General features: G+C 63.4%; 39 protein-coding genes and 4 pseudogenes (1 of these 43 running past the window's edge). 15 read left to right on the top strand and 28 right to left on the bottom strand.

Translation table 11 applies throughout. The annotated features are described in order from the left end of the window. The 3 genes from KY379_RS20665 to KY379_RS20655 all read left to right on the top strand — a co-directional run. A protein-coding gene (locus tag KY379_RS20665; protein WP_261241248.1) for a xanthine dehydrogenase family protein molybdopterin-binding subunit crosses the window boundary here: on the top strand, window positions 1-895 show its end. It extends 1,352 nt beyond the left edge of the window; 895 of the gene's 2,247 nt are visible here — the last part of the coding sequence; the start codon falls outside the window, past its left edge; the stop codon is at window positions 893-895. 18 nt (window positions 896-913) lie between these two features. Beyond that, a complete protein-coding gene (locus KY379_RS20660; protein WP_261241249.1) occupies window positions 914-2,254 on the top strand; it encodes a c-type cytochrome in 1,341 nt (446 codons plus the stop codon). Window positions 2,255-2,326: 72 nt separating this feature from the next. After that, complete coding sequence (locus tag KY379_RS20655; RefSeq protein ID WP_133329288.1) at window positions 2,327-3,349, top strand: XdhC family protein; 1,023 nt, start codon at window positions 2,327-2,329, stop codon at window positions 3,347-3,349. Here KY379_RS20655 and KY379_RS20650 read toward each other — a convergent pair. Genes KY379_RS20650 through KY379_RS20640 form a run of 3 tightly spaced genes read right to left on the bottom strand, consistent with a single transcriptional unit; the run spans window position 3,346 to window position 7,042 of the window. Further along, window positions 3,346-5,553, bottom strand: coding sequence for a xanthine dehydrogenase family protein molybdopterin-binding subunit (locus tag KY379_RS20650; RefSeq protein WP_261241250.1), 2,208 nt, complete (start codon window positions 5,551-5,553; stop codon window positions 3,346-3,348). The two genes, KY379_RS20655 and KY379_RS20650, sit on opposite strands and share 4 nt — an antisense overlap. After that, window positions 5,550-6,539, bottom strand: coding sequence for an FAD binding domain-containing protein (locus KY379_RS20645; protein WP_196172573.1), 990 nt, complete (start codon window positions 6,537-6,539; stop codon window positions 5,550-5,552). The genes KY379_RS20650 and KY379_RS20645 overlap by 4 nt, the downstream gene beginning before the upstream one ends. Beyond that, window positions 6,536-7,042 (bottom strand): (2Fe-2S)-binding protein, encoded by a 507-nt coding sequence (locus KY379_RS20640; protein WP_133329462.1) that lies wholly within the window; start codon window positions 7,040-7,042, stop codon window positions 6,536-6,538. The genes KY379_RS20645 and KY379_RS20640 overlap by 4 nt, the downstream gene beginning before the upstream one ends. 83 nt (window positions 7,043-7,125) lie before the next feature. On the opposite strand from KY379_RS20640, the gene KY379_RS20635 reads away from it, so the two are divergent. Next, the gene (locus KY379_RS20635; RefSeq protein ID WP_261241251.1) at window positions 7,126-7,740 is read left to right on the top strand and encodes an NTP transferase domain-containing protein; all 615 of its coding nucleotides are present in this window, start codon (window positions 7,126-7,128) and stop codon (window positions 7,738-7,740) included. Here the strand turns inward: KY379_RS20635 and KY379_RS20630 are convergent. Together KY379_RS20630 and KY379_RS20625 are read right to left on the bottom strand one after the other, a co-directional pair. Then, complete coding sequence (locus tag KY379_RS20630; RefSeq protein ID WP_261241252.1) at window positions 7,724-8,323, bottom strand: dimethylsulfoniopropionate lyase; 600 nt, start codon at window positions 8,321-8,323, stop codon at window positions 7,724-7,726. The genes KY379_RS20635 and KY379_RS20630 overlap by 17 nt on opposite strands. After that, entirely contained in the window at window positions 8,320-9,135 is an 816-nt protein-coding gene (locus KY379_RS20625; protein ID WP_261241254.1) for a substrate-binding periplasmic protein, read from the bottom strand. The genes KY379_RS20630 and KY379_RS20625 overlap by 4 nt, the downstream gene beginning before the upstream one ends. Before the next feature lie 265 nt (window positions 9,136-9,400). Between KY379_RS20625 and KY379_RS20620 the strand changes: the two genes are divergently transcribed. Further along, complete coding sequence (locus KY379_RS20620) at window positions 9,401-10,096, top strand: type 1 glutamine amidotransferase domain-containing protein (RefSeq protein ID WP_261241256.1); 696 nt, start codon at window positions 9,401-9,403, stop codon at window positions 10,094-10,096. A 59-nt stretch (window positions 10,097-10,155) separates the two neighbouring features. On the opposite strand, the gene KY379_RS20615 is transcribed toward KY379_RS20620, so the two are convergent. From KY379_RS20615 to KY379_RS20595, 6 genes and pseudogenes are all read right to left on the bottom strand, one after another. Continuing rightward, window positions 10,156-11,478, bottom strand: a complete 1,323-nt coding sequence (locus tag KY379_RS20615) for a cytochrome c (protein ID WP_261241258.1) — start codon at window positions 11,476-11,478, stop codon at window positions 10,156-10,158. A 12-nt stretch (window positions 11,479-11,490) separates the two neighbouring features. Then, window positions 11,491-13,266: a GMC family oxidoreductase gene (locus KY379_RS20610; RefSeq protein WP_261241259.1), complete on the bottom strand. Its 1,776-nt coding sequence runs from the start codon at window positions 13,264-13,266 to the stop codon at window positions 11,491-11,493. Window positions 13,267-13,268: 2 nt separating this feature from the next. Beyond that, window positions 13,269-14,018, bottom strand: coding sequence for a gluconate 2-dehydrogenase subunit 3 family protein (locus KY379_RS20605; protein WP_133329270.1), 750 nt, complete (start codon window positions 14,016-14,018; stop codon window positions 13,269-13,271). Between the two features lie 192 nt (window positions 14,019-14,210). Next, window positions 14,211-14,705 (bottom strand): annotated as a pseudogene (locus tag KY379_RS27455) (methyl-accepting chemotaxis protein); the annotation flags it as partial. Window positions 14,706-15,068: 363 nt separating this feature from the next. Then, window positions 15,069-15,776, bottom strand: a pseudogene (locus tag KY379_RS27450) (cache domain-containing protein); the annotation flags it as partial. Between the two features lie 307 nt (window positions 15,777-16,083). Then, window positions 16,084-16,749, bottom strand: coding sequence for a GntR family transcriptional regulator (locus tag KY379_RS20595; RefSeq protein WP_133329266.1), 666 nt, complete (start codon window positions 16,747-16,749; stop codon window positions 16,084-16,086). Between the two features lie 252 nt (window positions 16,750-17,001). Here KY379_RS20595 and KY379_RS20590 point away from each other — a divergent pair, with 252 nt between their 5' ends. The 5 genes from KY379_RS20590 to KY379_RS20570 are packed head-to-tail and all read left to right on the top strand — an operon-like array spanning window position 17,002 to window position 23,156. Next, the gene (locus tag KY379_RS20590; protein ID WP_261241260.1) at window positions 17,002-18,234 is read left to right on the top strand and encodes an NRAMP family divalent metal transporter; all 1,233 of its coding nucleotides are present in this window, start codon (window positions 17,002-17,004) and stop codon (window positions 18,232-18,234) included. Window positions 18,235-18,256: 22 nt separating this feature from the next. After that, window positions 18,257-19,015 (top strand): LamB/YcsF family protein, encoded by a 759-nt coding sequence (locus KY379_RS20585; protein WP_196172555.1) that lies wholly within the window; start codon window positions 18,257-18,259, stop codon window positions 19,013-19,015. Between the two features lie 8 nt (window positions 19,016-19,023). Beyond that, the gene (locus KY379_RS20580) at window positions 19,024-19,818 is read left to right on the top strand and encodes a putative hydro-lyase (protein WP_196172553.1); all 795 of its coding nucleotides are present in this window, start codon (window positions 19,024-19,026) and stop codon (window positions 19,816-19,818) included. Window positions 19,819-19,827: 9 nt separating this feature from the next. Continuing rightward, entirely contained in the window at window positions 19,828-21,429 is a 1,602-nt protein-coding gene (locus tag KY379_RS20575) for a carboxyltransferase domain-containing protein (RefSeq protein WP_261241262.1), read from the top strand. Beyond that, a complete protein-coding gene (locus KY379_RS20570) occupies window positions 21,426-23,156 on the top strand; it encodes an acetyl/propionyl/methylcrotonyl-CoA carboxylase subunit alpha (protein WP_261241264.1) in 1,731 nt (576 codons plus the stop codon). Before KY379_RS20575 ends, KY379_RS20570 begins: the two co-directional genes overlap by 4 nt. Before the next feature lie 77 nt (window positions 23,157-23,233). On the opposite strand, the gene KY379_RS20565 is transcribed toward KY379_RS20570, so the two are convergent. Next, on the bottom strand, window positions 23,234-24,160 hold the full coding sequence (locus tag KY379_RS20565) for an alpha/beta fold hydrolase (protein WP_133329254.1): 927 nt from the start codon (window positions 24,158-24,160) through the stop codon (window positions 23,234-23,236). Between the two features lie 199 nt (window positions 24,161-24,359). Here KY379_RS20565 and KY379_RS20560 point away from each other — a divergent pair, with 199 nt between their 5' ends. Then, entirely contained in the window at window positions 24,360-29,279 is a 4,920-nt protein-coding gene (locus KY379_RS20560; RefSeq protein WP_261241265.1) for an NEL-type E3 ubiquitin ligase domain-containing protein, read from the top strand. A 5-nt stretch (window positions 29,280-29,284) separates the two neighbouring features. Here the strand turns inward: KY379_RS20560 and KY379_RS20555 are convergent, their stop codons facing one another. Beyond that, a complete protein-coding gene (locus tag KY379_RS20555; RefSeq protein WP_261241267.1) occupies window positions 29,285-31,789 on the bottom strand; it encodes a UvrD-helicase domain-containing protein in 2,505 nt (834 codons plus the stop codon). A 184-nt stretch (window positions 31,790-31,973) separates the two neighbouring features. Here KY379_RS20555 and KY379_RS20550 point away from each other — a divergent pair, with 184 nt between their 5' ends. After that, on the top strand, window positions 31,974-32,672 hold the full coding sequence (locus KY379_RS20550; RefSeq protein WP_133329248.1) for a pirin family protein: 699 nt from the start codon (window positions 31,974-31,976) through the stop codon (window positions 32,670-32,672). 146 nt (window positions 32,673-32,818) lie between these two features. Here KY379_RS20550 and pgm read toward each other — a convergent pair whose 3' ends face one another. From pgm to KY379_RS20520, 6 genes are all read right to left on the bottom strand, one after another. Further along, window positions 32,819-34,456: a phosphoglucomutase (alpha-D-glucose-1,6-bisphosphate-dependent) gene (gene pgm, locus KY379_RS20545; RefSeq protein WP_133329246.1), complete on the bottom strand. Its 1,638-nt coding sequence runs from the start codon at window positions 34,454-34,456 to the stop codon at window positions 32,819-32,821. 109 nt (window positions 34,457-34,565) lie between these two features. Further along, window positions 34,566-36,827, bottom strand: coding sequence for an ATP-dependent DNA helicase (locus KY379_RS20540; RefSeq protein WP_261241272.1), 2,262 nt, complete (start codon window positions 36,825-36,827; stop codon window positions 34,566-34,568). Next, on the bottom strand, window positions 36,824-38,473 hold the full coding sequence (locus tag KY379_RS20535; RefSeq protein WP_196172518.1) for a VRR-NUC domain-containing protein: 1,650 nt from the start codon (window positions 38,471-38,473) through the stop codon (window positions 36,824-36,826). The genes KY379_RS20540 and KY379_RS20535 overlap by 4 nt, the downstream gene beginning before the upstream one ends. An 84-nt stretch (window positions 38,474-38,557) precedes the next feature. Then, entirely contained in the window at window positions 38,558-39,916 is a 1,359-nt protein-coding gene (locus KY379_RS20530) for a GntR family transcriptional regulator (RefSeq protein ID WP_133329240.1), read from the bottom strand. Further along, the gene (locus KY379_RS20525; RefSeq protein WP_261241274.1) at window positions 39,916-41,271 is read right to left on the bottom strand and encodes a hypothetical protein; all 1,356 of its coding nucleotides are present in this window, start codon (window positions 41,269-41,271) and stop codon (window positions 39,916-39,918) included. The genes KY379_RS20530 and KY379_RS20525 overlap by 1 nt, the downstream gene beginning before the upstream one ends. Before the next feature lie 451 nt (window positions 41,272-41,722). Continuing rightward, window positions 41,723-42,745, bottom strand: a complete 1,023-nt coding sequence (locus KY379_RS20520) for a zinc-dependent alcohol dehydrogenase family protein (protein ID WP_133329236.1) — start codon at window positions 42,743-42,745, stop codon at window positions 41,723-41,725. Window positions 42,746-42,944: 199 nt separating this feature from the next. Here KY379_RS20520 and KY379_RS20515 point away from each other — a divergent pair, with 199 nt between their 5' ends. Together KY379_RS20515 and KY379_RS20510 are read left to right on the top strand one after the other, a co-directional pair. Continuing rightward, a complete protein-coding gene (locus KY379_RS20515) occupies window positions 42,945-43,859 on the top strand; it encodes a LysR family transcriptional regulator (RefSeq protein WP_261241276.1) in 915 nt (304 codons plus the stop codon). Window positions 43,860-44,056: 197 nt separating this feature from the next. Beyond that, window positions 44,057-45,001: pseudogene (locus tag KY379_RS20510) on the top strand (tyrosine-type recombinase/integrase); the annotation flags it as partial. A 360-nt stretch (window positions 45,002-45,361) separates the two neighbouring features. Here KY379_RS20510 and KY379_RS20505 read toward each other — a convergent pair. Both KY379_RS20505 and KY379_RS20500 read right to left on the bottom strand, forming a co-directional pair. Next, the gene (locus tag KY379_RS20505; protein ID WP_261241278.1) at window positions 45,362-46,216 is read right to left on the bottom strand and encodes a helix-turn-helix transcriptional regulator; all 855 of its coding nucleotides are present in this window, start codon (window positions 46,214-46,216) and stop codon (window positions 45,362-45,364) included. A 188-nt stretch (window positions 46,217-46,404) separates the two neighbouring features. Beyond that, a complete protein-coding gene (locus tag KY379_RS20500) occupies window positions 46,405-47,376 on the bottom strand; it encodes an XdhC family protein (RefSeq protein ID WP_261241279.1) in 972 nt (323 codons plus the stop codon). A 90-nt stretch (window positions 47,377-47,466) separates the two neighbouring features. Between KY379_RS20500 and KY379_RS20495 the strand changes: the two genes are divergently transcribed. Then, window positions 47,467-48,252, top strand: coding sequence for an alpha/beta fold hydrolase (locus KY379_RS20495; protein ID WP_261241281.1), 786 nt, complete (start codon window positions 47,467-47,469; stop codon window positions 48,250-48,252). On the opposite strand, the gene KY379_RS20490 is transcribed toward KY379_RS20495, so the two are convergent. The 7 genes and pseudogenes from KY379_RS20490 to KY379_RS20460 form a co-directional block, all read right to left on the bottom strand. Then, a complete protein-coding gene (locus tag KY379_RS20490) occupies window positions 48,245-49,597 on the bottom strand; it encodes an MFS transporter (protein WP_261241284.1) in 1,353 nt (450 codons plus the stop codon). The genes KY379_RS20495 and KY379_RS20490 overlap by 8 nt on opposite strands. Window positions 49,598-49,782: 185 nt before the next feature. Further along, the gene (locus KY379_RS20485) at window positions 49,783-50,586 is read right to left on the bottom strand and encodes an enoyl-CoA hydratase/isomerase family protein (protein WP_261241286.1); all 804 of its coding nucleotides are present in this window, start codon (window positions 50,584-50,586) and stop codon (window positions 49,783-49,785) included. Between the two features lie 19 nt (window positions 50,587-50,605). Further along, window positions 50,606-52,144, bottom strand: a complete 1,539-nt coding sequence (locus tag KY379_RS20480; RefSeq protein WP_261241287.1) for an AMP-binding protein — start codon at window positions 52,142-52,144, stop codon at window positions 50,606-50,608. A 5-nt stretch (window positions 52,145-52,149) separates the two neighbouring features. Next, window positions 52,150-52,650: a (2Fe-2S)-binding protein gene (locus tag KY379_RS20475; protein WP_261241288.1), complete on the bottom strand. Its 501-nt coding sequence runs from the start codon at window positions 52,648-52,650 to the stop codon at window positions 52,150-52,152. A gap of 1 nt (window position 52,651) precedes the next feature. Beyond that, window positions 52,652-53,458, bottom strand: coding sequence for an FAD binding domain-containing protein (locus tag KY379_RS20470; protein WP_261241289.1), 807 nt, complete (start codon window positions 53,456-53,458; stop codon window positions 52,652-52,654). Continuing rightward, on the bottom strand, window positions 53,455-56,451 hold the full coding sequence (locus KY379_RS20465) for a xanthine dehydrogenase family protein molybdopterin-binding subunit (protein WP_261241291.1): 2,997 nt from the start codon (window positions 56,449-56,451) through the stop codon (window positions 53,455-53,457). Before KY379_RS20465 ends, KY379_RS20470 begins: the two co-directional genes overlap by 4 nt. A gap of 133 nt (window positions 56,452-56,584) precedes the next feature. After that, window positions 56,585-57,266 (bottom strand): annotated as a pseudogene (locus KY379_RS20460) (putative bifunctional diguanylate cyclase/phosphodiesterase); the annotation flags it as partial. Window positions 57,267-57,671 lie beyond the last annotated feature (405 nt).

Raw genomic sequence — 57,671 nt, 5'->3', positions numbered from 1 at the left:
GAGCCGCGAGGAGGAATTCCTGCGCGATGCATTGCGTCCGGTGGCCGTGGTCAAGTTCCGCGCTGCCCTGGATGGCGAAGGTCTGCCCCTGGCCATCGAAGCGGTGAGTGCGACCGAAGGCCCTACCGAGGCCTTGGCCGGCAAGCAGGGCGACAAGATCGACCCGACCGCGATCGAAGGGCTATCGGGCAAGTCCTACGCCATCGCCAACAAACGCATCGCCCAGATCTATGTGAAAGGCCCGGTCATGCTTGGCTACTGGCGTTCGGTGGGCAACTCGTTGAACGACTTCTTCTACGAGTCGTTCCTCGATGAACTGGCGGACAAAGGCGGCAAGGATCCGTTGGAGCTGCGCCGGCATCTGCTGCGCGACAATCAGCGCCTGACCAATCTGCTCAACGCGGTGGTCGAATTGTCCGGTGGCTGGAAGCGCGGCCCCTTCACGGCAGAAGATGGCTCCAAACGCGCCCGCGGCATCGCAATGGCCTCGCCGTTCGGCTCGGAAGCGGCGGTGATCGCCGAAGTGTCGATCGAAAACGGCCAGGTCAAGGTGCACGATATCTGGCAGGCCATCGACCCCGGCAGTATCGTCAACCCGGCGATCATCGAGCACCAGGTCAACGGTGCGGTAGCCCTGGGCCTGTCGCAGACGCTGGTCGAAGAAGCGGTGTATGTCGACGGCAAGCCACGCGCACGCAACTACGACCTGTACCCGATCCTGCCGCCTTCGCGCATGGCACGGGTGCATGTGCGCATCGTCGAGAGCGGCGCGAAGATGGGCGGCATCGGCGAGCCGCCGCTGCCAGCGGTGGCCCCGGCGGTAGCCAATGCCGTGGCGCAGCTGACTGGCCAGCGCGTACGCAGCCTGCCACTGAGCCGCCATACCTTCAGCTGAACGGACAAGGAACGCCCCATGCCCAAGAGTCGATTGGCAACAACCGCTGCCTGGCTGGCCTTGCCCTGCCTGGTCGCTGCCGGCCTGCTGGCCTGGTATGTCACCCGTGAGCCAGCCTCGCCGTTCACCGGCCAGTCCGCCGCAGGCGCCGACCCGGCGCTGGTCAGCCGTGGCGAGTACGTGGCGCGCCTGAGCGATTGCGTGGCCTGCCACAGTCTGCCCGATGGCAAGCCGTTCGCCGGCGGCCTGGAGATGGCGACGCCTTTGGGCGCCATCCATGCCACCAACATCACGCCGGACAAGGCCACCGGCATCGGTGCCTACAGCCTGGCCGACTTCGACCGGGCCGTGCGCCAAGGCGTGGCACCCGGAGGCCGACGGCTGTACCCGGCCATGCCCTACCCCTCTTATGCCAAGCTCAGCGATGACGATGTGCGGGCGCTATATGCGTTCTTCATGCAAAGCGTGCAACCGGCCGAACAGGCGAACCTTCCCAGCGGCATTCCCTGGCCACTGAACCTGCGTTGGCCGATCGCGCTGTGGAATGGCCTGTTCGCCGCCGACACGCCCTACGCGCAGAAGGCCGACCAGGACCCACAGTGGAACCGTGGCGCCTATATCGTCCAGGGTCCCGGTCACTGCGGCAGTTGCCATACCCCGCGCGGCCTGGCATTCAACGAGAAAGCCCTGGATGAAGGTGGCGATGCCTTCCTGGCCGGCGCCCTGCTCGACGGCTGGTATGCGCCGAGCCTGCGCAACGATCACAACACCGGGCTGGGCCGCTGGAGCGAGGATGAAGTCGCCCAGTTCCTCAAAACCGGGCGCAACCGCCACGCAGTGGTGTTCGGTTCGATGACCGAGGCCTTCAACAACTCCACCCAGTTCATGAACGATCAGGACCTGGCCGCCATCGCCCACTACCTCAAGTCGCTGCCTGGCGACCCCGGGCGCGACGGTACACCCTGGCAGTACCAGGCTTCCGCGGCAAGCCTGCAAGCGCCTGGCGCCCACACCTACGCCACCCGCTGCGCCTCATGCCACGGCATGGACGGCAAGGGCCAGGCGCCGTGGATGCCGCCGCTGGCTGGGGCGACCTCGGCCCTGGCCAAGGAAGATGCCTCGGCAATCAACATCACCCTCAATGGTTCGCAACGGGTGGTCGCTGCGGGCAGGCCCGACGCCTACCGCATGCCGGCATTCCGCGAGCAGTTGTCCGATCAGGACATCGCCCAGGTATTGAGCTACGTGCGCAGCGCCTGGGGCAACCATGGCGCTGCGGTCGATGCCCAGGCGGTCGGCAGGCTACGCGGGCATACCGACCCGGCCAGCAGCAGCCCGATCATTCTGCACATGCGATGAATTGAGCCCAGGCCAACCTGCAGTGGTCCATATCCTGCAGATGACCTGATCGACAGAGGTATACACACGACCATGGAAAGTATCGACCTGCTGGTATTGCGCACCGCCCGTGATTGGCGCCAGGCCGGGGAACGTGTGCTGCTCGCCACCGTCGCCCGCACCTGGGGCTCCTCGCCCCGACCGGTGGGCTCGATGATGGCCCTGCGCGGCGATGGCCGGGTGGTTGGCAGTGTTTCCGGCGGCTGCATCGAGGACGACCTGATTCACCGTTACACCAGCGCCTATGCGGGCCCTGGCATGCAAAGCGGTTTGCCCCAGGTGGTGCGCTACGGCGTCAGCGCCGACGAAGCGCACCGCTTCGGCCTGCCCTGCGGAGGCACCCTGGCCCTGGTGCTGGAATTCGATCCCTGCTGGCAAAGCCTCGACCAACTGCTGCAATGCCTGGACGCCGGGCACCTGGTGCAGCGCCGACTCGATCTGGAGACCGGCGTCGCCAGCCTCGCCAGCAGCGATGCCCCTGCCCAGTTCGACTTCGATGGCCAGCGGATGGTCAACACCCTGGGCCCGGGATATCGCATGTTGCTGATCGGCGCCGGCGCGTTGGCCGAGTACCTGGCGACCATGGCACTGTTCAATGGCTTCAGGGTATCGGTGTGCGACCCCCGCCCCGAATACATGAGCGGCTGGAGCGTGGCTGGGGTGGAAACCATCGTTGGCATGCCGGACGATGTCGTGCGCGACTTCGCCCCGGACCTGCGTACCTGCATCGTCGGCCTCAGTCACGATCCCAAGCTCGATGACCTGGCTTTGCTCGAAGCACTGCACAGCCCGGCGTTCTACATCGGCGCCATTGGTTCGCGGCGCAACAGCCAGTTGCGCCGCGAACGGTTGATCGAACACTTCGGCGAAACCGAGGCCTCGCTGGCACGCCTGCATGGCCCCATCGGCATCTACATCGGCAGCAAGACGCCGCCGGAAATCGCCGTCAGCGTCATGGCGCAGATCCTGGCGGCGAAGAACCACATCGCCCTGCCCGGTGAGATCAGTGTGTCAGCGGCCAAACGAGCGCGGGAGGCACAGGTGCCGGCCGCCTAGCCGGCCAGCACCTTGTCCAGGGTGATCGGGAAGTCGCGCAAGCGCTTGCCGGTGGCGTTGAAGACGGCATTGGCCACGGCCGCAGCCACGCCCAGAATGCCGATTTCTCCCACCCCTTTGGAGCCCAGTTCATTGACGATGTCGTCGGGCTCGTCGACGAACAAGACCTCGATGTCGCCGATATCCGCATTCACCGGAATGTGGTACTCGGCCAGGTTGTGATTCATCGGACGTCCCAGCTGATGATCGACCTCGCTCTGCTCCTGCAGGGCCATGCTCAAGCCCCAGACCACCCCGCCAAGGATCTGGCTGCGTGCGGTCTTGGGGTTGATCACCCGGCCTGCGGCGATGGCACTGACCACTCGGCTGACGCGCACCGTGCCCAGCGCTTCATCCACCCGCACTTCGACGAACACTGCCGAATGGGTCGCCGTTGAGAACCCTTGCCGGCGGGCACCAGGTTCGGCCTGCAATTGGACTTCGAGCGCGCCACCGGGCAAGCCCTGCAGCACCTCGCCGAGATCATACCGACGCTCGCCCACCTGCAATTGTCCTGCGCTGACGCGGAACTGCTGCGCAGGCTCGTCGGCCAGCTCAGCGAATCGCGCCTTGGCCGCTTCGATCAATTTGCCACGAAGCGCCTCGCACGCTTGGCGCACCGCAGAACCGACCGAGGACACGGTGAAGGACCCTCCCTGTAGCGGCGCGGTCGGCAACGAACTGTCCCCGAGCAGGAAAGTGACATCGTCGAGCGCCATCAGGGCCGCATCGGCAGCGATCTGGGTCATGACGGTATAGGTGCCGGTGCCGATATCGGTGGTAGCGCTGCTGACCGACAGGTGGCCGTCGGCATCCAGCCGCGCCTTGGCACTGGCTTTCATCTGCATCGCTTCCCAGACCCCGCCGGCCATGCCCCAGCCTACCCGTTCGTGGCCTTCGCGCCTGCTGCCTGGAAGCGCATCGCGACTGGACCAGCCAAAGCGCTCGGCGCCCTGCCGGTAGCAGTCGAGCAGTGCTTTGCTGGAATACGGCTTGCCCTCGTTGCCGTTGCTGTCGGCGAAGTTGGCCTGGCGCAGTGCGACCGGGTCCATGCCCAGCGCCTCGGCCAGCTCATCCATTGCGCATTCCAGGCCGATCAGTCCCAGCGCCGCACCAGGGGCACGCATGTCCAGTGGCGTGTAGACATCCAGCGGCACCAGCTGATAGTCCATCGCCACGTTTTCGCAGCGGTACAGCATACCGCTCCATTGCACCACATTCTCGGTGAAGTCCTCGAAACGCGAGGTCTGCGCGGTGGCCTGATGACGCACGGCTTGCAACCGCCCCTGGGCGTCGGCGGCCAGTTGCAGGCGCTGCACCGTGCGGGGCCGATAGCCGAAGGTGAACATCTGTTGCCGGGTCAAGGTCACCCGCACCGAGCGTTGCAGTTTCAGTGCCGCCATGGTCGCCAGCGCCAACTGATATTGTGGCCTCAGCCCGGAGCCGAAGGCACCGCCGACATAGGCCGCACACACCCGCACCCGATCCTTGGGCAAAGCGAATACCTGATGCAGGTAGTCTTGGCTGTTCTGGGTGCCCTGGGTCTTGTCGTGCACGTGGAGACTACCGTCGGCCTGGTAGATCACCGTCGAGGCATGCGGCTCCATCGGGTTGTGGTATTCGCTGGGGGTGTTGTACGTAGCGTCTACCTTGAACGTGGCAGCATCGAATGCCCGTTGAAAGTCGCCTCGGGGCTTGGGCAGCTCGGTCGGCGCGGGATGAGCGTCGGCCAGGGCCGCCAGCAGATCGGTCTGGAATGGCTCAGGGTCGATTTCCACACGCACCAGTGCAGCGGCATGACGAGCCAGCTCCAGGCTCTGCGCGACGACCAGGGCAACCGGCTGACCGCTGTACAACACCCGATCGTTGAACAGTGGCCGGAACGGTTTGCCTTCGGCGGCATCGGCATCCTGATAGGGCGCATCGTCACCCGCCATCGGTGGGCGATCAAGGTGATGCAGCACGGCGACCACGCCGGGTACGGCCAGGGCAGCGCTGCAATCGATCCGTCGGATCTGGCCGCGAGGAACGCTGCTGCATACCACGCTGCCATGCAACAACCCTTCGGCCGGGTACTCTGCCGCGTAACGGGCCTGCCCGGTGACCTTGGCGGGGCCGTCGATGCGGTTCAGCGGCAGACCGCTGCTGGGTTCGAAATGGGTCATTGATCGTCTCCCTGGGTCTGTGCCTCGGTCAGTGCGCGGATGATCGCCTGGGTCGCCAAGGCGACCTTGAAGGCATTGCCCGGCAGTGTGTCGGCACCTTGGAGCAATGCGCCTGCCAGCTGCGCATAGGTTTGCTCGGTGGCCGGCTGGCCAGCGAAGCGCCGCTCCACGGCAGGATCGCGCCACGGCTTGTGCGCCACACCGCCCAGCGCCAAGCGCACAGTGCCTATGCGTGGTCCCTCGAGCACGAGCGCGGCGGCCACCGAAACCAGGGCGAAGGCATACGAAGCGCGATCACGGATTTTCAGGTAGTGGCTGCCAGCATCGACGAGCGGCGCCGGCAACTCGATGGCCAGGATCAGTTCGTCATCGCTCAGGCAGTTGTCGCGCTCGGGATGCTCTGCGGGCAAGCGATGGAAGTCGCTGAACGGCACGCGCCGCTCGCCACCGAGCCCACGCACATGCACCACGGCCTCCAGCGCCGCCAGGGCTACGCAGAGGTCAGAAGGGTGGACTGCGACGCAGTGGGCACTGGCACCGAGGATCGCATGGTTACGATTGAGCCCGACGCGTGCCGGACAACCGCTGCCGGGCAGGCGCTTGTTGCAGGGGCTGGCCACATCGTAGAAATACTGGCAGCGGGTGCGCTGCAACAGGTTGCCTCCGGTGCTGGCCATGTTGCGCAACTGCGGCGAGGCCCCCGCCAGAATTGCCTGAGCCAGGAGCGGGTAGCGACTTTCGATCAGCGGATGCCAGGCCAGCTCGGCATTGCTGACCAAGGCGCCGATGCGCACGCCGCCCTCAGCAGTCTCGCTCACCTCCCGTAGCGGCAGACCGGTGATGTCGATGAGGGTCTGCGGGTTGGCGATGTTCTCTTTCATCAGGTCGAGCAGGTTGGTGCCACCGGCGATATAGCGCGACTGTGGTCCGGCCTGGCGCACGGCCTGCTCGATGCTGGCGGGTTTGCAGTAGGCGAAGGGGGTCATGGGCGCGACCCTCCGTTGTCACGGTGGATCAGCGGCAGCGCCTGCTCCACGGCAGCCAGGATGTTGCCATAGGCACCACAACGGCACAGGTTGCCGCTCATGGCCTCGCGCAATTGCTCAGGCGAATGTGCCCTGCCCTCGTGGGCCAGCCCCAGAGCCGAGCAGATCTGACCCGGCGTGCAGTATCCGCACTGGAAGGCATCATGATCGATGAACGCCTGCTGCAAGGGATGCAGCCCCTCGTCCGTGGCCAGCCCCTCGATGGTGGTCACCTGGTCGCCGTCGCACATCACGGCCAAGGTCAGGCAGGCGTTGATTCGCGTGCCATTGCGCAACACCGTGCAGGCGCCACACTGGCCATGGTCGCAGCCTTTCTTGGTACCCACCAGGTCCAGTTGCTCGCGGAGCAGGTCGAGCAGGGTCGTCCAGGGCGCCACGGTCAACTGCCTGGGCTGACCGTTGATCGTCAGGCCAATCGGCAGGCCTGCGCGGGAATCTGTCATTTCGCTCATCACGTTTGCCTCACGGTCGGTATGCTGGTGTGCAGCTGATGCTGCTTTTTCAGGTCCGACCCAAAGGCTCCCAGATGCGTTCAAAGCAATTGACCACTCACGCCTGCCTCTACCAAGCACTGGTGCTGGCCGCAGGCCAAGGCAAGCGTTTCGGTAGCGACAAGCGCCAGGCGCACCTACCTGGCGGCCAGACCGTCCTCAGTGCAACGCTGGCGCTCGCGCTGGAGCATTTCGACGTCGTCACCTTGGTATTGCGGCCCGACGATGACCATCAGGCGATGAACATCGATCCACGCGTGAGAGTGATTCGCGCGCGGCAGGCCAATGTCGGACTTTCCGCCAGTCTGGCTGCGGGGATCGCGGCGTTGCAGGATTCATCGGCCCAGGCGGCAGCCGTGCTGCTGGGCGATATGCCGTGGATCGCCCAAGCGACCTTGCGCTCGCTCTGCGCCAAGGCCCATGCCGAGCGCATTGTGATGCCGGTTTACCAGGGTCAACGCGGGCACCCGGTCATATTTGGCCGGGCATTCTGGGCAGCCCTGGAGCAGGTGAAAGGCGATGAGGGGGGGCGTCAGGTGATTCAGGCCAATGCGCCGGCCTGCATCCGTGTCGAGGTGGACGATCCCGGGGTGCTGCTGGATATCGACACGCCAGCGGACCTGAGCGCCGGTATCAGCTTCCCGGGCTGAAACCGGCTGCGCCCTGCCCCTGTAGCACCCACACCGACAGATGGGGTTCGGCACCGGCGCGCATGGCGTGCAGCTGGTTGCCGGCGTTGTGCACCAGATTGCCGATACCCGGTGTCCACCAGCCGTCATCCTCACGCCACCACTCTCCGGGAGACAGCACCAGGTAACACTCGTCCGGTGGATGCCGATGCACGGGGTAGCTGACACCCCGTGCCATCAGCGAGACGCCGATCAAAACCTGTCCCATGGACGCCAGCCCTGCATCGCCGACGACGATGGCATTGAAGTGGCCGTCGTCGAAGACAGCGTCCGAGCCATCGCTGGGCCGCTTGTACCAGTCGAGACTGGGCACCAGATCGGCCAGCGCCGCCACCACACCCGCCAATGCTGGCAGGGACGCCAAAGCGCGTACCGAGGTCTCGGCAAACCACGCCTGGACCGACGCTGGCACCTCGGCGCCAGATATCCCTGGGGCCGCCTCTAGGTGCTCAGCGTCCAATCCGCCGGCGCCTCGCGCCCTCAGCCAGCGGTCGAGTTCAGCGACGAAGCGCGTCACTGCGCAGAACGGGTCTACCAAGCTCACTTTGCCTCTCCTGTCATCTGCTGTTGCCAGCGTTGCAGATTCAGCTCCAACAGTTGCTGTGGCAATGGCCCGGCAACGACCTCTTTCATCTGCTCTGCAAGCTGCTGGCGCAACTGCGCCTGGTTACACGGTGATGCACGGGACAACGCGAGGTAAAGCCCTTCGCTCGACACCGCTGGCTCAAGCACCTTGAGGCGCTGGTCGATGCCAAGCATGCGCGCCAAGGCCATGCCCGGGTACTGCTCGTAGACTACGTACTCACTGCGCCTGAGCAGCAGTTTCTCGAATGCCTGACGGGCGGTGGGCACCGCCTCGAGGGTCAGGTTGGCCTTGGCGTAATCGTCGAATTGCTGGCCATGGCTGTTGTTGACCAGGGTTCCGCCTTTGTGGCCTTTGAGGTCATCCCATCCTTGAAAACGCAAGGACGAATCCTGGCGTACCCATACCACGCTTGGGGTCGACAGAAACGGCGGGCGGATGAAGTTCATCGTCTGCTGACGAGCCTGAGTGATGAAGTAGCCGGCCAACAGATCGATATGGCCAGTGCGCACTTCCTCCTGGGCGCGTGACCAAGGACCTGCGTAGATCACCTTCACTTCCAGGCCGAGTGATGCACCCACCTGCCTGAGCAGATCGGCATTGGCACCGATCAGACGCTGCGGGTCCTCTGGGTCACGCCACAGATAAGGGGGATATTCGGGGTTGCCGGTGGCGGTCAGTTGTCGGCAGGTATCCTGGGCCCACACCGCTGAAGGCGCCAGGCACAGGGCCAGGAGCAGGCCAAACCTGCGAAGATTACCGCGTCCTGACATGTGCAGACTCCGTACTGACAACCGGTTCAGATCAGCGACGGGGCTTGCCTGGTGAGCGTGGAGGCGGCATGGGCGTAGAGAGTGGAACGAATCGAATTCATGTTGTCTCCTTCAACCTGTCCGCGAACCGCTGGTATTAGACTCTAGCAGCTATCTGGCGTATGACCTGCTGGTACGCCACTGAACCTCTCGATCCGTTACACCCTCTCACCCCTTACGCAGTGCGAGCGGCGCGCTGCGTCAACCTTGCTGGAGGATGGCGTACATGAAGAAGATCCTGATGGTCCTGACATCCCACGATCAACTAGGCGACACCGGTAAGACGACCGGCTTCTGGCTGGAAGAATTCGCCGCCCCCTACTACGTGTTTCTCGACGCCGGGGCCGATGTCACTCTCGCCTCGCCCAAGGGCGGCCAGCCACCGCTGGACCCCAAGAGCGACGAGCCGGATGCGCAAACCGATGACACGCGCCGATTTGCCAGCGACACCGAGGGCCAGATGGCACTGGCCGATACCGTGCCGTTGGCTGCAATCGATCCGTACGACTTCGACGCGGTGTTCTATCCAGGCGGTCACGGACCGCTTTGGGACCTGGCCGAGGACAAGGACTCGCGAATCCTCATCGAAGCCTTCTACGCCGCCAACAAACCGGTTGCCACGGTGTGCCACGCCCCCGGGGTGTTGAAGCACGTCAAGGCACCCGACGGCCATCCTGTGGGCAAGGGCAAACGAGTCACCGGCTTCAGCAACACCGAGGAAGACGCGGTCGGGTTGACCCAGGTCGTGCCCTTCTTGGTCGAGGACATGCTGGTGAGCAACGGCGGCGAGTATTCCAAGGCAGCGGACTGGCAGAGCTACGTGGTCGTGGATGAGCACCTGATCACCGGTCAGAACCCGGCATCCTCGAAAGCCGTGGCCGAGGCGCTTCTCAAGCGCCTCGAAGGTGAGCACGGCGCCTGAGCGCCCCGTGCGCCGGCACCTGCATTGCACAGGCGCCGGCCACTGGCTGACCGCGAAAATTACTCGCTTGCCAGGGTCGCACGGACGCCGGCGACGTCGGTCGCAGTCACCTGTGGGGCCTGGTTGCCCCAGCTGCTACGGACGAAGGTGAGCAACTGCGCCACCTCCTCGTCGCTCATGCGCCAGGCGAAGCCGGGCATGCCCAGCTGCGACGGCGCGCTGGCGGTAGCCGGGAGCTTGCTGCCGTGCAGGACCAAGCGGATCATCGACACCGGGTCGGCAGACAGCACCGAGGAATTGCCGGCGATCTTCGGGAACACCCGCGCATAGCCCAGGCCATCGGTACGGTGGCAGGCGGCGCAGTTATCGAGGTACAACTGCGCGCCACGCCCGCTTTCCTGACCGGACTGCAAGGCCTTGGCCGTTGCCGGATCGGCCTTGAACGACGACACCGGATTGGCGCTAGCCGGCAGGGTCTTGAGGTAGGCAGCGATGGCCTGCAGGTCATCGTCAGCCAGATGCTGGGTGCTGTGCACCACTACATCGCCCATGGCCCCGCCGAGTACCGCATGGGTGGGGCTGCGTGCGCTGCGCAAGGTCGCGACGATATCCTCGGCGCTCCATGCCCCCAGGCCATCGGCCGGATTGCCACGCAGGTTCACCGCCAGCCAGCCGTCGATCACCGGGCCACCGGCGAGGAACGCCTCACCCGATTCGTCCAGGGCCTTTTCCTGCAGGGTAGCCGCCCTTGGGGTATGGCAACTGCCGCAGTGACCCAGGCCTTGTACCAGATAGGCACCGCGGGCGACCTGGGCATTCGGGTAGCGACCGGCGTCGAAGGCCACGGCTTCTGGTGCCGGGGCGAACAGCTTGCGCCAGATCGCCAACGGCCAGCGCATCGACAGCGGCCAGGCTACGTCGTTGCCACGGTTGTCCGCCTTGACCGGTGCCACTCCTTGCATGAAGTAGGCATACAACGCCCGCACGTCGTCATCGCTGATCCGGGCATAGGCCGGATACGGCATGGCCGGATACAGGCTGTCGCCGTTGGCGGCGATACCGTGGCGCAAGGCCCGGTCGAACGCGTCCAGCGAGTAGTTGCCGATACCGGTGTCCTTGTCCGGTGTGATGTTGGTGCTGTACAGGGTGCCGATCGGCGAGGCGATCGCCAGGCCACCGGCGAACGGCTTGCCGTCCTTGCTGGTATGGCAGGCGGTGCAGTCCCCGGCATCGGCCAAGTAACGGCCCTTGTCGATCAGTGCCTGGTCGACGCTGGCGATCGGCGCGAGCGGCGCGGTCTTGGTCGGCCACAAGGCATAGGCCAGAACAGCGACGAACAGCAGCAGCGCCAGGCCAAGCAAGCGCAGGAGAAACTTCTTCATGGTCATCTCTCCTCAGGCCTGGACCAGCGGGCCAGGGTTTTTCAGGTATTGTTCGCGAATCGCCTTGGCCGACCAGTAGGCCAGCGCACCGACCATGCCGGTCGGGTTGTAGCCATTGTTCTGCGGGAAGGCGTTGGCACCGATGGCGAACACGTTGTGCACGTCCCAGGACTGCAGGTAACGGTTCAACGCCGAGGTCTTCGGATCGCTGCCCATGATCGCCCCGCCGCAGGTGTGCGTGCTCTGGTACTTGGTGATGTTGTAGTGCTCGCCGGGCTTCTTCGCGTCGCCGGAAAGCGCTGTCGGGTTGAGTATCCTGGACATCTCCTGTGCTTTGCCGACCAGGAACTGCGAGGCTTTGACCTCGTTGTCGTGCCAGTCGAAGGTCATGCGCAGCAGAGGCCGGCCGAAGGCGTCCTTGTAGGTCGGGTCGAGGCTGAGGTAGTGCTGCTTGTACGACATGCAGGCACCCTGTACTTCGAAGTAGAACGAGTGACGGAACGCATCGCTGGCCGCCTGCTTCCAGGCCGTGCCCCAGTTCGGCGTGCCCGGCGGCACGTTGATCCCGCGCACGGGTCCGGCCCCCGGCTGACGGGCCCAGATGATGCCGCCACCGACAAAGCCGGCGCGAGCATTGTCGAGCTGGTTGCCGTTGAGATTGTCCATGGTCGTCCCGGCACCACCGATGCCCATGAACTGGTTGGCCTGGACGTCCTTGTCGAAGAACAGCACCACCCGGTTGAGGTTCTGGTAGGAGTAGTTGCGTCCGACCGTGCCTTCGCCGGTCTGCGGATCGTAGGGCTTACCGATGCCGGACAACAGCATCAGGTGCACGTTGTACAGCGAGAATGCGCACAGCAGCACCAAGTCGGCCTGCTGTTCGACTTCGCGGCCCTGAGCATCGAGGTAGGTCACGCCGGTGGCCTTCTTGCCATCGCTGTCGAGGTTCACCTTGAGCACTTGGGCGTGGGTGCGCAGCTCGAAGTTCTTGCGCTGACGCAGCACCGGCAGGATGCTGATGTTGGGGCTGGCCTTGGAGTAGTTCAGGCAGCCGTAGTCGCTGCAGAAACCGCAGGCATTGCATGGCCCCATCTGGCAGCCATAGGGGTTGACGTAAGGGCCCGACGCATTGGATGCCGGGATCGGGTATGGATCCCAGCCCATCTCGCGGGCGCCCTTGTAGAACATCTCGGCGCCCAGATAATTGGGGTTGGGACCCAGTGGAAACTCGCGTGAACGCGAGCCCTCGAACGGGTTGCCGCCTGGCTGGCGGACGCCCTTGATGATACCGGCCTTGCCGGATGTCCCACAGACATGCTCGAAGTGATCGAAATGCGGCTCGAGGTCTTCGTAGGTGATCGGGAAGTCCTGGATGCTCATGTCCGAGGGAATGAACTTGGCGCCGTAGCGCTGCTCGACGTTGCTGCGCAGTTTGAAGTCTTCGGGTAGCGCGCGGAAGTGGCAGCCCGACCAGTGACTGCCCGCGCCCCCGACCCCCGTACCCGGTTTGAACGAACCGATCTGCCGGTACGGCACGGCCGTGGCACCGGGGTTGTGGCGTGCGGTGACGGTTTCCTGGGAGAGGCTTTGCAGGTAGCGGCGGTGGACCGACCCTTCCAGCTCGTCGACCACCTTGGGATAGGCGAAATCCGGCTGGGTGTCGCGGTCGGCACCGCGCTCGAGCACCACCACGTGCAGTCCAGCGTCGGTCAATTCCTTGGCCAGGATCGCCCCGGTCCAGCCCATGCCGACGATGACGGCGTCCACTTTCGGTTTTGCATTCGTCATGTTCAGCCCCTCCGTCCGGCCAGGTCCACGGGTGGTAACGGATACGGCTTGTCACGCACCGTGACCCAATCCATGTAGTCGGCACGCATGCCGGGGTAGCCGATCATCTTCCAGGCCCCCATGTTCTTGTTGCCGCCATGGGAAGGGTCGGCGAAGTAACCGTTGCGCACTTCAGCCAGCAAGCTGCCGAAGAACAGCTTCGAGGAGATGTCTTCCAGCGCCAGCTTGCCGCCCTCGGCGGCTTTGAGCAGGTCTTCCTGCTGGGCATGGGACAGTTCGGCGAACACCTTGCCGGCAAATGCCTGACGGCAGTGGCCGTCGAATGCCTTGATGCCGATCCGCAGGATCTCGCGCAGGTTCAACCGGCCCTGGTAACCGAACTCAGGGGCTGCTTCGAGGAAGGGGCCTTGCATGTACCAGATCGCGCCGTTGGCATAGGGGGTTTGCATATGCCGATCGAGGAATTCGGGGACGCCCAGTTCCACGGCACCCGGCCCGACATGATCGGATGGGATCAACCGATCGCACGCGGCGATCAGAAAGGCCCATTCTTCAGCTGTGAAAAAGGTCGGCTGGTAGCCTCCGGCCGCTGCTACGGGAGCCGCTTGCGGCTTGGCCGCAGCGTCGCTGGCCGGGGTCTGGGCGAAGGTGCTGGCAGGAACGCCGGCACTGGCCAGGGTGACCACGGGGATCAGCGTCAACGACTTACGCAGGAAGTCACGCCGTGCGGGCGAAGTATCGTCATCAAGCATCTCTTGCTTTACTCCTTGGGCTGAACACGGGAGTGCGATTTTTCTTATGTTTCTCTTCATGAGTCGGGCGGCGCCCTCCTCGGCACCGCGCGATTTGATCGGCAGCTAATCATTACCTAGCTAAGCAATCAGTCGTCACTAAACCAGCTATCGCTGCCGGCGACCACCGCCGCGGGCCGCTTAAACGTTTCTTCAGATCTTGAACTGCCGCACCAAGGCGCTGAGGTTGCCGCCGAGGGTCGAAACATCGCGCATGGTGCTGGCGCTCTGTTCGGTTTCTTCGGCGAGATTTTCCACGGCACCGGCGATCTGGTGCACGCTGCGGTTGATCTCCTCGGCCACCGAGGTCTGTTCTTCGGCGGCGCTGGCGATCTGTGCGTTCATCGCATTGATGGTGGCGATCAGGCCGGAAATCGAATCCAGTGAAGCGCCGACCGCGTTGGTCTGCTCATTGGCCCCCTGCCCGGCTTCGGTGGAGCGGCGCATGGCTTCGACCGAGGCATGGGTGCCGGTTTCCAGGCGAGTGATCATGCCCTGGATTTCCTGAGTGCTCTGCTGGGTTCGGCTGGCCAGGGCGCGCACCTCGTCGGCGACCACGGCGAAACCTCGGCCGGCCTCGCCGGCACGGGCGGCTTCGATGGCAGCGTTGAGGGCCAGCAGGTTGGTCTGCTCGGCAATCGAGCGAATCACGTCCAGTACCGACACGATCGAACGCACGTCCTGCTGCAGGCTATCGAGGCTGGTACCGCTGAGCTGGATGTCCTCGACCAGCGAGCTCATGCCGCTGATGCTCGACCCCACCACCTTGCGTGCTGCCTGACCTTGCTGGTCGGTTTCCGAAGCGGCCTCGGCGGCACGTTGGGCGCTGCGCGCGACCTCCTGGGCGGCGGCGGACATCTCGTGGATAGCCGTGGCGACCTGGTCGGTTTCCTCGCGCTGACGCTGCATGGCTTGTTCGGAACGCATCGTCTGCTGGGTCGCCTGCTCCACCAGGCCGGCAAGGTCGGTGGTCATCTGTGCGATCTGACGCACCATGCCATGGATCTTTTCGACGAAGCGGTTGAACGAGGCGGCCAGGTCACCCAGTTCGTCGCGGCTGGTGATAGCCAGACGGTGGGTCAGGTCGCCGTCGCCGGCCGCGATATCGTCGAGGTTGCTCTTGAGCACGCGCAGGGGGCGCACGATGCTGTTGGCGAGCCAGGCCCCCACTGCGGCGGTGGCCAGCAGCAGCACCAGGGTCACCACGAAAACGCTGATCAGAATGCTGCGGGTGCGCTTGTCGACCGCCGCCTGCTCCAGGGCCATGGCCGCATCGATGTCGTCCATGTTGATCGCACTGCCCAGTACCAGGTCCCATTTCGGCAGGTACACGGTATAACCGAGCTTAGGCACGAGCACCGTCTCATCGCCCGGCTTTGGCGCCTGGTAGTCGATGTAGTGGGTGCCGTTCTTGGCTACCTCGACGAAGGTCTGGTAATGGTAGGAGCCATCGGGATCGCGCTTGTTCCAGAAGCTCGTGCCGATGCCCGCCGGGCTATCGCCGCGGAAGACCCGCACACCCTTGGTGTCGTAGCCGAAGAAGTAGCCCTCTTCACCGAACTTGACCGGTTTGAGCAGCGCCAGCGCCTTGTCGCGGGCCTGCAGATCGCCTGGGGCGGAAGCCTCGTGCAGCGGCTGGATGGTGGTCAGAGCCACGTCCACGTAGTTCTTCAATACCTGGCGGTTGCGCTCCACCAGTTTTTCGCGTCCTTCCTGCATTTCTGTCGTCGCACTGCGCTGCAACATCCACGAAGCGACGCCGCTTAGAATCAGGGCGAAGAGCAATGCGGGGACGATGGCTAGACAGAGCAACTTGCTCTTGACTGTAAGCTTCATGGACAGATCACCTCCAGGCTGTGTGGATATGTCCTATCGGCCGGAGGTGACACATCTTGAAAGCTTTTGATGGCATTTTGACGTCAATTTTTTGGAAAATCGATTCAGCATGGGTGTGTGAGCGGTTCACCGAAGATGTGCGTTGGGGCGCTCGGTTCCACCGACATCGCACCTCTCCAGGCATGCGCCATCAGCGCAACATCCGCCGCTCATATGCCGCCAGGACGATGCGCTCAGACTGCACCAGATAGTTTTCCAACATGCGCATGGCCTCCTCCGCCCGCCCTTCCTCGACACAGCGCAAGATCGCTGCATTCATGTCCAGATAAGGCAGGTGCAGGAATTCAGGGTCGTTGAGTACCCCGAACGCCAGCCGCAGCTCTGCCGATATCTGGCCATAGAACACCAGCAACCGCGGGCTGTCGGCCAGTTCGACGACCGCCCGATGGAACAGCATGTTGGCTGTGCCCACCCCGACCCAGTCCTTGGCTTCACGCGCTTGCATGCCGGCTTCAACCGCCTCGCGCATGTGCACTGTACCGGGGTGCAGCGGAAACCCCTGGGCGATGGCCTTGCATTCGATGAAACGCCGCACACGGTAGATGTCGATGATCGAGGCCATGTCCGGTTCGGCCACGGTCACGCCTCGGTTGGGTTCGTGCTTGAGCAAGCCCTCCCGAGTCAACACGCGAAACGCCTCGCGCAATGTGTTACGGGAAATCTGCAAGGTTTCGGCCAGCGCCGCTTCGGACAGCCGTTGCCCCGGAGCCAGTTCGCCCTCGACCAGCATGCGGCGGATTTCCTGAGTGATCGACTCCCCCAGCGTACGAGGGAGTGAGGAAGAAGCGTCGTTCATGGGCAGTCCAGAATAAGGAGATCAGACGGATATTCCCCGAGAGCTCGTTACCTGGCAAGGCACAAAGCCTGGACGTGCTTCATCCGGTAGCAGGTCTGAGTCGAAGTGTAACAATCTGGTGCACAATGATCACTCACCTGAACAGGATTGTTGAACAATGTAGCCGATATAGATCAGCACATTTAGCACTATAAAAGGCATATGGCATGGAGATTGCTCGGCCAGGTTATCCCTCATTATAGGAATGCCGCCGTGACACAGACCGCTCTAGCGTTCAGCAAGGCCCGTCGATCGTCCCTGATAGCCGCGATATTCATGATGGCGACCTCCGCTATCGGCCCGGGTTTCCTCACCCAGACCGCCACCTTCACCGCCACGCTCGGCGCTGCGTTCGCCTTCGGTATCCTGGCCTCGATCTTGATCGACTTCGTTGTGCAGTTGAACGTCTGGCGCATTGTCAGCCTCACCCGCATGCGCGCCTCGGACCTGGCCAACGCCGCCATTCCCGGCAGCGGCTACGTGCTGGCGGTCCTGGTGATTTTCGGTGGCCTGGTGTTCAGTCTGGGCAACATCGCCGGCGCAGGGCTGGGTCTCAACGCCCTGACCGGGCTCGACCCCAGATGGGGAGGCGCGCTGAGTGCCATGGTGGCCATCGCGATCTTCTCGTCGCACCGCGCCGGCATTGCCATGGACCGCATCATGATCGCGCTGGGCACACTGAAGGTCGGTCTGATCGTGTTCGCCGCCTGCTCTACCCACCCGCCGTTGGGCGAGGCACTGCGGCAGGCGGTCTGGCCTGATTTCGTCGACTTCGCTGCTATCACCACCATCGTCGGCGGCACCGTCGGCGGCTACATCACCTATGCCGGCGCGCATCGGCTGCTGGACAAGGGCACCGTGGGCATCGAAAACATCGATGTGGTCTCCAAGGCCGCCCTTACCGGAATCCTGGTGACCGGCGTGGCGCGCTACGTGTTGTTCCTGGCGATCCTCGGCGTGGTCGCCAGCGGTGTGGTGATCGACGTATCCGGCCAGGCCGCCAACCCGGCAGCCCAGGCGTTCGGCGCAGCGGCGGGCAACGCTGGCCTGATCGCCTTCGGCCTGGTGCTCTGGGCAGCGGGAATCAGCAGCGTGATCGGCGCATCCTATACCTCGATGTCGTTCATCACCGTATTCTCCAAGCAGATCAACGAACGCATCCGCCACCGCGCCACGGTCTGTTTCATTCTGGTCGCGCTCGCCGTATACCTGACAGCAGGCAAACCGCCGGCGGCACTGCTGGTGTTCGCCGGGGGCTTCAACGGGCTGATCCTGCCGCTGGGCCTGAGCATCTTCATGTACGTCGGCTGGCGCCGCTCCGACCTGATGGGTGGCTATCACTACCCGCGCTGGTTACTGGTGCTGGGCGCGCTGACTTGCCTGCTGTCGTGGTACATGGCATTCAAGTCGGCCGGTGCCATTTTCGCCTTCATCAACGCAGCCTGAGACTGCTTAGGAGACCCTGTTCATGCCTGCCATCGACCTTAACAGCGACCTCGGCGAAAGCTTCGGCGCCTGGAGCATGGGCGACGATGCCGCGATGCTCGAAATCGTCACCAGCGCCAATGTCGCCTGCGGTTTCCATGCCGGTGATCCCGCCGGAATCCTGCGTACCCTGCAAGCTGCAGCCGCCCGTGGCGTGGCCGTGGGCGCCCATGTGTCGTATCCCGATCTGGTCGGCTTTGGCCGGCGCAACATGAGCGTGCCCGCCGAGCAGCTGAGCGCCGACGTCATCTACCAGATCGGTGCCCTGCAAGGCCTGGCCCGCAGCGTCGGCACCCAGGTCAGCTACGTCAAACCCCACGGTGCGCTGTACAACACCATCGCCGCCGACCCGGTTCAGGCGGCGGCAGTGATCCAGGCGGTGCTGCGCCTGGATCCGCAGCTCAAGCTGGTATGCCTGGCCAACTCGCCGTTGATCGGCTGGGCCACCGAAGCGGGCCTGGCGTGCGTCGCCGAGGCTTTCGCCGACCGCGCCTACACCGCCCAGGGCACCCTGGTTGCGAGGGGGCGCCCCGGCGCCGTGCTGCACGATGCCGAGCTGATCGCCCAGCGCATGTTGCGCCTGGTGCGCGATGGCGAGATCGAGGCCGAGGACGGCCAGGTCATCTGCCTGCAAGCCGACTCGATCTGCGTGCACGGGGACAGCCCTGACGCTGTCGATATCGCCCGCTGCGTCAAGCAATGCCTGCTCAAAGCCGGTACCACCCTCCGCGCGTTTTCCTGAGGCCATCCATGAATCCATTCGAGCAAGCCCGCAATGCCGCCGTAGCCGCACGCGCCCGTTACCGTGACGGCCTGGTCTCGCCCACCGCCGGCCATGCGCCCGGCCTGACCCAGTGCAACATGATCTGCCTGCCACGTGAGTGGGCCTACGACTTCCTGCTCTTCGCCCAACGCAACCCGCAAGCCTGCCCGGTGCTCGATGTCACCGAACCCGGCGATCATTCGACCTTCCTCGCCGCTGACGCCGACCTGCGCACCGACCTGCCGTTGTATCGCGTCTGGCGTGACGGCGCACTGGTCGGAGAAGTCAGCGATGCTCGCCAGTTGTGGGCCGAGCATGACGACCTGGTCAGTTTCCTGATCGGTTGCAGCTTCACCTTCGAGCATGACTTGCTCGAAGCCGGCATCGATGTGCGCCACATCAGCGAGGGCTGCAACGTGCCGATGTACCGCACCAACCGCGCCTGCCGCCCGGCCGGCCGCCTGCAAGGCGACATGGTGGTATCGATGCGCCCGATAGCGGCCGACCGGGTAGCCGACGCGGCAAAGATTACCGGTCGCTACCCCGGCGTACACGGCGCGCCGGTGCATGTCGGTGAGCCCGGCCTGCTCGGTATCGCCGACATCGCCCGACCCGACTTCGGCGACGCGGTGACCATCAAACCGGGGGAGATCCCGGTGTTCTGGGCGTGCGGCGTCACTCCCCAGGCGGTGGTCATGGCATCGAAGGTGCCGTTCGCGATCTCTCACGCGCCAGGCCACATGTTCATCACCGACGTCCCCGACAGCCATTACCACGTATAGGAGTGGACCATGCGTTTCTATCCGGTCAGCCTGAATGCGTTGCTGGTCGAGCTGGCGAATCTGGACGAGACCCTCGCCCTGTTCGACGCCTTGCAGCAAGCGCCGATCGCTGGCGTAGAAGAGATCGTGCCGGCCGCCCGGACCTTGCTGGTGTACTTTCGCCCAGGCGCGATCAGCCGCGAGGCACTTGCTGCACAGATCGCCGAGCGTGATCTGGGCAGCAAAACGCGCGGGGCCGGCAAGCTCATCGAGATCCCGGTGCATTACAACGGCGAAGACCTCGACGACGTGGCACGCGAACTGGGCATCAGCCGCGATGAAGTGATCCGCCGTCATACCGGCAGCGACTACAGCGTTGCCTTCTGCGGGTTTGCTCCAGGCTTTGCCTACCTCAGTGGCGGTGCCGGCTTCGTGGTGCCCCGGCGCAGCACCCCGCGTACCCGCATTCCGGCTGGCGCAGTGGCATTGGCCGGCGGTTTCAGCGGCATCTACCCACAGGCCAGCCCTGGCGGCTGGCAGATCATTGGCGTCACCGCCACGCGCATGTGGGACCTGGAGCGCGATGAGCCTGCCCTGCTGCAACCAGGTCATCGTGTTCGCTTCGTCGATGCCGGGCCGCAGGCTGCCCCCCAGGTGCAAGTACCTGAGTCAGTGCAGTCGGTCGAGTCTGCCACCGGACCCCATCTGGAAATCGTCTCGTCGGGCTTGCAGACCCTGTTCCAGGACCTCGGCCGCCCGGGTCGCGCCGGCCAGGGCGTGTCTGCCTCCGGCGCCCTCGACCGAGGAGCACTGCGGGCGGCGAACCGAGCGGTGGGCAACGACCCGGCCAGTGCCTGCCTGGAAGTACTGATGGGCGGCTTGAGCTTCGTATGCCATGGTCAGACCGTGGCGGCGGTGACCGGTGCCAACAGCGTAATCGAAGTCCGGACCCTCAGTGGCCAGCGGCTACGCCCTGCCCTGTATGCGCCATTCATCCTGCAGGCCGGCGACCAGGTCAGTTTGCAGGCGCCGAGTGCCGGCTTGCGCAACTACCTGGCCATCCGTGGTGGCTTCAGCGCGACTCCCGTACTCGGCAGCCTGGCTACCGACACCCTGGCCCAGGTCGGTCCCAAAGCGGTGGCTGCCGGTGATCGCCTGGGGTTCAACACCCGTGTCGGTGGCACTGCGGTCTCACTCGATGAACAACCCGCCTTCGCCATGCCGCGCCCAGGAGAAGTCGTCACCCTGGATGTAGTGATGGGCCCACGCAGCGACTGGTTCACCTCCCAGGCCCAGGCGTTGCTGGCCGAACAGCAATGGCAGGTGACCCCACAGTCCAATCGCATCGGCATTCGCCTTGCCGGCGAACAGCCGCTACAGCGCGCCATCGACGGTGAATTGCCCAGCGAAGGCACCAGCGTCGGCGCCATCCAGGTACCGCCCAGCGGTCAGCCCGTGCTGTTCCTGGCCGACCATCCGCTGACTGGCGGCTACCCGGTGATCGCCGTGGTCGCCCCGCATCACTTGGACTTGGCCGGGCAGATCCCGGTCAACGCACAAATTCGCTTCAACCCGCTGGGCACTTTCGAGCCCGTGCAGCCTGCCCCTTCCAACGAGATCCAAGCCCGATGAAAAAGGTCCTGATTGCCAACCGTGGCGAAATCGCCGTGCGTATCGCCCGCGCCTGTCGTGACTATGGCGTCGCCAGCGTGGCGGTATACGCCGACGCCGACATCGATGCCCTGCACGTGCGCCAGGCCGACGAAGCCTACGCACTCGATGGCCAACGCCCAGCCGACAGCTACCTGAACATCGACAAACTGCTGGCCGTGGCGGCCCGAGCCGGTGCCGATGCGGTACACCCGGGCTACGGCTTCCTCTCCGAGCGTGCCGACTTCGCCCGCGCGGTGCTCGCCGCCGGGCTGACCTGGATCGGCCCTAACCCCGACACCATCGATGCCCTCGGCGACAAGGTGCAGGCCCGGCGCATCGCCCTCAAGGTCGGCGCACCGCTGGTGGCCGGTACCGAAGACCCCGTCAAGGATGCCGCCGAGGTCCTGGCCTTCGCCGAGCGCCATGGCCTGCCGATCGCCATCAAAGCCGCCTTCGGTGGTGGCGGTCGTGGTCTCAAGGTGGCCTGGAACCTCGACGAAGTCAGCGACCTGTATGCGTCTGCGGTACGAGAGGCGGTCACTGCCTTTGGCCGTGGCGAGTGTTTCGTAGAGCGGTTCCTGGACCGCCCACGCCACATCGAGGCGCAGATCATTGCCGACCGCCATGGCCGGGTCGAAGTGGTCGGCACCCGCGACTGCTCGCTGCAGCGGCGTAACCAGAAACTCATCGAGGAAGCTCCTGCGCCCTATCTGGACGACAGCCTGCGTCAACGTATCCATGACTCGGCCCGCAAAATCTGCGCCGAAGCAGGTTATGTCGGCGCCGGCACAGTCGAATTCCTGCTGAGCAGCGATGGCACCCTGTCGTTCCTGGAGGTCAATACCCGACTGCAGGTCGAGCACCCGGTCACCGAGGAAACCAGCGGCATCGATCTGGTGATCGAACAGTTGCGCATCGCCGATGGCCTACCGCTGTCGTTCCAGGGTACCCCTGCGCCACGTGGTCACAGTTTCGAGTTCCGCATCAATGCCGAGGATGCGGGCAACGGCTTCCTGCCCACACCAGGCGCCATCGAGCGCTTCCTGGCACCGAGCGGACCGGGTGTGCGCCTTGACAGCGGCGTGGTCGAGGGGTCGAGGGTATCGGCCAATTTCGACTCGATGATCGCCAAGCTGATCGTGACCGGCGCCACCCGTGAGCAGGCCATCCGCCGCGCTCGCCGCGCTCTGGCAGAATTCACCATCGAAGGCGTGGCCTCGGTGTTGCCGTTCCACCGGGCCGTGATGGACCACCCGGACTTTACCGACGATGGCACCTTCGCCGTGCACACCCGCTGGATCGAGACCGACTTCGCCGAACGCATCGACATCGCCCCACGTGCCGCCAACAGCGCTGATGACGCGGTGCTGCGCACGTTCGTCGAAATCGATGGCAAGCGCCATGCGCTGGGCCTGCCGGCGGGTTTGCTGGCGGGTATCAACCTCGCTGGCGCGGCCCCCTTGGCAGACGCCCCTGCCGCCGCTGGGGCGCTGGACGAGCGCGCCGTGCTCACACCCGTGGCCGGCAACCTGCATGCCTGGGTAGCAGAGCACGGCGCCCGAGTAGAGGCTGGCCAGGTCATCGCGGTCATGGAAGCGATGAAGATGGAAACCTCGATCCTCGCGCCTTGCGCCGGCATCCTGACCATTGCCGAGCAGCCCGGCCACTATTGCGATGCCCGTGCCTGCATCGGCCGAATCGACTGACAGTCGCCTCCCACAGGATCCGCGCAACGGCTCAAGTGGACGCGTGACACGTGGGCGTTGCGGCTCGGCTTGGGGTTCTATTCATTGACCCGACGTAACAACCCGCTCCCTTCATGCCGAGCCAGGATGCGCAGGAGCTGATCGACCAACGTACGGTCCGGCGCTTCGAGGTGAAAGTGATGCCCGCCAGGATGCCAGGAGACCTTGGCCTGGCTCGGCAAGGCATCCTTGCGCTGGGCGAAACCGTTGTCGGCGAATGCCCCCTGGCGGCCAAGCATCAAGTAGAGCGGGCAGCGGATCTGGCGCAGCAGGTCGCAGGCTTCGCGCTCGGTCAGGGGCATGGGCTCAGGCAGCACCAGACGTGGGTCGTGACGCCAGCAGTAGCCATCGCTCAGTTGCAGTAGATCGCGCAGAGCCAGCAAACGCGTCGCATCGTCCGACAGTTCGCCATCCAAGCGCTTGCGCCGTTGTTCAAGGGCAGCTTCGAGGTCGTCGAAACGGCTGCCGTGGGGCTCGCTGAAGCCCTGGGCCTGGCTGCGCTGGACCATGCGCTTGAGCCGGTAGGCTCGCGCCAGATGCTGCACGCGATCATCGTCAGCCACGGTGAACGGCGCGCCCATGCCGTCGAGGAAAATCATACTGGCGATCCCGCTGGTCATGGCCGCCAGCAGCGATGCGACACCGCTGCCCATACCATGGGCGAGCACATGAAATTGCGCCAACCCCAGACTGTCGGTGACCGCCAGCATGTCTTCGGCATGCTCCCACAGGTAGTAGCCGCTGTCGTGGCGACGGTGGTCCGAACGGCCATGCCCGACGAGGTCGGGGGCGACCACGAAACAACCCTCGAGCATCGGCGCCAAGCGCTCGAACGACGCAGCGTTATCCAGCCAACCGTGCAAGGCCAACAGCGGAATGCCGTCTTCCGGGCCCCAGGTGCGTACAGCCACCTCGATGCCATTTAAGTCCAGCAGATGGTCCCTTGGACCGAACCGCGAATGCATACGCTTTCTCCCTGGCTTGCGCCTGGCGCCCGCGCGTCAGGCCGGCACCCTACAGTGCCCCAGGTCGCCCGCGCGCGCTGGCCCCTCGCCGACCGTCGCATGTGCGTGACCGACTCGGGTGCAAGGCACTAGCCCGATACCGCTCAAGGCCAAAGGCGTTGGGTTCTGATGGGCATTCCTCGACTATGGGAATGCCTCCATGACCCCGCCGCTGCACCACGCACAGATCGTGCGCACCCTCCCCGCCTGGAGCAAGACGCTCCATCCTGACCATGTTCAGCCGATCCTGAGCCGCCTGCGCAAGGAATACCTGGACAAGCAGGGGCAACCTTATGCCTGGTTTAGCCAGGCCAGTCCTGTCGCTCAGCAGGCCATTCGCGACGTCATCACCTTGCGCGACCAGCGGCGTCAGGCCTTGCATGCCGCGCTGGCGCCGCTCAAGGGTATCGTCGAATTCTGCGAGCCGTTGCTAAGCGCAGGCCTGGGCGATGAGGTGTCGGTGACCGAAGCATGCTTCGTCCATCAACCCTTCGAGCTGAAAAAGCCCACCACAGGTCCGTCTCCACTGGGCCAGACCCCGCCTCGGGAACGATCCCCCGTGATACCCAAGGGCGCAGCGCAGACACGCACCCTGCTGGAAGCCGCACTGCACAACTTCACCGCTGACACTGAAGTCCAACCGCTGGATCGTCTGCAACGCAGTGCCACGGACTTCCAGCCAATACCAGGTCTGACGCTGGCCGGTTTCATCAGACATTGTCGCCAACTCGACCTGGGTCAGTCCTATCAGCGCCATCTGGTCACCGTGCTCGACCACGCCAAGGACTCGCTACCGACCCTATGGCGCCAGGCCAACCAAGCGGAACTGCGCGTCCAGGCGCGCATCGCTCATGTGCGCGGCAGACTCAGCGACGCCGGTCTGACGGCCATCGAGCAGCTGTGTGCAGGTGTCAGGACGCCGCGCTACGGTACACGGGCCGTGCGCTGTTGGCGGATGATCCTGGAAACCGTCGATCTGCACGAACTGCTGCTGATCGGCCCAGACGCCGGCAGCGGGTCGAGCCCGATCATCGTCTATCTGCCCAGCGAAGCCGGCGGCAGCGTACACGAGTACGCCTCGCGCGCGCATGCCACCCGCGTACTGCGCCAAGCGCTGGCCGATAGCGCATGGCGTCGGCGCCTCATCACGCTGGCACCTCTGACGCTGCAGCCTGTACTGGAACGCGCTTTACGCAAAAAACTGTTCGCCAAACCAGACGAGGCCAAGAATCCTAGGCCCAAGGTGCACCTGACGATCGACATCAGCCAACTGCCCGAGCAACCTTGGTCGCAGCTGTATACGTTGCATGTACTACGACTCAAGGGCGACGCCAGGGCGATTGCCGTGCCGACCGCCGACGTCGATGCCAAACAGCGCTTGGCAAGCTTGACCCACTGGCTGGAGGCCGGCCTGACCGTACTCAACGTTGCGGCGATGTTCGTGCCTGCCTTGAACCCTCTGATGATGGCCCTGGGTGCCGCGCAGATCATGGGCAGTGTTTTCCACGGTATCGAGGCCTGGGAAGAAGGCGACAATGCCCAGGCCCTGGCCCAGGTCGAGTCGATTCTGCTCAATGTGGTGAGCGTTGCTGCCGTAGCTGGCGCCGGCGTCACACTGCAGCGGGCAGGCTTCGTCGACGCTCTGCGCAGCGTCGTGGATGAGGGCCGGGAACGGCTGTGGTCGGCGTCGCTCGAAGGCTATCGCAGCGACACGCCCTTGGCCGAGCACGCGGTTCCCGACTCGCGGGGCGTTTACCTGCAAGATGAACGCCGCTTCATCCGTATCGAAGGTGAGGTGTTCGAGGCGCTGCAAGGCGCCAATGGCCAATTGCGCGTGCGCCATCCGCGCGGCGGCTACGCCCCGCGCCTATGCAGCAATGGCCACGGCGCCTGGCGCTTGACGGCGCAAAGCCCGCTGGACTGGAGCGATGGGCAGTTGCTGCGCCGTTTCGGACCGGTGGCCGATGGCCTGGACGACGATGCCCTGTCCTTCGCCATGCACAGCACCGAAACCACAGCGGACAGCCTGCGCTATACCCACATCGACCAGCAACCTCCACCCGCGCGGCTGGCCGATAGCCTGACGCGCCTCGATTGCGATGGTGAAACCGATGCGCTCATCGAAGCCGTGCGCCACGGTCGCCCCCTGGCGGCCTACAAGCACTATGCCGTCGCTGAGCTACCCCACTTGCCCGGCTGGCCGCAAGACCATGGGCTCAAGGTCTTCGCTGGTCCAGAGCCCTGGGGACTGGCAAACCACTATTCGCCGCCAGGCCCACGCCCCCGGGTAGAAATAGTCCTCACCCAGGGCGATCTGGAAAGCGGCCAGCTCAGCGCGACGGTACTGGCACAGCTCGACGAATCGGCACGGGCCTCGCTGCGCGGCAATGCCGCAACGCTGGCCGCCAGCGACCTGGACGAACGCCTCGCCCTGCGTCTGCAGAACCGCCGTCACAGCCTGTTCACCAGTCTCTACCAACAACGACAGCCGCAGCTGGACGACCCCCATGTGCCCATCGCCCGGCAGTTTCCGAGCTTGCCGGGCCAGGCAGTGCTTGAACTCGAAGCCCATGCCACAGTCGCCGAACGCTCGCGCCTGGCGGCAGGCCGGGTGCCGCTGCGCCTTGCCGAGGAGGCCCGTTTGCTGCAACGCCAGGTGCGCCTGGATCGAGCGCTGGCCGGGTTGTTCCGCCCAGGGCTGGCCAACGCCGACAGCCGCATGCTGAACCAATCCCTGCTGGCCGAACACCCTGGTGCCACGCCTGAGCGGATCCTGCAACTGGCACTGGCCGACCGCGAGCATTGCGCCGCGCTGCTCGGTCAGCGCGTGCCACGCCCGGGATTCAGATCACCCATGCGTCTGAGCGATGGTCGGATCGGCTACCCGCTGAGTGGCCGTCCGCGGTTGTTCGAGCGCTTGCGAAACCTGACTCGCAATATTCCCGACGAGCGCTTGCAGGAGCTGTTTCCTGGCCTGACCGCAGGTGAGCGACGCGAGTTGCTACAGCGCCTGCGCGAACGCGGCGATGTCGGCCAGCAGATCACAGCCCTGCAACGCGAGCAGGAAGCCCTGGATGCAACCTTGCAGGCTTGGGAGAACGCCGCCGAGGCGCCGTATCGACGGGCACACGCCCGGGTACGCCAGCAGTTGAACCGAGCCTGGCGCGCCGATCCTCCGGCAATCTCCCGGCAACACCGAGCAGCCGGCGGCACGGCACTGGAGCTCAGCCTGGAAGGGGTACAGTCGCTGCCGCCGCTGCTGCCTGCACGCTTCGACCACGTCGCTTCGTTGTCGCTGTACGGCCCGATGCAACACCTTCCTGCAGGGATCCTGCAGAGTTTCCCGTACTTGCAGACGCTGCGCATTGCCTTCGCAGGGCCAGGCCTCGACTCAGCGTCCGTATTCCAGGCCCTGCGCAACACGCCTCGACTGCGGGCACTGGCGCTTCCCTCCAACGGCCTGACGATGCTCACCGACGAGGCCCGTCGAGCGCTGCAACAACTGACTGAACTGCGCCAGCTCGACCTGAGCAGCAATGCGCTGAACCTGGCGACAGATGACATCGACCTGCTCAACCGCCTACCGCTGGAACATCTGCGCCTGCGCCACAACCAGATCAGCCTGGACGCGGCGCAGGCCGAGCGTTTTGGGCAGATGACCAGGCTGCAAACCCTTGACCTCTCGGCCAACCCGCAAATCGGCGAAGTGCCGAACCTGGCCAGGCTGTTGCGGCTGCGCTCACTGAACATGAGCCAGTGCGGCCTGACGTCCTGGCCAGCGAGCCTGATGGAGCTGATGGCCAACCCCAACAGTCAGTTGCGCAGCGTGATCCTCGGCGACAATCGGATCACCGACATTCCCAACCTCGATCATCTGCTGGACACGCCTTACTTTCGCACCCTCGGCCCCGGGCAGAGGGCGTTGCTGTGGCGCCTGGACCTGAGCTTCAATGGCCTGCGCCCTCGGGCTGCGCAACGCTTGCGCGCCGCTGGCGCCAGAATCGACGAGGTGGACGGGTTCCTGCCCGCAGACCAGGCAGTGAACTGGCTGGATCACGCCGACACGGCTCAGCAACGCACTTGGCGCGACCTGTTCGACAATGGCGAAAACGCTTCGCTACGTGAAGTGATCGAACGCCTCGGCCGTTCCGCGCAAGCGCGGGGCAATCCCGAAACCTTGAGCGATCAAGTCTGGCGGATGCTCACCCGGGCCAGCGAAAACACCCAACTGCGCAACCGCCTCGAAGAAGTCGCCGCGCAGTTCCCGGCCACCTGCGGCGATGCCGGAGCGGACGGTTTCAGCACGCTGGAAGTGGAACTGCTCGCCTTCGATGAAAGCGCTGACGGTGAGATCCGCGGCCCGCACTTGTTCAACTTTTACCGTCGGCTCTTTCGCCGCGAGCAGGTCAACGTGCTCGCCAGCCGCATCTACACCGCTCGTGCGGCTCGCCAGGCAGCGCACCGGGCGTGGTTGGAAATGCAGACCGACCGTCAACCCAACATGCCAGACCTCCCGCCTCTGGATGACCTGGATGATCTGAGCCTGGAGCAACTGGAACAGAGCATGGTCGACGAGATCGAGATCCGCCTGGCGCTTCGCCAGGCGCTGGCCCAGGAGCTGGAGTTCCCGGAGCCCAGCCAGGACATGCTTTATCGGCAAACCGCCCAGATATCGGCGCAAGTCGAAGACAACGTCGGCGAAGCCGTGCGCCTGATCGATGAAGGCGCACGGGCTCGGCGTCGCTGGATTGCCCGTCAGCCCAGCTGGATGCGCTTCCTGGAGCAACGCTTCGCAGACAGCTTCGAAACCGTCAAGGGGGAATGGAGCGACGCCCAGGAATACCTCGACCATTGCGCCGACCCCAGCAGCGAGCCGCCTGCCGGGCTTGCGCCGGCCGTCGTGGGCGAGCTCACGACCGCTCTATCGGCTTCGCCGCTGGACGACCAAGGGCGATTGCGGCGCATTGCACTCAACTCCGAGCGCTACGATCAGGCGTCACGTGCCGTCGCCGGCGCGCGGGAAGCGGCACTCGATGCCCTGTACCTGCGCCTGACCGCCGAGCAGGATCCCAACGGCTGAGCGCCCTACTGGCCGCGCAGGTCCTCGAAGAAGGCCTGCCGGCCATCCACTTGGCTCGACGCGCGTGGCGCTGCCTGCGCCTCGCCGTTGGCCGCTTCCACATGCCAGTAGCAATGCCTGACCGCGCGCGTCACTGCCACGTAGGCCAGGCGCTGCACCTCCTCTTTCTGTGCCGTGTCGAACGGCTGGGCATCGCCGGCGCGCCCCAGCCCAGCCAAGCGGTAGACCTGGTTCTTGTAAGGCGAGCTGGTCAGGTACTGGCAATCGCCGAGCATGAACACGGCATCGGCCTGCAGGCCTTTGGCGCTGTGATAGGTCAGCTGACGCAGGCGTCGCTGCTCGGCTGGCAGCAGCGCTTCGGCGTGCAGCACCTGCTGCAAGTGGTCGCTCATCAAGGCTTTGTCACTGCCCTTGCGGTACAGCATCATCACCGACTCGCCGCGCTGGTAGTGTTCGAGCAGTGTCTCGCCCAAGGCCGCCTCATCACGATCGAACACCCGTACCGGCGCGCCCGGCAATTGCGCGGCAGGCCCGCTGGCCCGGGCTTTTTTTCCGGCGATCGCCGGGGTGCCCTTGACCAGGTGTTCGGCGGCATCGATCACCTGCTGTTGGCAGCGATAGTTGTCGACCAGCATCACCCGGGTATTGGCCGGCGATGGGAAGGCTTTGCTGAACTCCATGAAGTACTTGGGCGAGCTGCCCCGCCAACCGTAGATCGACTGCCAATCGTCTCCGACGCACATCAGCGAGCTGTGCTGGGCATTGCGACCGGTATGCATGGCCGGGCCACGGCGGCGGATCTCGGCAAGGCAGGCGCGCAGCCAACTGACGATCTGCGGCGAGACATCCTGGAACTCATCGATCATCAAGTGCGCCAGCGGCCGCAGCAGAGGGTCGGGAAGCAGACGCAGGTTCTCCGGATTGTTCTCGCCGAACAGGGCGAACATGCGGTTGTAGCTCATCACCGGCGGCGACAGATCCAGCAGGTGCGCCTCCAGTGCCTTCCAATACAACGCCAGGGCCTCGAAGAACAGCGCATCGCTATCCCCGCTCGGAAAGCGCATGGCGGCAACGGCGCTGTTGACGTCCAGGCCCAGGTTCTCGATGAAATTGGCCGCGCCGACGAAAGCGTCCAGCAACGGCGCGGGGGCCAACTCCCCCTTGACCTTGTACTCGAAGCCCGGCCCGGCCACCGCGTCGCCGGCCAGGGAAGCCGCCAGGCGGCGGGCCATGGCGTAGTTGTCGAGCCAGATCAGCGGTTTGTCGCAGAATGCCTGCAGCAGCGTGCGCTTGACCGCCCACTCGGCACGTACCGCCAACTTGGCACCGGGACGTTGGTACTGCGCGCTTTCGCCAGGGTCGAAGCCCAACACCACCCAGGCATCGGTGCCAGCCAAACGGCCATGGACGTGAAACCGGCTGCCGCGGATCTCGACGGTTTCCCGGCACGGCTCGATGCCCTTGATCGGCCAGGCGCCGGCAGCGAACCAGAGGTCCTCGATCACGTCGCACAGTTCTTCGTCGCGCTGGGCCGCCAACTGGATCACCTGCACGCGTTTCTGCACATCGGGGTGATCCGGGTCCAGAGGTTTGAGTTGCAGGGCTTCGCGGCGCAGGGTGGCGATGATCTCGGCAAACCGCGGATTACCCTGCAACAGGTCTCGGTAACAGAGGTTGAGCTGCTGGCGCTGGGCGTCGTTCAGACGCAGATCGAAGGGGTTGCTCTCGCCTTCCGCTTCGCGCCCGGCCGGCAGCTCGTTGCCCAGGGTCTCGAACGCGCGGACCTGGCCGAAGCCGGGCAGGCTGCGCACCAGCGGCAGGATGCGGGAATGGAAAGTCCGCACCAGCTCGCGGGCCTGGGCCGGCTGCAGATCGAGCTGCCAGAGGGCGAAGACCTGGATCAGGCGCTTGATGAAGTCTTTGCGTGACTCGCGGGTGAAGGTCACCACGGTCATGGCGTCGAGTTCGTAGCCCAGATAATGACGCAGCAGCAGGATGCGCAGCACCAGCGACGTCGACTTGCCTGCCCCGGCCCCCGCCACCACGCAGCTGGACGGCGTGTCGCTGAAAATCAGCTTCCATTGCGCCGCGCTGGGCTGGGCTTCGGCTGGCAGGCGCTGGGCCACGTCGACCTTGAAGCGCTTTTTCAATTCGGCAGAAAGCGGCAGGCGCCAGTCGTCGAACAGGTTGTCATCACAGCCTGGTACGGCGGCGGTCTCCGGGCGCGAGTCGCGGATCACCAGGACCTGGCGTCCGGCTTCGTAACCTTCGAGCCGCCCCTGCTCCAGGCCTTCGCGCATGCCGTCAGCATGGCCGCTGCGCTGGCCGATGACATGGCCAAGGAACCACGAATCCCGGTGTTGTGCCTGCAGGCGGGTCAGCCCACGGCCCAGCAGGCGTGCCACCAAGCGGCGCAACCAAGGTAATTGTGCAGGTGGGGTCAGTTCGGCGGGGGGCTGAGGATGCTCGGACGCCACGGTCACTCCGGTGAATTGCAAGACAGCGGGCATGTTCGCCTCATCGGCAGAAAATCGCCAGCTAATGCTTGAATATCAGTGCATTAGGTGACGAACCGAAAGCAAGCGAACAATATAATCTATCTACAAATACGATTATATATAGCCGAAATTTACGCTTATTTTCGATCTTTCTTTGGCGCATCATATCGGCATTCACTGCTTGAGGAGCACGATCATGCTGCAACTGCGACCGTTCGAAAAACTGGGCCATGCCAATCACGGCTGGCTCGATGCCCACCATCACTTCTCGTTTGCCGAGTATTACGACCCGGCCCGCATGCACTGGGGCAACCTGCGCGTGTGGAACGATGACCAGATCGCCGCCGGCAGCGGTTTCCCGCCGCACCCGCACCGCGACATGGAAATCATCACCTATGTGCGCGAAGGAGCGATCACCCACGAGGACAGCCTTGGCAACAAAGGTCGGACCGAGGCCGGGGATGTGCAGGTGATGAGCGCCGGTAGCGGCATCGTGCACAGCGAGTACAACCTGGAGCAGGTCGACACGCGGATCTTCCAGATCTGGATCGTGCCTGAGCGGGTCGGTGAAGCGCCGAGCTGGGGCACCCGGCCATTTCCCAAAGGCGAGCGTGGCGAAGGTTTCGTGACGCTGGCCAGTGGCCGTGCCGGTGACGACCAGAGCCTGCAGATCCGTACCGATGCGCGCTTGGTGGCCGCGACCCTGCGTGCGGGCGAAAGCGCCGAATACCGTTTCGATGCTGGACGTCGCGGTTACCTGGTGCCAGCCAAGGGGCTGGTTGAGGTTAACGGCTTGCAGGCCAAGGCACGCGACGGTGTGGCGATCGAGCAAGAGGAGGTATTGCGGGTGACCGCAGTCGAAGATAGCGAGATCGTGCTGGTCGACGTGGCCTGATGGATTGGCCTAGGACAGCTAAACTCGCGAACAGCGCCGCCCGCGCGGCGCATCGCGGGCGGCGCTCGATCTACGCCACCCCCTAAAACCCAACCCAAGCCCCTAAAGCTCCTAACGCTCAAGTAACCACTAGCGCGAGACTTGCTTCAGGCGATCGCTGCGTCCACCAATACCTGGGCCTCTTCGACCAAGCGCTGCAAGTGCGCCTCGTCGATGAAGCTCTCGGCGTAGATCTTGTAGATGTCCTCGGTTCCCGAAGGCCGTGCGGCGAACCAGCCGTTGGCGGTCATCACCTTCAACCCGCCAATCGCCTGGCCGTTGCCCGGGGCGTGGCTGAGGATCTGCTCGATCGGCTCGCCGGCCAGCTCCGTCGACTTGACCTGCTCGGGCGACAGCTTGCTCAGCATCGCTTTCTGTCTTGCATCGGCCTTGGCTTCGACGCGGGTGGCGTAGGGTTTGCCCAGTGCCGCGGTGAGATCGGCATACGCCTGGCTCGGGTTGCGTCCGGTGCGCGCGGTCATCTCCGCAGCCAACAGCGCCGGAATCAGGCCGTCCTTGTCGGTGGCCCATACCGAGCCGTCCAGACGCAGGAACGATGCACCTGCACTTTCCTCTCCGCCAAAGCCCAACGTGCCCTCGAACAGCCCCTGGGCGAAGAACTTGAAGCCTACCGGCACTTCGTAGAGTTCACGCCCCAAACGCGCGGTCACGCGATCGATCAGGCCACTGGATACCACAGTCTTGCCCACTGCCGCGTCACTGCGCCATTGCGGACGGTGACGGAACAGGTAGTCGATGGCCACGGCCAGGTAATTGTTCGGTTGCAGCAGGCCTTCGGCGGTGACGATGCCGTGACGGTCATGGTCCGGGTCGCAGGCGAAGGCCACGTCGAAGCGCTCGCGCAGGCCGATCAGACCTTGCATGGCATGCGGCGAGGAAGGGTCCATGCGGATCTGCCCATCCCAGTCGACGGTCATGAAGCGGAACGTTGGATCGACCTCGGTGTTCACCACTTCCAGGTCAAGCCCATAGCGCTCGGCGATCGCCGACCAGTAGCGCACACCAGCACCGCCCAGCGGGTCGACGCCCAAGCGCAGATTGGCCGAACGGATCACGTCGAAGTCGATGACATGCTGCAGGTCCTCGACATAGTGGCTGACGTAGTCGTGACGCTCGGTGGTGGGAGCCAGCAACGCCTGGGCATGGTCCATGCGCTTGACCCCCTCGAGGTTGGCGGCCAGCAGCTCGTTGGCCTTGGCCTCGATCCACTTGGTCACGTCACTGTCGGCCGGGCCGCCATTGGGCGGGTTGTACTTGAAACCACCGCTTTGCGGCGGGTTGTGCGAGGGCGTGATGACGATGCCGTCGGCCAGGCCCTGATCACGCCCGCGGTTGTAGCAGAGAATGGCGTGGGACACCGCGGGGGTCGGCGTGTACTCATCGTCCTTGGAGAGCATCACCCGCACACCATTGGCAGCCAGCACTTCCAGCGCGCTGGCGGCAGCCGGCGCCGACAGGGCGTGGGTATCGGCGCCGATGAAGATCGGGCCATCGATGCCCTTCTCCCGGCGGTACAGACAAATGGCCTGGGTGATGGCCAGCACGTGATGTTCGTTGAAGCTCAGCTCCAGCGAGGTGCCTCGGTGCCCCGAGGTGCCGAAGGCCACGCGCTGGGCCGCCACGGCGGCATCTGGGCGGCCGGTGTAGTAAGCGGTGAGCAGGCGGGGAATATCGACCAGCACGCTGGCCGGTGCCGGCTTGCCTGCCAAAGGACTGAGCGTCATGCAAGAACCTCGAGTTCAACGGATGTGGGTGTTGGAACGCGCAGTGTACTGGGAGTTTCAGCGGCGTGCGATGGGGCGCCCATGGCATTTTGCCAATGCCCCGCCCGGTCTATTGCGCCGCGATCTGCCACCAGCTCGGAAACATCTGTTGCACCCGCGCCTCGGCGAAACGTTGATCGATCAGTACCAGTACGCCATGGTCCAGATCCCCGCGGATGACGCGGCCTGCAGCCTGGATCACCTTGCGTACGCCAGGGTACAGGTAAGCGTAGTCGAACCCCGCGCCGAACTGCCGCCCCAGCCGCTGCTTGAACTGCTCGTTGACAGGGTTTACCTGGGGCAGTCCCAAGGTGGCCACGAAGGCGCCGATCAGGCGCGTGCCAGGCAGGTCCACGCCTTCGCCGAACGCTCCGCCGAGTACAGCGAACCCGACGCCCTGCCCTCCTTCCACGAAACGATCGAGAAACGCCTGGCGCGCCGCCTCGTCCATGCCGGGCGCCTGGGTCCAGATCGGCATGCTGGGATGGCGCTCGGCCAACAGCGTGGCCACCTGTTGCAGGTATTCGAAACTGCTGAAGAACGCCAGGTAGTTACCCGGGCGGCGCTGATACTGGGTGGCGATCAATTCGACGATCGGCGCCAGCGACGCCTGGCGCTGGTGATACCGGGTCGAGACCTGGCTGGCAATGCGCACCTCCAGTTGCTCGCTCCGAAACGGCGCGGCCACCTCGAGCCAGGCGGTGTCGGCGGGCATGCCCAGCAAGTCGGCGTAGAAGCGTCGCGGGCTGAGAGTCGCTGAGAACAGTGTCACGCTGCGCGCGGCCTGCATGCGAGGAGCCAACAGACGCGCCGGATTGACGTTGCGCAGGCACAAGGTGGCCAGGCGCCGTTTGCGAGCGCCCTCCCGCTGGCTGATATCGAACAGAAAATGCTCGTCGAAACATTCCGCCACCCGGCTGAACTGCAGTGCCTGATAGAAAAACTGCAGCACTTGCCCATCCACCTCGGCAGGGGTTTCGTTCAGTTTCGCCTGGATCAGGCCAATGCACTGCTGCAGAGCCCGCAGGAACACCTCGGGCAACTGCTCGCTGGCCTGGTACGGGGCGCGTTGCTCCTTGTACAGGGCGTTCCACTGCCGGTTCAAGCGGTCCAGGGCGCTGACCAAGCCCGGGGGCTTGCTCTGGCGCAAGGCAAGCAGTTGGCCCTGATCGAGGCTTGCGCTGTACATGCCACGGCCGCGCTCGACCAGGTTATGCGCCTCGTCCACCAGCACCGCCACCCGCCACTGGTTGCTCTGGGACAGGCCAAACAGAAAGGCGTGGGCGTCGAAATAATAGTTGTAGTCGGCCACCAGCACGTCGACCCAACGGGCCATCTCCTGGCCCAGGTAATACGGACAGACCTGATGCGCCAAGGCCACCTCGCGCAGGCTGGCGCGATCGAGCATGGGCAGGTGCATGGCCGCCTCGCGTGCAGACGGCAGGCGGTCGTAGAAGCCCTGGGCCAGTGGGCAGGACTCGCCATGGCAGGCTTTGTCAGGGTATTCGCACGCCTTGTCCCGGGCGATCAGCTCTAGCGTGCGCAACGCCGGTTGTGGCGTGACATCGGTGATCTGGCGCAGGGCATCCAGGGCCAAGGCCCGGCCCGGCGTCTTGGCGGTCAGGAAATACACCTTGTCCAGCTGCTGGGGAACCATGGCCTTGAGCAATGGAAACAAGGTGCCCAAGGTCTTGCCGATACCGGTGCTGGCCTGTGCCATCAGACACCGACCGGTACTCACCGCCTTGTACAGGGTCTCAGCCAGTTGCCGCTGGCCCTGACGAAATTGCGCATAGGGGAAGCCCAAGGCCTGCAAGGCGAGGTTGCGTGCAGCCAGACGCTGTTCCTGGGCCTGCGCCCAGCCGAGAAAGCGTTGGCACTGAACGAGGAAGAAGCGCTCCAGTTCGGCTGCCTCGTAGGGTTCGCTGATCAGGGTCTGGGCATCGCTGTCGACATCCAGATACACCAGCGCCACCTCGATGCGCGACAAGCCCCGCGCCTGGCACATCAGCCAGGCATAGACCTTGGCCTGGGCCCAATGCAACTGCCGGTGGTTGTGCGGCTGACGGGCCAGATCGCCGCGGTAGGTCTTGATCTCCTCCAGGCGATTGGCCACCGGATCATAACCATCGGCTCTTCCCCGGACGTGCAGGCCTTGGTGCTCGCCTTCCAGGGTGATTTCCGACTGGTAGTGCGCGTTTCGTTTGGCCACCACCCGGCGGTGCCCCTCCATGCCTTCCTGGGCAGTGGGCGACGGCGTGAAGCGCAGGTCAAGATCGCCGACCTTGGCACTGAACTCACACAACGCGCGCACCGCCACTCGATAGCTCATGCCGCCTCGCTCCAGCGCACGTGGCAGACGGCGACCGCCAGACCCTGCTCGCGGCAGAACTCAAGCCAGCGCAACTGGTTGTCCTGCAGACGATCACCCGGCCCCTTGACCTCGACCATGCGGTAGGTGCCCTGATCGGGCCAGAACTGGATCAGGTCGGGCATGCCGGCGCGGTTGTTGCGGATGTCCTGCAACAGGCGCAGGAAGCATTGCTTCAGCTGTGCGGCCGGCAGACAGGTCAATGCCTGTTCGAGCAGGGCTTCGCTGAGCATGGACCAGAACACGAACGGCGACTGCAGGCCGTGCTTGGCTGCATAGCAATCGCGCATGGCCTGGCGATAGCTGCCATCGTCCAGGCGCGCGAAGCAGGCTTCGAACAAGGCAGCACGGCGCAGTTGGAAGTCACTGTCGTGAAGGTCCTGGGGGGCAGCCTGGAACGGGTGGAAGAACGCACCCGGCACCGGGGCGAAGATCGCCTCCCAGCACAGCAGGCCGAACAGGCTGTTGAACAGTGTGTTCTCCACGTAGTGCGCCTGACCACCCGCCTCGGCCAGATGCTGGCGCACCGCTTCCTCCACGCCCAGCGCAGCCTTCTCCCGTGGCAGCTCGAGTTCGATCAAATCCAACGGTGCCTGCCGATGACGGCGTTGCGGTGGCCCGCCAAGCTTGCGCGCCAGGCGTGGCAGCATACGCTCCAGCGCCTGGACTTCCAGAGCGTTGGCTGGCGCGGCGGCCAGGTGCCGGGCCAGGGCGTGAGCCTGCGCCCAGCGCTCGCTGCGCTCGAGCACCCGGACCTGACGGATACGCGCCTGGGCATGGCTGCAGTCGGCATACACCGCCAGCGCCTGGTCCCATTCGCCGAGACGCTCGCACTGCTGACCGAGGGCGAACAGCAAGCGTGCATGACGCCGGGCCAACCAAGGGTTGTCACTGCGCAGGCCCTGCAAGGTAGCGAGAATCTGCTGGGGAGCCTCACCGTGCTCGAGCCGCTCGGCACACTGGTGCAGAGCCATGGCCAAATCGACTTCGTCACGCCGGCGCAAGGCCCGGGAATCGGCACTGAACGTCACTTGCTCATAGCGCAGCAGGCCCAGATCGGCGAGCACGAAGTCCGACCAGTCTTGGTACAGATTGCCGAAGAACAGCAGGCGCATGCGATCGCACAGGCCTTGCTGACGCCATTGCACGATGGTCACAGGCGGTGTCGCGAACCAGGCTTCCAGCGGCCGGGCTTCCAGCGCCAGGGCTTGCAGCTGGGCCAGCAGCTCGCGTTTGCTGGCACGAGGACGAGGCAACCGGTCGGCGAAGCCGCTGACCAATTCGTCCTTGCGCAGCAGGCCGAACAGCTCGGCCAGACTGAGCTGCTGCGGCTCGGCCACCCACCCCAGCGCCAGCAACGGTTGCAACGCCTGTTCGGTGGCGCCGATCTCGGCATAGGCCAGACGGTCGAGACGAAACAGCTCTCCCTTGCGCATGACCATGCGCACCATCAACGCCTGCGCGGGTTGATCGAGCTGAGCGAAGTGGTGCAGGAACGCCAGCTCTTGCTCATCGAGCAGGTCGGCATAGCGCTGTTCGACCCATGTCAGCACCTGACGAAAATTGTGCAGGTAATACAATGGGTCATCGACGGAATGGGCGATCACGGGCGAAGTCAGTTTGCCAAGTTTGGCACTGGTTATACATACAGACCCAGATCCAGGCAAGCGCGACGGATCAACGGTAAAACGCTAGCACTCGCCTGCCTGACCCAGCACCTCGGTCATCCGCTGCAGGGCCGCTTGCAAGGGGTCGGTCTGTCCATCCAGCCAGATCAGTGCCAGGTACTGCGAATGCTGACCCTGGACGCTGAACCAGTCACCGGGTATGGCCTTGAGCGTCGAGCCCGCCAGGGCGGTGATCACCCGGCGGACAGCCCCGGCGTCATGTAGACGCAGCCAGACGATATCCCCTCCCGCGGGCTGTTCGAACGCCAGTTGCTGGCCGCACTGAGCCATGAGCTGCTGGCACAGATAGCCCATGCACCAGCGCATCGCCTCTCGCCAGCGCCGCAGGTGAGCGTCGACTTCCCCCTTGTCCAGTAGACAGGCAAGCGCTTGCTGTCGCACCGGAGAGAGCTCGAAGCAGCGACGCGCGAACGCCCGCAGGACCTCGTTATGGCTGCTCAATACATAGGCATAGGGAGCCTCGGCCCCCGCCGAGGCTGCCAGCGACCCCAGTACCAGCAGCCAGCGTGGGTCGATCAGATCGCGCAGGCGCAGGCTGGACGGGGTGCTGTAACAGCGTTCGCTGTCCAGGTCGTTCTCCACCACCCAGACAGGGTACTGAGCCAACAAACCGGCTATCGACCGCTGCTCGTGCTCACCCAGCAAACGCCCCTGCGGCATGCCCAGGCAGGAGGGCATCACCACGGCCCGCACCGGTTCGGTCTTGAGCAGGTGGTCCATGGCCACCAGATCCAGTTCCCCCGACACCAGGCACGGCACTTCGAGCACCCGCATGTCCACGTCCTGCATCGCGCTGAACAGCCGCCAGCAGCACGGCGACGCCACCAACGCGGTGGCGCCACGCAGCCCGAGGGCCGGTAGCAGCGTCTGCAGCACCGCCCTCACGTCCGGCCCCAGATGCACATGCTCGGCACGCCAGGAGTGCGAGGGCGATCGGGTGTAACGCTGGGCCAGGACTAGGCGCAAGCGTTCACCGGCCAGTCCGTGAGCCTGGCTCAGACAACGATCGCTCTGGCGCAGCAGGCGACGTTCATGGCGGTGCAATGCGCGCTCCAACTGCGAACTTGCGGGCATGGCCGCCCCCTGCCCCCACAGCCAGGGCAAGTCGGCGCCTGGCGAGCCTGCAACCTCGTCATCGGCACGGACGAAATAGCCACGCTTGGCAATGGAAACCACTCGCCCCTCGTTCTCCAGCAGCGCATAGGCACTTTGCACCGTGGCCAACGACACCCGCAGCCGGCGCGCCAGCGCGCGCAGCGAAGGCAAACGCAACTGACCGCTACGCGGGGCGTTGTCGATCAACCCCTGCAGATAGCGATACACAGCCTGATAGGCAAATTCGCCCGGTGTCGAACGCCCCATCAGCGACTGGCCCCGCCTCGCGACAGCAGCCGCAGACAGACGTCACGTCGCGCCAGCCGCGCCAGCAACTGCATTGGGGCCTCGGGCAGCTTACCCTCGAAGATGGCCCGCAACTCAGTCAGTGCCAAGCCGCTGGTGTTGACCAGCCAGTCCTTCACCGCATCTGGGCAGTCCTTGCCTTGCAGCGCGCGCAACAAATACGGCAAGGCCACGAGCATGTCGGGATGTCGGCACCTGAGAAAGGTCTCGAGGTTACGCCCGTGATCGGCGAATGGCCTGAACAGCAAGCAACTGCACTGTGCCGGTTCGAGACCGTAGGCATTGGGATCTGGCCCCAGGGCGGCCTGCTCATCCCCATTCCGGCCGGCCGAGGCTGGTGGTTGCTGCAGGTCGATCGTTTGGGCACAGCGGGCTTGCAGGTCGGCCAGCCGCTCGAGGCTGGTGGGGTCGAGGAACGCGCCCAGCGACGGGCTGTCCAGGGCCGTCTCGCCTGCGCACTGGAGCATTTCGTCGAGCTGGCTCTCATCATGCAGGTGCAGCAGCAGGTCATCGAGCTTGACGCCGAGCAACGGCATTCGGTCCTCGACAACGACCGCCACCGAGGTGGACGGCGTTTCCAGTGGCGATCCGGCAACGGCGTTCAACTGGCTCAGACCACTCATCAGCGTAGCCAGACATTGCTGCACGGCCTGCGCTGCGCGTGGGTCCGCCTGACGCAGTGTTCGTCGTGCCCAGGCCAGGTAACGCCGACGTTGCCGTTCGGGCAAGGCAGTGACGATCGCATCGGCAGACGCAGCGTTATCGTCGATGGCCCGACACACGGCATCGGCCAGTTCCAAGTGCAGGCGACAGCCCAACAGCGCCTCGCCACCGACATCCTGCAGGTGGCCGAACAACAGCAGTGACCGACGATGCATCGACCAGTGGTCGCGGTGAAAAGTGGACCGCCCCTCGAAGGGCACCGCCTCGGCACCTTCGATGATCTGCAGGTTCACCCGCGGATCGTCGGCCATGAACAGCGCGTTGAAACAACGCTCATGCCGCTGTACTACCGCGCTGCCCGGCCCCGGCAGGCAAGCGACGAGCACCCGTAGCTGGAATGTGGCCGGCGCGCGCAGGGCGATGCACAACTGCGCTGCACGCAGCATGGCCAGCAAGCGCGCACTACGTCGGTCGTTGCCATGCACCACCAGCAGGCGGAACGTGCCGATGTAATCAGGGCCGCCCGCCGCCACCAACAGGCGCTGCACGAGCAACTGCATCGAGGCGCGCTGCGCCGCAGACATGTGCCTCATCAAGCGCTCCAGCACCTGCTCGTAGATATAGTTCATGGCTTGATTATGAGTCATTGTCACTGGGTCACCTCGCCAACTTGGTTAGTTCATCCCTGTACTTGCGCGACAAGACCTGCTCAGAGCATTCAAAAAAGAAAACTCCTACAGATACTTCGGAAGTATGTAGGAAATGAAAAATCATCATATCGATAGCCATCATGCCGAGGCGGTCGAACAGGCCAGACCTTGCCTGGCGCTGCTCCGCAGCAAACTATCATTGAGCCATTATCAAGCGTTGCGCTCGGAATAAAAGATACAGATCCCGGTAAAAAAACCATGCAGCAGGCAAGAAAAGCCACCTTGTATTGAAGGCACAATTAAACCGACGCAGAAAAGCGTACCAATAGATGACAGAGATCAACTATCGATCAAAATTAGTGTAAGATTTTGCGATTACGTAATGTAGGAATCGCAGATAAAAAAGCCCAGGACATCCGCCTGGGCTTGTTGAAAAGCGGCCCGCTGTCGTCGACTAGCCCGCGCCGAGATCCAGGATCACCCGTCCGCCGCACGGGCATGCGTCCATGTATCGATGGGCCTCGACCACCTCGCTGAAAGGATAGACCTTGGCGATCTGCGGCTTGAGCAGTTGGTCAGCGGTGAACTGATTGATGTCGCGCAGGGCCCGGTGCAACGCCACCTGATCCTGGTGGATACCCAGCTCGGGCTTGCCGGTGAAGTTGCTCACGCAGTGCACGTAAAACTGGATGTTCTTCTGGAATGCCGCGCAGGCCGGGAATGGCGTCTGGTTGCCACCCTGCAGGCCGTACAGCACCAAGCTGCCACGCGGCGCCAGGACATCGCCGAGCAATGACATCTGTGGGCCGCCCAGGCCATCGAGGACCATGTCCACGCCACGTCCGCCGGTGTATTTGCCGATTTGCAGCAACAGGTCCTGCTCTTCGGTGACGATCACCTTGTCGGCGCCCAGGCCCAACAGGTACTCGCGCTGCTCGGTTTCCTTGGTGGCGGCGAACACGGTCAGACCCAGCGCCTTGCCCAGTTGCACGAAGGCCGGCCCGGCACAGTGACTGGCGTCGGTCACCAGCGCAGTCTGCCCGGCCTTGGCCCGGGCCAGGTCGACGTAAGCGAAATAGGCGATCAGCAAGGGCGTGTAATGCACACTGGCCTCGATGGGCGTGAGCAACGCGGGATAGCGGGTGATGGCCGTGCGGGGCAGCACGATGACATCGCCATACACCGGATGCTCGTTGGGGCTGGTGGCCGGGAAGCTGGCCACCCGGTCACCCACGGCGATATCCTCGACGCCCTCGCCAACCGCAGTGACCACGCCGGCCATCTCGTGCCCGATCCCCGCCGGCAGGCGCGCCTGGGAGGGTGCCAGGTTCTGCCGCCAGAGCACGTCGTACCAGCTGATGCCGATGGCCTCGACGCGAATCTGCACCTCGCCGGCAGCAGGCGTCGGCTCGGCCTGCTCTTCCAAGCGGAGCACGTCGGCCGCGCCGAACTTGTGGAATCGGATGATGCGGGACATCGCATACCTCGCCTATGTGAATCTCGTATTACCACGCACTTTATCCGGGCTTACCCCGTTAGACCATCAGCGGCCGTTAATAGTCGACATGCTTCTGATCGATTGGGCACCTGATCGCATCGATGCCCAGAAACCGGTGCAGGGTAGCAGCCTTTGGCCTTAAGATTCACCCCTGCCCCACTTTAGGCGAAGCGCACCGATGAATCGAAACGACCTGCGTCGCGTAGACCTCAACCTGCTGATCGTGTTCGAAACCCTGATGCATGAGCGCAGCGTGACCCGCGCCGCGGAAAAGCTGTTCCTCGGCCAACCGGCGATCAGCGCGGCCTTGTCGCGCCTGCGCAACCTGTTCGACGACCCGCTGTTCGTGCGCACCGGCCGCAGCATGGAGCCGTCGGCCCGGGCTCACGAGATCTTCGCCCTGCTGTCGCCGGCGCTGGACTCGATTTCCACCGCAGTCAGCCGTGCCGCCGAGTTCGACCCGGCTACCAGCAACGCGGTATTTCGCATTGGCCTGTCGGACGACACAGAATTCGCCCTGCTGCCGCAACTGCTCAAGCGCATCCGCGCCGAGGCGCCGGGCATCGTGCTGGTGGTGCGTCGGGTCAACTATCTGCTGATGCCGACTCTGCTGGCCTCGGGCGAGATCTCGGTCGGCGTTAGCTACACCAGCGACCTGCCGGCCAATGCCAAGCGCAAGATATTGCGGCGCAGTCGGCCCAAGTTGCTGCGCGCCGACAGCATGCCGGGCAGCATCAGCCTCGACGACTTCTGCGCCCGCCCCCATGCGCTGGTGTCGTTCGCCGGGGACTTGTCCGGGTTCATCGACGAAGCGCTCGAAGAAATCGGCCGCAAGCGCCACGTGGTGCTTGCGGTGCCGCAATTCAACGGGTTGGGGAGCTTGTTGGCGGGGACGGACATCGTCGCCACGGTACCCGACTACACCGCGGACGTCCTGACCGCGGCAGGAGGCTTGCGGGCCGAGGACCTACCGATCGAGGTGCGCAGTTTCGAACTGCACATGGCGTGGCGGGGGGCGCAGGATAATGATCCGGCGGAACGGTGGTTGCGGTCGAGGATTCAGATGTTCTTCGGGGATCCTGACAGTCTTTAATGGCTTCGTGCATGCTTGTTAGCTGATCATTGTTGCGTTTTCCAGCCTTTAATAGCAGTTTACTTCCAGCCAATTGCTAAATTTGGGGCAAATTTGAGGGCATGCTTTGGATGGTTTGAAAAGCATGCCCCCAGTCTGAGGACAAGCAGGCTATTGAGGAGGATAAATGGAGTGAATATCGGGGATCCAGATAGCCTCTGAGCGAGGTACGCACCTTCAGGTACGTGGCCGAGCAATGGCTGAACTTCAAGTCCGCGGAACTGGTGACGAAATCCCTCTCGGGTTTCCGTGGCGCGCTGGACAATCATGTTCTGCCGGCCATCGGCCATAAGCCGGTCAGCGAAATCAAGCTGGAGCACATCACCGAGATCATCACCGAGCTACGCCGCAAGCGCACCATGGCCATGGCCACGCGCGTGCGCACTATCATCCGCGCGGTGCTGGGTTTTGCCGAAGGACGTGGCTGGGTGGAGCGCAACGTGGCGCTGAGCAACATCGAGGAACTGAAGATCCGTCACGTGGTGACCAGCAATCCGGCAATCGAACGACCGGCCGACTTGGGTCGGTTTCTGCTGCGACTGGACGACTGTTACGACGGCATTGTCACCACGGCGATGCGGCTGTTGGTCATGCTGCCGGTTCGTCCCGGTGAACTGGCGAAGATGCGCTGGGAAGACGTCGACCTGGTCGGCGCCGACTGGCGCTACGTGGTCAGCAAGACGAAGCATCTGAACAGGGCCAAACACATCGTGCCGTTGCCGGAGCAGGCCCTGGTCCTGCTTCGAGAACTGCGCAAGACCCGCGTGGTGGATGATGAGGGTAACGGCTGGGCATTCGGCTCGCCGGTTCACCCAGGCAATCCGATGGATCCGACTTCCATGCTTAAGTCCTACCAATGCATCTGGCCCGAATACAAAATCACCGCGTATGGCTTTCGCGCCACTTATCGGACCATTGCCCACGAGCATCTGGGCATCGACCCGATCGTGCTGGAGCTTTCGTTGTCCCACCGTATGCCGGGGGCCCTGGGTGCGGTGTATGCGCGTGCGCTGTTGTTAGGACAACGTCGGGAGGCCGCTCAGCAATGGACGGACTACCTCGATCAGCTTCGTAAAAATGCCAAGCGCGAAGCAGCAGAATAAATGCGAGGAAAGCATACGTCTTTTCAACGGTGCCTCCAGTCGCTACAACAACCGCCTCACTGCAACGGTGAAGTACCTGCCTGACGGCAGTCTGGTACGAGCACTTGAGGACTGGTGCCAACACTTTGGGGGCTATCATCTTAATTATCAGAATCGCCGTGATCATTCGCCCGCGTTTGACGCTGTGGTTGATCCACTGCTTGTTGGCGCCGACGCCAAATTGACCCGCGGGCCGACGCAAGACTGACCCAACTCCAATCGGCAGAAATCCAGCAAAGGAAATGGTTCGCGATGAGTCAGACTGGAGCAGTGGCATCTCGGTAACTGGGTCAATTCAGCGTCGGCACCAACACTCTCGGTTCAAACTGTCGTATAACAATCCACTACACGCCGATACTGGCTGGGTGAAGCGCCGATGTGCTGACGGAAAAACCGTGTGAAATGACCTTGCTCGGAGAAGCCGAGGTTCTCCGACAACAGGCCCAACGTTCCACTGCGCTCACGCTCCAGCCAGGCAAAAGCCCGGCGCATGCGGGCGTCGTTCAGCAGCAGGGTCGGCGTCATGCCGGTATCTTTCTTGAACAGCGCAAAGAAGTGCGCCCGAGACAGGCCACACACCCGCGCGGCGTTGTCGATCGGGTTCGGATCATCAAGGTGCTCAAGCAACCAGGCGGTGCCACTGCGTACGCGCGCGTCTCGGAACTGACCTGAGCTCGGCGCTCCCAGTAGCGACAAATGCCGCCAGCTGGAAAAGTCCTCGATCAGTTCGATCAGGAAGTCGAACAGCATGAATTCCATGCGTTCTTTCGGCACGATCCCGCAGCCATGTGCTTCGGCGACCAAGATGTCGGCCAAGGTGCGATTACGACTCGACAGCTCGATGCACGACTGGGCAAAAAAGTCCGGCCGACCGCTGAGCGCCAGCGACTGCTGGGCAGTGGCCAGCCAGGCGGGCTCGATGTAGAGCGCCAGGATTACGGTGGCACCGGCACCCGGCTGCGGATCGTAGAAATGCGGCTCCCAGGCGTTGACCAACACCGCCGTGCGATCGCTGAGCGGAACCCGCCGACCGTTAACGTTGAAGTAAGTGTCTTCGCCGGAAACTTTGACCAGCACATGGCATTCGGAATGGGTATGGGTGACCAGCGAACGATCCATATTCAGCAAGGCGACCCGGCCAAACCTGCCGTGGAAAACCCGTTGGGCAATCGACATCAGATTCCTCCACTCGATTGAAGCGATTTCGTTATCAGCCTCAATGCATATCATCGGGGCGTCTATCTATTGCTCAAGCCCGGCGATCGCTCTATGGTTCAACAACACTTGGCTGGCCACTATCGCGCGCGAATGACCGAGCGTCTACCACGACTTTCGCAGCCCCCACGCTCGTCGGAAAAAGCGCCTTACAAGGCATGGCGCTCTTTCCCGTGATAAACGCGCAGGATATCGGCGACCACCGCCAGCGCGATTTCCGCCGGGGCCTTGCTGCCCAGATCGAGGCCGATGGGCATGTGCAAACGGGCAATCTGTTCATCCGTCAGACCACCGATGCGCTTGAGTCGCTCGGCGCGCTTGGTCGAGGTTGCCTGAGACCCCATGGCACCGATGTAAAACGCCGGGGTGTGGACCGCCTCCATTAGCGCCAGATCATCGATTCGCGGATCGTGAGTCAGCGCCACCACCGCGGTCGCCGCGTGGCAACCTCCGTCGGCAATGAACATCGAGGGCAGCACACGCTGCATCTCCACGCCTTCGAGATGTATATGCAGCATCTCCTCCCGGGGGTCGAAGGCGATGACTTCGCAGCCGATGGCGCGGGCAAAACTGGCGCAGGCTTCAGCGACCGGCGAGAGCCCTGCCAGAATCAGTCGCAACGCCGGGCCAACGCTGATGCGCACCTTTTCGTCGACGACTTGCACCCGCTCGCTGCCGTGTCCGCTGTCCGGGTCCAGGCGAAAGGCACCGCTGCTCAGCTCGACGTGACGCAGCAGACGACGCTGGCCGCCTAACGCCGCTTGCAGACTCTCCAAGTGTGCGATCCATTCGATGCTGGCAGCGCGGTGCTCGACCAGCACGATCAGCACGCCACCACAGGGCAATCGTAGACGGTGGCGTTGCTCGACGCTGTCGCCATAACTGACGATCTGCGCCGGTTCGCGTAATTCACCGCGCGCCAGGCTCTCGAGAAACTCCTCTTCAACGCAGCCACCCGACAGCGAGCCGACGTGTTCGCCCGTGCCGTTGGTCACCAGCATCGCACCCGGCGCACGCGGCGCCGAGCCATAGGTGGAGAGCACCGTGCATAGCCACTGGGCCTGCCCGGCGCGAGCCCATTGCAGTGCCTGGTCGATCACCTGAACATCGAGATGGCGCATGATTTGTATACCTCAAGCAATGCGTGGTACTGCATGCGGGGTTACGTTTACGGTAACCTGCGAGCAACCTAGTTCAATCGTTGACTCAACATGTCGCCACAACAATTTTTGCAACTTGGCCCGCTGCGCCTGGAATACCGCCAACTGCCTGCGGTTGATCCATCCCAACCGACGCTTGTGTTGCTGCACGAAGGCCTCGGCAGCGCCGAACAATGGAAAGACTTCCCCCAGCGCCTGGCCCAGGCCAGCGGTTACGGCGTGGTCACTTACAGCCGTCAGGGTTATGGGCAATCGAGCCCGGTAACCCTGCCACGTCCGCTGAACTACCTGAGCAGCGACGGCCCTCGCGAGCTACGGCAATTGCTCGATGCCTTGCAACTGCCACAGGTGGTCTTGCTCGGTCACAGTGACGGCGCATCCATCGTCCTTGCCTATGCCGCCGCCAACGATCCACGCGTGTTGGGCAGCATTGCACTGGCGCCTCACGTGATTGTCGAGGCCGAGAGCCTCGATGGCATTCGCCATACCACCGAGGCCTGGCATCAGGGCGAATTGCGCGAGCGCCTGGCACGCCATCATGGGACCAATGTCGACGGCGCCTTCCACGGCTGGAGCGACAGCTGGTTGCACCCGGACTTTTCCCTGGACGATCTCGAAGCGCAGTTGGCTTATATCAAAAAGCCGCTGCTGGTCATTCAAGGGCGCGACGACCACTACGCCACGCCCGAGCAACTGGTGGTCATCCAGCGACAGGTACCTGGACCGAGCCGCTGTGTACTGCTGGATGACTGTCGGCACTTTCCCCAAACCGAAGCGCCCGAGCGGACCTTGCAGCTCATCTGCGAATTCCTGGAGCACCTCCCCGCCTTTATTTGAAATTGCCTTGGGTTTCTGGGATCACCACGCTGCCGATCAGGTAGATCACCGACAGACCAACGGCGAAAATCGCCAGTACCATGGGGATCTGTGCAGGGCTGCTGCTGACCAGAGACACAAAGGTCGGCATGGTGCCGCCGAGGGCGAAACCGATGTTCCAGGACAATCCGGTACCGCTGGCTCGCAGCTCGGTGGCAAAGCGTTCGTTGAGGAAGATCAGAATCGGCGCGATGATCGCCCCACCAATGAAGCCTATGCCCACGCAATACAGCGCAGTGCGGGTCAGCGAACCCGATTCGGCGACACCCAGAAACATCATCGGCAGGCTCACCAGGTTGATCACACCCAGCAGCATGAAGGTCTTCTTGCGACCGATCAGGTCGCTCAGATAACCGAAGGCCAGTGCTCCGACAATGGTTGCCGCCGACCCATACATGAGCATCTGCGAAGTCTGCGTATGGGGCACTTTGGCGACCACGTTGAGCAAGGTCGGCAGATAACCACAGGCCAGGTAATACGTGGCACCGCCGCCAAACGTAATCAGCAGGTTGACCAGCATCACGCTGCGGTACTCGCGTCCGAACAGACGCTTGAGCGGCGACACGACCACTACCGTCGGACCCTTGGTCTTACGGGCTTGTTGCAGTTGCTGCCAGACCGGAGTTTCTTCCAGGTAACGGAACATCACCAGACCGAAAAACGTGCTGAGCAGGCCGCAGAAGAACATGAAGCGCCAGCCCCAGACGTCGAATTCCTCCCCGGGAATAATTTCCGACAACACCAGATAAGTGAATGACGCCAACAGCGCGCCCATGCCGGCACCGGCGCCACCGATCAACCCGGACATCAAGCCGCGATAGCGCGGCGAGATGGATTCGGTGCCGATGGTGTGAGTGGAGGCAACGATGCCGCCAACGAAAATGCCCTGAATTACACGTAATAACAGGAACAGTATCGGGGCCAATATGCCGATCTGATGAATGGTCGGCAACGCGCCGAATAGTGCCGTGGAAATACCAACGCCGACCATCGATACCATCAGCGCACGCTTGCGACCGTGTTTGTCGGCATACGCGCCAAAGATCGCCGAGCCCAGAGGACGCACCAGCAGGGCCACGGCGAACGAGGCATACACCGCGGCCAGCGACAGTGTCGGGGTGTCCGAGGGGAAGAACATGCGACCGATGATGGGTGCCACGTAGAGCAGAATGAACAGGTCAAACAAATCCAGTGCCCAGCCGAATGTCGAGGCAAATGCCGCGAGCAGGGCCTTACCCGGTGGAATCTGCGGTGTATCGATAGCGTCGCTGGTTGGTGATGCATTTATTGTTGTTGTCGTAGTCATAGTTGCCTCACACAAACGGTGAATCGAAACGTTCTGCAACCCGGTGCGCGGGTTGCGGGTAATCAGCAGGTCAGCGGTGATACCTTGATGTGTCCTATCAGTTGCATTGACGGGGCGGCAGACCCTGCTCCACAGGGACGCACGCCGTTTCCGACATGCTCGCGGGCCTGCTCGCCGGTACGCATTTACTCGCCGGTGAACACTGCCGCACGCTTGCTGTGAAACGCTTCGACGCCTTCCTTGAAGTCCCTGGAGCTACGCAGACGGCTGTAGCAGTGACCTTCCATTTCGATCGCGACGGTCAGCGGCGCATCTTCGTTGTCATTGATCAGTTTTTTCGCCGTGCGCTGAGCCAGCGGCGAGAAGCGGCGCAGTTCATCGACCAACGCATCGACGGTGCTTTCCAGTTCGGTATCCGGCACGACCTCGGTAGCGATACCCCAGGCATAGGCCTGGTCGCCCGTGATGCGCTTGGCGCGCATCACCATGTGCTTGGTGCGGGTGATGCCGATGATTTTCTGCAAGCGCGCGGAGCCACCCGAGCCCGGGATCTGCCCCAGGTTCTGCTCAGGCAAGGCGTAGCGCGTGGTTTGCGACGCAATGCGGAAATCGCAGGCCAGGGACAGTTCGAAACCGACACCGAAGGTGTAACCGCGGTTGGCAACGATCACCGGTTTTTCGCAACGTGCCGGTGCCGCGACGTTCCAGGCCAGCTTGGAAACGTGCTCTGGCGACGCTTCGAGAAAACCCTTAATGTCGCCGCCGCTGGAGAAGTGTTCACCCACCGAGCGCAGCACGATGACGCGCACGCCTTGGTGTGCATCGAGGGCTTCGAAGACCAGGCGCAGTTCATCACGCTGCCCCATGGAAATGACGTTCAACGGCGCCCGGTTGAGGATGATGTCGGCGCGCTCACGGGACACATCGACTTCTACCTGGAAGCCATCGAATTGAGTCTCGAGAAATTGCTGGATCGATTGTTGTTGCATGGGAGTGTCCTCTGGATGATTAGCTGATGGCCTTCAAGGCCTGTTCCTGGAATTGGGCCAGCAGCACGCGCCGCAGCACCTTGCCAACGGGAGATTTGGGAATCTGGTCGATGAACTGGTAACGCCGTGGCCGCTTGAATTTGGCCAGGCCCGAAGCGATGCAATGAGCATCGAGGTCAGATTCCGAGACCTCGGCACGAGGCTTGATAAAGGCGGCAATGATCTTGCCCCACTGCTCGTCAGGCATACCGACCACCACCACTTCTTCCACCGCTGGATGAAGAGAAAGCATGTTTTCGATTTCCGCGGGGCTGACGTTCTCGCCGCCGGTGATGATCAAATCATCGACTCGCCCCGTGACGAACAGATCGCCGTCCTGATCGAAGTAGCCGATATCGCCGGTGAAATACCATCCGTCACGCAACGCCTTGGCGGTGGCTTCGGGGCGGTTCAGGTAGCCTTCGAACGCCTCGTCACTCGCCAGGTCGGCGATGATCTGGCCCTCCTCCAACGGCTTGGCTTGCACATCCACCGATTCTGCATCGATCGGCACCACACGCACGCGCTGGTTCATTGCACTGCGCCCTGACGAACCGGGTTTGCGGCTGGCTTGCTGGTCGATGGTGAAGGTGTAGATTTCCGAGCTGCCGTAATGATTGACGAACAATTGCGGCTGGAACGCCGCCTCGACGCGACGTATCAAGCCGTCGCTCATCGGCGCACCGGCAAAGCCGACTTTCTCCACACTGGCGACTCGCTCGCGGGCGAAGGCCGGGTGTTCGATGAGCATGTGGTAGAGCGTCGGCACCAGGTACAGGTTGCTGACTTTTTCCCGCTCGATGGCCTGCAGCGTGGCTTCGACGTCGAACTTCGGCACACAGACAAAATGTCCGTCGATCAGCGCCATGGACAACAACGAACGCACGCCCATGGTGTGATAAAGCGGCATTACTCCCAGCGTGCACTCGCTCTGGCGGTAAAGGTTTTGCGCTACGTGGGCAACCGCCGCAGCGCGTTCACTACGGTGGCGACGGGGCACGCCCTTGGGCTTGCTGGTGGTGCCGGAGGTGTACAGCAGCAGTGAAAAGTCTTCGGCGTCGGCCTGCAGAATGATTGCCGCAGGCGCTTGCGAACACAGTTCCTCGAAACTCAGGTCGGAGTCGGCGGCACGCAGACCGACGGCGATCCGCGGCAGCCCTGTGGCGGCACTGCAGCCGGCTACGGCGGCCACGGTCGCGTCGTCGTAGGCCAACGCGCGGATTTGCGCATCTTCGATGCAGTAGCCCAGCTCATCGGCAGTCGAACGCCAGTTCAACGGGGTCATGACGACGCCCGCAAACTGACAAGCCCAATGCAGGGTCGCCATTTGCCAGCGGTTCTGCATCGCTACCAGCAGTCGGTCGCCGCGTTGCAGCCCCAGGCGTTGCAGGCCCCTGGCTGCGCTCTGGATATCGACGAACCAGTCTTCATAGGTTTTCTTCAATGCACCGTCACTGACCGCCACGGCGTGCGGTCGGCGCTCAACGGCTGCGAGGAAGCTGCGTCCGAGATCGAACATTTTTGTTATACCCCTTTGTTCGTTTGGCGCTGGGCGGCGACTTCGAGCACGGCCTGGACGATGCCGGTGTAGCCCGTGCAGCGACATAGATGCCCCGAAAGCATGTCGCGTACCTGGGTCTCGTCCGGGTTGGGTACCCGTTCGAGGAAATCCACGCAGGACATGAGAATGCCCGCAGTGCAAAAGCCGCACTGCAAGGCGTGATGACGGCGAAAAGCTTGTTGCAGGTCGCTCAGTGTGTCGTAGTCGGCCAGGGACTCGACGGTCTCGATACGCCGCTCGTGCCCCTGTACCGCGAGCATCAGGCAGGAACGCATGGCGACTCCGTCCACCAACACCGTGCAGGCACCGCAGACACCGTGTTCGCATCCAACATGGACACCCGTGGCACCGAGGTCGTGGCGCAGGAAATCGCAGAGTTGGGTGCGCGGTTCAGCCAACGCTTGGCGGGAGCGGCCGTTGAGTTCCAGGCGAATCGGAAAGGTTTGGTCGGCAGTTACACGCATGTCAGGCTCCTTCGATCAGCTGATGACCCAGCTCGCGAATCAGTTGGCGGCGATAGGCAGCACTGGCCTGCACGTCGTCTTGTGCATCGAGCGACCAGGCGGTTTGATTTAGCGCGTCGGGCAGCGCCGCACCACGTGGCAGACTGCGACGTTGCGGACGGTCGGCGACCCCTCCGATGCCGAGTTCGACCTGGTCCGTGCCGATGACCGCGGCCAGGGAAACAATGGCGAAGTCACCGTGGCGCATGGCGATTTCACGAAAGCGATAGGTGATGCCTTCGCGCTTGAGCGGAAAGCGCACCTCGACGACCAGTTCATCCGCACGCTTGTCGGTGGTGAGAATGCCCTGGAAGAAGTCGGCAGCCTTGACGATGCGCTTGCCTTTTTTCGACTCCAGGACGATTTCGCCGCCCAGCGTCACCAGGCACAGTGGCAACTCGGCGCTGGGGTCGGCATGAGCCACCGAGCCACAGACGGTGCCGCGGTTACGCGTCTGGAAGTGACCGATCCAGGGCATGGCCAGTGCCAATAAAGGCACCTCGTCCATCAGGCTCGAACGCGCCAGCAACTGCGCCTGTCGCACCCCGGCACCGACAGCCAGGCAATCGTTGCGCAGCTCGATATAGGCCAGCTCATCCACATGATTGATATCGATCAGCAATTTGGGTTGAGCCAGGCGCATGTTCAGCACCGCCATCAGCGATTGGCCGCCGGCGATGATGCGAGCTTCCTGGCCGTACTCGGCGAGCAACTCAACCACCTGACGACGGGTGTCAGCCCGAACGTAATCGAAAGCCGCCGGTTTCATTGCGCACCTCCCTTGCCAAACAGCGCGCCGAGCGAGGCACGCAGCCGCGCCCACCAGCCGGTGGAGATGGCTTGGCCGCTGACCCGTTGCGACAGGCGAGTAAATATTTGTCCGATGATCACTTTCGAGGCCCCTTGCAACATTCGACCGCCGACTGCGGCGACTTTGCCGCTGACCGCCACCTGGTATTGGTACTCCAGACGTGTGTGGCCATTTTCCAGTTCAACGAAACGCACCTGGGCCTGGCCTTGGGCCGATCCCATGGAGCTGCTGCCGGATCCCGACAGACGCAACGAATGCGGCGGGTCCAGATCACTCAGGGCCACCTTGGCCTCGAAGCGCGCGCGGATCATGCCGACGCCGACGGTGACGTCTGCGCGGTAACGGTTTTCGCCTTCGAGCACGAGGTCGTGGCAACCGGGAATGATCGCCGCCAGCGTCTGTGGGTCGAGCAAGGTATCGAACACCTGTTGCGGCGAGGCAGGAATCACCACCGAGTCGTTGGCCCGCAGTGCCGGTCCACCGGCGGCTGCGTCGAGGTTGTCATCGGCTTCCATACCGGCGGGCCGTGGCGGTTCGTCGATGCCAATGAGCGTGCGTACTTTCGAGGGCGTCAGTGGCAGACGGATGTCCGAGCGACCGAGGGCGTCGGCCACCGCGTTGGCGATGCACACCGGCGTGCTCATATTGTTGCCCTCGCCCACACCCTTGGCGCCCAATGGGGTGAATGGCGATGGCGTTTCCATGTGCAGGATCACCGGTTCGATCACTTCCGGTGCGGTCGGCACCAGGTAATCGGCGAAGGTCCCGGAGAGGAAGCTGCCGTCCTCGCCATAGGCGAACTCTTCCATCAGCGCCGCGCCGAGGCCCTGGGTGAAGCCACCACGAATCTGGCCATCAACCAGTGCCGGGTTGAGCAGGCGGCCGGCGTCATGGCAGGTGACGTAGCGATCGATGTGGATCTCGCCGGTCATGCGGTCGATTTCCAGGCCACAGATGTCAAAGACAAAGCCGTAGCACAGTGAGCTATTGACCTGATCCTGGTCGTCCGGCGCCACCAGTTGCGGCGGGCTCCAGAAGGCGGTTTCGCGCAGGCCGCCGCTTTCACCTTCCGGCAGCAGGCCCGGCGACCAGTGGGTCGCACCGGCAATCCGATGGAATGGCGCCACCGCCCCGCCATTGACCACAAAAATCTTGCCGCCGGCGAAACGAATATCTTCGGGACTGGCCTGCAACTGCTCGGCGGCAATTGCGGCGAGGCGATCGCGGATCTTCAGCGCGGCCTTGTAGACGGCACCGGCAACAGCGCCGGCGAAGCGGCTGGAATAGTTGCCCGAGGCAATCGACCAGGCGTCTTTCTGGGTATCCAGCTCGACGTTGACCACGATGGATTCCAACGCGACCCCGAGCACTTCGGCGACGACCTGCGCCACGGTGGTTTGATGGCCCTGCCCTTGCGGTGCCGAGGACACGTGCACACTCACGTCACCCAACGGGCCGACGTTGATGGTGGCGGTGGCGACAGCTCCGTTTTTCGGACCGGCCTTGCGCCGCTCTTCGGGTGTCATCGCGGTGGTGATGTAGCCCATGTTGGAAATCGAGGGTTCGATGACGGCGGCATAACCGATGCCATAGAATCGGCCTTCGGCACGCGCCTGATCACGACGCTTGAGCAACTCGTCGAGACCGCCCTCATCAGCCGCCAAGGCGATGCCTGCCTGGTAATTGCCGGAATCGAGCAGCGCGCCGGCGGCCGCCTGATAAGGAAAAGCATCGGCCGGCACCAGGTTGCGGCGGATCACCTCCAACGGATCAAGCTTCAACTGCACGGCGATGTGTTGCAGCAGCCGCTCCAGGGCGAAATACACCTGCGGTCCACCAAAACCACGGTTCAGGCCGGAAGGGGTTTTGTTGGTCAGCACCACGCGGTTGCGCACTTGCACATTGCGGATCGCGTAGGCCCCCGTCAGGTTGCCGTGCATGCGGTAGAACGTTGCCGGTTCGGGCGCTCTCAGGTAGGCACCGCAATCGTCGATCTGGTCATAACGCAACGCGGTGATACGGCCATCGGCTTCTACCGCCGCTTCAATCTCGGTCACCCGATTGGTCGCCGAAGAAGCCCCTTGAAGATGTTCCAGGCGGTCCTCGACCCACTTCACCGGTGCGCCGACTTTGCGTGACGCCAGGCCCATCATCACGACGTAAGGGAACACGCCTTGCTTGATGCCAAAGCTGCCGCCGGAATCTTTCGGTGTGCGCAAACGCAAGCGGTTGCCAGGCACATTCAGTGCCCGGGCCATGACCGTGTGCAACGCATAGGGGCCCTGGAAATTGGCCAACACGTCATAGATGCCGGTGGCGCGCTCGTACTGAGCCAGCACCACATAGCATTCAATGGGTGTGCAGGAACTGCGCGGAAACTTCACTTTGAGCGAGACCTTGTGCGGCGCCTGCTCGAACGCCTGTTCCGGCTCGCCATAGCGAAAGTGCCGTTCGTTGACCACGTTGCTGCCGACTGCTTCGTGCAGGATCGGTGCCTGTTCGGCGGTGGCCAGTTCAGGATCTATGATCGGCGACAGCCGCTCGTATTCAACGCGCACACCCTCGATGGCGTCCTCCGCCAGATAGCGGCTCTCAGCGATCACCACGGCCACCGGCTCTCCGACATAACGCACCTTGTCGACGGCGACGCACCAGTGCTCCATCGGCTGACGTACACCTACCGGGAAAGGCAGCGCCCAGCGTTTGACGTCTTCGCCGACCAGCACGCCGTGCACGCCTTTCATCAGCAGCGCTTTGGAAAAGTCCACCGAGATGATCCGGGCATGAGCGTGGGGTGAACGGATGATCGCCGCATGTAGCGTTCCCGGAGGGATCGCAGCGTCATCGGCATAGCAGCCGAGGCCGCGCAACAATGCGGCGTCCTCGACACGAGCCTGACGGGCGCCGATGTGGCCGGTCTGGCTTTCGGTAGCAGGTTGGGAACTGGTCATTTTTTCGCGGCTCTTGTTGTTATACAGCGCGATAGCGTTAGAGCCGAGTGTGTGAGAAAGGCGCAGGGAGCGCCTTGCCTGGAGAAAGGGAGTTCTGCGTTGGGGTCTGAAAATTTACCTTAGCGTCTGATTTTCAGGACAGGGACCAGTCAGAACTGCCTGTCAGGGATGTGGCGGCGGGTTGGCTCAGGAGAGCTTCGATTTCTGTATGGGGCATCGGTTTGGCAAAGTAATACCCCTGCAAAACATCGCAGCGACTGCGCTTCAGGAAATCCACCTGGGACGCCATTTCCACGCCTTCGGCGACCACCGTCAGGCGCAGGTGATGGGCCATGGAAATAATGCCTTTGGTGCACCCTGCATCATGATGGTCGGTGGCGATTTCCTGGATGAACGAGCGGTCGACCTTGATCTTGTCAATGGGTAAACGCTTGAGGTAGCTGAGGCTGGAAAAACCGGTTCCGAAATCATCAAGCGCAATGCGCACCAACGCCTTGAGCCGGTGCAACGTGTCGATCGCCTGTTCAACGTTATGCAGCAACAGCGATTCGGTAATCTCCAGTTCCAACTGCCCGGCGCTAAGTCCGTGCTTGCTCAGTACTGTCTGGATACAGTCGACGAAATGGCCACGCTGGAAATGCATCGGTGAAATATTCACTGCCATCGAAATTCCCGTGATGTCCTGCTCGCTTAGCTGGCGAAGCTGCGCGCAGACCGTATCGAGCACCCAAAGGCTCAGCGGGATGATCTGACCACTGTCCTCAACCACCGGCACAAACACCGCGGGGTTAGATAAATCCTTTTTCCGGATGCTCCTTAGCAGCGGCTTAACTGATGCTTTTTACTATAGTGACACTGGCGAAACCCCGAAAGAGCCAAACAATAATATAAAGTTAGAAAACCTTAAAGGCATATTAAACACAGCATTTGGAATAGATTCAGACCTTAAGGTCCCATATGGTGGAAAGTTTGTTAAGGCGGGAAGCAAAGTTTCGTTCAGAAGCTTTTTAAGTCACTGCTACCAAGACCAAACAACCATCGTATCACCTGATTATTTGTACATAAAACCCAGCGACAAGAAATTTCAAGAACGAGTACAGCGTACATTTAGAATGGCGCTTGGGGTCGAAAATGCATCTACCTCTGAATCGCCCCTAGTTTCGTAGACACCTCCAAGCCTCATAATGAGGCCCAAATAGGAGGTGCCATGAGTCGTCAGC

Source organism: Pseudomonas sp. HD6422, from assembly GCF_025377065.1.
GTDB classification, from domain to species: domain Bacteria; phylum Pseudomonadota; class Gammaproteobacteria; order Pseudomonadales; family Pseudomonadaceae; genus Aquipseudomonas; species Aquipseudomonas putida_U.
The sequence above is the reverse complement of the archived record's forward strand: the minus strand, read 5'-3'. Positions and strand labels throughout refer to the sequence as shown.

Coding starts and splice junctions, on each gene's coding strand:
- KY379_RS20660 (WP_261241249.1), top strand. CDS start 914: ATGCCCAAGAGTCGATTGGCAACAACCGCTGCCTGGCTGGCCTTGCCC.
- KY379_RS20655 (WP_133329288.1), top strand. CDS start 2,327: ATGGAAAGTATCGACCTGCTGGTATTGCGCACCGCCCGTGATTGGCGC.
- KY379_RS20650 (WP_261241250.1), bottom strand. CDS start 5,553: ATGACCCATTTCGAACCCAGCAGCGGTCTGCCGCTGAACCGCATCGAC.
- KY379_RS20645 (WP_196172573.1), bottom strand. CDS start 6,539: ATGACCCCCTTCGCCTACTGCAAACCCGCCAGCATCGAGCAGGCCGTG.
- KY379_RS20640 (WP_133329462.1), bottom strand. CDS start 7,042: ATGACAGATTCCCGCGCAGGCCTGCCGATTGGCCTGACGATCAACGGT.
- KY379_RS20635 (WP_261241251.1), top strand. CDS start 7,126: ATGCGTTCAAAGCAATTGACCACTCACGCCTGCCTCTACCAAGCACTG.
- KY379_RS20625 (WP_261241254.1), bottom strand. CDS start 9,135: ATGTCAGGACGCGGTAATCTTCGCAGGTTTGGCCTGCTCCTGGCCCTG.
- KY379_RS20620 (WP_261241256.1), top strand. CDS start 9,401: ATGAAGAAGATCCTGATGGTCCTGACATCCCACGATCAACTAGGCGAC.
- KY379_RS20615 (WP_261241258.1), bottom strand. CDS start 11,478: ATGAAGAAGTTTCTCCTGCGCTTGCTTGGCCTGGCGCTGCTGCTGTTC.
- KY379_RS20610 (WP_261241259.1), bottom strand. CDS start 13,266: ATGACGAATGCAAAACCGAAAGTGGACGCCGTCATCGTCGGCATGGGC.
- KY379_RS20605 (WP_133329270.1), bottom strand. CDS start 14,018: ATGCTTGATGACGATACTTCGCCCGCACGGCGTGACTTCCTGCGTAAG.
- KY379_RS20595 (WP_133329266.1), bottom strand. CDS start 16,749: ATGAACGACGCTTCTTCCTCACTCCCTCGTACGCTGGGGGAGTCGATC.
- KY379_RS20585 (WP_196172555.1), top strand. CDS start 18,257: ATGCCTGCCATCGACCTTAACAGCGACCTCGGCGAAAGCTTCGGCGCC.
- KY379_RS20580 (WP_196172553.1), top strand. CDS start 19,024: ATGAATCCATTCGAGCAAGCCCGCAATGCCGCCGTAGCCGCACGCGCC.
- KY379_RS20575 (WP_261241262.1), top strand. CDS start 19,828: ATGCGTTTCTATCCGGTCAGCCTGAATGCGTTGCTGGTCGAGCTGGCG.
- KY379_RS20570 (WP_261241264.1), top strand. CDS start 21,426: ATGAAAAAGGTCCTGATTGCCAACCGTGGCGAAATCGCCGTGCGTATC.
- KY379_RS20565 (WP_133329254.1), bottom strand. CDS start 24,160: ATGCATTCGCGGTTCGGTCCAAGGGACCATCTGCTGGACTTAAATGGC.
- KY379_RS20560 (WP_261241265.1), top strand. CDS start 24,360: ATGACCCCGCCGCTGCACCACGCACAGATCGTGCGCACCCTCCCCGCC.
- KY379_RS20555 (WP_261241267.1), bottom strand. CDS start 31,789: ATGCCCGCTGTCTTGCAATTCACCGGAGTGACCGTGGCGTCCGAGCAT.
- KY379_RS20550 (WP_133329248.1), top strand. CDS start 31,974: ATGCTGCAACTGCGACCGTTCGAAAAACTGGGCCATGCCAATCACGGC.
- pgm (WP_133329246.1), bottom strand. CDS start 34,456: ATGACGCTCAGTCCTTTGGCAGGCAAGCCGGCACCGGCCAGCGTGCTG.
- KY379_RS20540 (WP_261241272.1), bottom strand. CDS start 36,827: ATGAGCTATCGAGTGGCGGTGCGCGCGTTGTGTGAGTTCAGTGCCAAG.
- KY379_RS20530 (WP_133329240.1), bottom strand. CDS start 39,916: ATGGGGCGTTCGACACCGGGCGAATTTGCCTATCAGGCTGTGTATCGC.
- KY379_RS20520 (WP_133329236.1), bottom strand. CDS start 42,745: ATGTCCCGCATCATCCGATTCCACAAGTTCGGCGCGGCCGACGTGCTC.
- KY379_RS20515 (WP_261241276.1), top strand. CDS start 42,945: ATGAATCGAAACGACCTGCGTCGCGTAGACCTCAACCTGCTGATCGTG.
- KY379_RS20505 (WP_261241278.1), bottom strand. CDS start 46,216: ATGTCGATTGCCCAACGGGTTTTCCACGGCAGGTTTGGCCGGGTCGCC.
- KY379_RS20500 (WP_261241279.1), bottom strand. CDS start 47,376: ATGCGCCATCTCGATGTTCAGGTGATCGACCAGGCACTGCAATGGGCT.
- KY379_RS20495 (WP_261241281.1), top strand. CDS start 47,467: ATGTCGCCACAACAATTTTTGCAACTTGGCCCGCTGCGCCTGGAATAC.
- KY379_RS20490 (WP_261241284.1), bottom strand. CDS start 49,597: ATGACTACGACAACAACAATAAATGCATCACCAACCAGCGACGCTATC.
- KY379_RS20485 (WP_261241286.1), bottom strand. CDS start 50,586: ATGCAACAACAATCGATCCAGCAATTTCTCGAGACTCAATTCGATGGC.
- KY379_RS20480 (WP_261241287.1), bottom strand. CDS start 52,144: ATGTTCGATCTCGGACGCAGCTTCCTCGCAGCCGTTGAGCGCCGACCG.
- KY379_RS20475 (WP_261241288.1), bottom strand. CDS start 52,650: ATGCGTGTAACTGCCGACCAAACCTTTCCGATTCGCCTGGAACTCAAC.
- KY379_RS20470 (WP_261241289.1), bottom strand. CDS start 53,458: ATGAAACCGGCGGCTTTCGATTACGTTCGGGCTGACACCCGTCGTCAG.
- KY379_RS20465 (WP_261241291.1), bottom strand. CDS start 56,451: ATGACCAGTTCCCAACCTGCTACCGAAAGCCAGACCGGCCACATCGGC.